The following is a 48,095-nucleotide window of genomic DNA, read 5'->3' as shown; positions in this document are numbered from 1 at the left end:
GTGTACATGGTGCTCCTCAAACTTTGGTCGGTGAGAGAAGCTACCTATGCTACCGCAGCTTACCCTCTAACCAACTCTGTCGAGTTGCACTTGGAAATTAAATTCGCGTTTCTTGAAAACGGGGTGCTGTTGTACTAAATATTTAAATTACTATCTGAAAACCGTAGCCGTTACCCTCCAATGACCGACTTCATGCATTTCAACACCCGGATGGCCCTTGGGATATCTGAATTGGATGAAGAACATATGGCACTGGTCACCCTGCTGAACCGCCTAGCGGAATCTGTTCAGTCAAACCCGGAAATTGGCTCACAGGAAGCGCATGAGCTACTTATCGAGTTGGAGCGGGAAACAAAAAGCCATTTTCAGAATGAGGAAGCATTCATGGCAAAAAACGGATTTACAGAGCTGCGGGAACATCAGCGGGAACACGCCATGCTGCATGCCGAACTGATGCAGTTCATGAGGGAACTGGAAAACGGGAGTGCGCGACTGGATATAGTGTTGTTGCAGCAGTTAAGAGAATGGCTTGTGGGTCATATCGCGACTACAGATAAAGAGTTTGCCGATTTTTAGCACGAAAAATGTTTGTAAACGAAGTTCGCACCATCACACTTTCAACCACAACTATTCTTAGAAACAAGTGGCTTTCGGCAAGACCGCTCTCTATTTATAGTTCTTTTTGTCCAAATTTATAGTTCTTTTTGTCCAAACCAAACTTACACATCTTGTCATAGAGCGTCTTACGCGGCACACCAAGCGCTTCCATGGTCTCCTTGATGTTGCCGTTGTGGGTAGAGAGTGCCTGTTCGATCACACTCTTCTCGAAACAGTCAACCTGCTGGGGCAGGGTAATGGAGCCCTCTCCGTCTTCACTTCCCCGCAGCACCTGCTCCAACTCGTAGCCATAACTCTCACCCAGCAATACGTATCGCTCAGCGGCATTGCGCAACTCCCTCACATTGCCCGGCCAGGGGTGAGCCAGCAAGGCATGGATCTGTTCACTGCTCGGCGCAGGCGCCTCTTTCTGGTAGCGGGCACTGGAAACCAGCAGAAAGTGATGAAAGAGCAACGGGATATCTTCCCGACGGTCCCGCAGCGGCGGGATCTCCAGGGTCACCACATTGAGACGGTAGTAGAGATCTTCCCGGAATTCGGCCCGCTCCGCCGCCTCTTTGAGATCGGCTTTTGTTGCTGCCACCACACGCAGATCCAGGGGTATCAGTTCATTTGAACCCAAACGCTCGACCATGCGCTCCTGCAGTACCCGCAGCAGCCTGATCTGTACAGGCATTGGCATGCTCTCGATCTCATCGAGGAAGAGGGTACCGCCGTTGGCATGTTCAAACTTGCCGATGCGCCGCTCCTGGGCACCGGTAAATGCACCGGCCTCATGGCCGAAAAGCTCACTCTCGATAAGGTTCTCAGGCACAGCACCGCAATTGACTGCCACAAAGTTCCTGTCCCTGCGCCGGGAGTGCTCATGCAACGACCTTGCAACCAACTCCTTGCCGGTTCCCGTTTCGCCAAATACCAGTACGTCGGCGCCAGTATCTGCAATCTGGGCGATGGTGGCACGCAAGCGTTGAATGGCAGGGGTACGTCCGATAATGCGGGGTCCGGGGGCGCTCTGAGCCTCCAGCTCTATTTTGAGATTACGATTCTCGAGCGTCAGAGCCCGCTTGTCGACGGCGCGGCGTACGGTCTCGATCAGTTTTTCAGCGGCAAACGGCTTCCCTATGAAATCATAGGCACCGTCACGGATGGCATTGACCGCCATCGAGATATCGCCATGCCCAGTGACGAGAATGACCGGCAGATCCCTGTCTACTTCCATTGCCTTGCTTAGAAAGGTCAAACCGTCCATACCCGGCATCTTGATGTCGCACACCACAACCCCAGGCCAGTCAAGCGAAAGCAAGGGCAGTACCTTTTCAGCACTGTTGAAGCACTGCACATCGAAGCCCGCCAGCTCCAGGGTCTGCTGGTTGGCTATACGGATATGCTTTTCATCGTCGATGAAGTAGATCGTCGGATTGCTTTTCATTAACAATTCTTCACTTTCAAACAGGCCGGCAAGTTCAGCCTGTCTTCTCCTCCGGTGTTTCAACGCTTGGCAGGGTCAAAGTAAAAATGGCGCCACCATCCATGTAATTGTTGGCCATCAGTTCGCCATTTATACTTTCTACGATACGGTGGGAAATTGAAAGACCCAGGCCCAGGCCACAACCCTCCTCCTTTGTGGTAAAGAACGGATCAAACACACGGGGAAGATGATCGGGAGCAATACCTGATCCGGTATCGCGAATGGTAATCGCGACACTGTCATCGCTGCTCACCGCCACGATCTCCACTCTTCTCTCGCTCTGCGGTTCAACCGCCTGCAGCGCGTTACCAATCAAGTTGATCAAGACCTGCTCCAGTTGCACCATATCAGCCATCACATAAAGCTCTGTTTCAGGCATCTGCTTTAAGATTTCCGCCTGGGTCTCCTTTATTCTGGATGCGAGTATCCCCAGGGAGTGATCAATAGCCGCGGTCAGGGATACGCTGACCAGCCGCCCCTTGGTCTTGCGGGAAAACACTTTCAGCTGGGAACTGATCTGGGCCATTCGCTCGGTCAGTTCTGAGATTTGGGTCAGATTCCAGGTCGCATCCTCCTTACGTTCATGGTCGATCAAGGCACGCGCATTGTCGGCATATGAACGGATTGCCGCCAGGGGCTGGTTCAACTCGTGACTGATACCGGTTGCCATCTGTCCCAGTGCTGCCATCTTTGCGGCCTGGATCAGTTCATCCTGGGCCTGGCGCAACGCCGCCTCTGTGCGCTGATGCTCTTCGATTTCCCGGATCAAACGAACATTGGTTTCACTGAGATCACGGGTTCGTTCGGCTACCCGCACTTCCAGCAGATCATGGGCCTGGCGTAGTTCCGCCTCCTGTCGCTTTGCAAAACTGATGTCATGAATCGTCGCAATACGCTTTCTGCCATCGTGGAGCTTGAGACTGCCAACCGAGAGTTCTACAGGAAAAATTGAGCCATCCTTGTGCCGGGCATCCAACTCCCGAACGACGACACCCGTTTCTGCAGCATGCAGGGTTTTCTCCGCTTCATTTTTTTGGCTCTCGGCAAAGAACGCGATAAAAGAGTGTCCTGACAGCTCTTTCTGCTGGTAACCGAACAGCTCTTGTGCACGGCTGTTGGCAAACTCTATCAAGCCCTGGTCGTTCATGGTCAGCACACCTGCCTGAGCACCCTCCAATATCGCCCTGATTCGCGCTTCGTTCAGTTCGAGGTTCTTTTTTGCCTGGCGTTCGAAGCGCTCACGCTCACGCAAACGTTTGTGCCTCTGCATCAAGAACATCACAAAGAGTACTGCGATGCCGAAAATCACGGCGGCAGTCAGCACGCTCCAGGTCACTCTTACGCCTACCTGGCTCGTGTCTGCAAGAATGTGCACCTTCCAGCCCGCCTCGGGCATCATCTGCTCCAGTGACAGGTATTCCGTCCTTCCGGTTTCAGCAGGCCGGATGAGTCGACCCTGGGCAGCTGTCAGTGTAACTGCGCCCAGCGATGAGAGTTCCGCATCAGAGTAGCGTCTGCTTGCCCTGATCCTCTCCAACACCTCATCAGGAAGTGGTCCCAGGGTCTTGTAACGCCAGCCCTTGTTGGTGGTGATGAAGATCACGCCGTCCGGATCAGTTACCAGGAACTCATCTTCAGACCGGCTCCATTTCTCTTCATTAGGCGCCATGTTGATCTTGATAACCACGGCACCAAGAATGCGCTCCATCGACCGGACAGGGTAGGCGAAGTAGTAACCTCTTTTCTGTGACGTGGTACCCAGCGCAAAGTACCTGCCGAGATGCCCCTTCATGGCTTCCTTGAAGTAGGGACGATATGAAAAATTGCGGCCCACGAATGGGCGCTCGGACTGCCAGTTCGAAGCGGCAATGGTCAGCCCTGCGTCATTCATCAGGTAGGTATCCGAAGCATCGGAGATCCGATTGATGGTTTCGAGGTAACGATTGAGTGCATCGGTGAGATCCCTGTCGCCAGGGTTCTCAAGCAACTTCACAAGCTGCTTGTTGGTTGCCAATAGCTCTGGCAGGAACTCGTATTTCTGAAGCTGGCCCTGAAGACTGGCCACATAAAAACTGAGCTGGGTACTGCTGCGCTCATGCAGCTCCGCCAAGGCAGTCTCCTCGGTCCAGCGGGCAATCTGCCAAAGCATGAGCGCAATTGAAAAGCCGAGAGCCAGGAGCAGGATACGGGATGTGCGCTGTCCCCTGATGAGGGCGTCCAGTTGGGATGGCATGTGCCTTATCTATGCTTTCGTAAACGATTCATAATCACAAAAGCATAAACCTCTCATCGGAGATTCGCCAATCCCAACAGAAGCAGCAAGATAGATTGTTGCGATCAGATAGCGCGGCTTACCAGCTGCGAACGCGCCCTGTGTCGACATGTATGAATCCGGATTTGGGGTAGAATCCGACACCCCCGCGCTGCAGGTTCATGGCCGTCTGTTTCAGCTTATCCAGGGAAACCCCGGGCATCCGCAGATCCATAGCCTTACCCTGCATGTGCAGACTGCGCTTTGCGACACCGCTGGACTTGTTACTCAGCGACTTGTTTGTCTTTGGTGACCGGTAACCGGAGATGATCTCAAACTTCTGCTGGCTGCCAAACTCTAAGCCCAGGTCGTGTACAAGATCGAACAGACCAGTATCCATGTCGTATACATCACCGGTGCGATGATCTCGCAGCAGGTGATTGAGGTCATTCAGCCCACCTGGCTGGTACATGCCCCCGGACCAGTAAAGAATTTTCGCTTTCTCACCGGTATGAAGATTGAGTAGTTCGATCCGTCGCTCACCGGTACGTCTCACGGTTGCAACCGCCGGTGCAGCAATGATGCCGCCGGCCAATGCCAGTGAAGTGCGGAGAAAACGGCGCCTATGGAAACAGGGAGAAGGATCGATAGTCTGACGAGACTTGGGTAAAAATTTACGCATCACACACAATTAACAACCAAGGGCACGCTTATTGTGCTGTTATTTTCAGGAATGTAAAGAAATTTCTTTTAAAATCAGAGAGAAATCACAGAATTTCAGAAACAGGAGCATATTTCAGTAGGTTACTTCCTCGCCAGGAAACAGATGACGCACCAGTGAGCTGTCCCTGTGATAATGGTCGCCGCTAAAGTGAACCGTACCTGACTCATCCACCCAGCTCGTGAGATAAACGATATAGACGGGTACCGGTTTCTTCAGCACGGCCTTTCTGTTCTCGCCGCTGTCCAGGGTTTCATCCAGGCGAACCTCATCCCACTTTTTGAGTTGATCGAAAAGGTTGAGTGCCAGCCCGCGCGGGTTCTCGATTCTGATGCAGCCATGACTGAACGTTCTCCTGGGCTTGTTGAACAGGCGCTTTCCAGGTGTATCGTGGAGATAGATGTTGTACTCGTTTGGCAGCAGAAATTTGATTCGCCCCAGCGCATTGCCATCTCCCGAGTCCTGCCGGAGCCGATAGGGGAAATCAGACTTGTTATCAACTGACCAGCCGGTCTCCTCAAACGTCAGTTCCCGGGCACTGTCGCTCCAGTCACTCAGAATTCTGAACCCGTTGTTCTCCAGGTAATCCGGCTTCATGGCCAACTGGGGCAGGATCTCGTCCGTGGCAATTGTATGGGGAACATTCCACACCGGGTTGATGTCGATGTAGGTGAGCTCTTTTGTAAACACCGGTGTACGATTCAGCTGATCCCCAACAATGACCCGCATTGAGAGTGCGGTTCCAGCGTTTTTCACATAATCCAATCTGAAAGCCGCTGTGTTAACTATGATGTACTCATCACCCAGGTTTCTTGGCAGCCAACGCCAGCGCTCCATGTTCAGCTCAATCTGGCGAACGCGTTCCCCCACTGGCACATTCATCGCTTCCCTGGTCTTTCGCCCGACTACCCCGTCCTGTTCCAAACCGTGACGCCCCTGAAACGCCTTGACGGCCTTGGTCAACGACTCATCAAAAAGCAAAGGATTGACAGCATCTGCATCATCAAGATCACCTGCCATACTGAGTCGCTCACGCAGCACAGCGACCAATGGCGTCTCCATCCCCCCCTTGAGACTCTTCCTTGTCTCTATGGATTCCCAACCGCCAGCACGCTCGATATCACGATAACGAACAAGCACATTTTTCAGCTGATGAAAGGCATAATGCTTCGGCCCAAGCGCACGCAGAGCACGGTCAATTGGAATCTCGGAGTTCAATATCCCGGCAAGAATCGAAAGGCTGGCCACGGACCTGGGGATATGCCATCGAGGATCATGGACGTTCCAGTCAGCACGCCCCTGGATAAGGTCCTTGCCCAACGTCAGGTACACCAAGTCCAGGAGCAGTTCCAGCCGCCACAACTCGAGCTGACACAGATTCTCCCGCCTCGAATAGACAAGGATTTCATCGTACAGGTAACGCTTCGAATCCAGGCCTTCGGCTTCAACCTGCCCCAGAAAATTGATAAAGCGATCTCCTCGTTCGGATAAGCCGTTGGCCGATATCCAGATTGACTCGGTTCCGGTCACCCTGTAGAAATCTGCGATGGAAGAGTTTTCACCTTCCTGGGTTGAGCTGGTTTCAGTAGACCCCACCCCGGGATTCTGAATGGAGGGGGTTGCGAAGGCGGGGGTGCAGATCAGCCAAACCATGGCCATGAAAGACAGCTGCCACCCGCGAAATTTCCAGCTCTGGCGGCTCATTTCCCTGACAACCTGCCTGGCCTAAAAAGCGTAGGGGGTAATCTAAGCTTAGCAGCTAAATTATGGACTTACGGACACAAAAACCCTGCCTGAAGACGGGGTTTTTGTGCCACTGTGGTGTGTGGTCGTGAGATCAGCGCTTGGTTCCCTTGCGGATCTTCTCAATCGCACGCAGCTGGCCAACCGCTTCGGCCAGTTCGGACTGGGCCCTGGCGTACTCGAACTCGGCCTGCTGGCCTGCGAGTGCCTCTTCGGCCCGCTTCTTGGCTTCGATTGCAGCCGCTTCGTCAATATCCACCGCGCGAACCGCGATATCCGCCAGAACGGTGACCAGGTGGGGCTGCACCTCGAGGATACCGCCGGAGACGTAGTAGTACTCCATCTCCTTGCCGTCACCTGGCTCGACGCGAACCTCGCCGGGCTTCAGCCGGGTCACCAGGGGCGTGTGCCGTGGCGCGATACCGACTTCACCCATGACCGCAGGAGCATAGACCATCTCGGCCTGGCCGGAATGGATCTCTCCCTCTGCACTCACGATGTCCACATGAATTTTCATGCTCATAAGAAACTCCCGGCTCTAATTAGTCGCCAGCGCCCCGCTCAACAGCCTCTTCGATGCCGCCGACCATGTAGAACGCCTGCTCGGGCAGGTGGTCGTACTCACCTTCGACGATCGCCTTGAAGCTTGCGATGGTGTCTTTCAGGGATACGTACTTACCGGGGGTACCGGTGAATACTTCCGCCACGAAGAAGGGCTGGGACAGGAAGCGCTGTACCTTACGGGCACGGGCTACAGTCAGCTTGTCATCTTCGGACAGCTCGTCCATACCCAGAATCGCGATGATATCCTTCAGCTCCTTGTAGCGCTGCAGGGTACCCTGAACGCCGCGGGCTACATCGTAGTGCTCCTGGCCAACCACGTTGGGGTCGAGGATACGGGAGGTGGAGTCCAGGGGATCAACCGCGGGGTAGATACCCAGCTCGGCGATCTGACGGGACAGTACCAGGGTCGCATCCAAGTGAGCGAAGGTGGTCGCGGGGGAGGGGTCAGTCAAGTCATCCGCAGGTACGTATACGGCCTGGAAGGAGGTGATGGACCCGGTCTTGGTGGAGGTAATACGCTCCTGCAGAACACCCATCTCCTCAGCCAGGGTAGGCTGGTAACCTACCGCTGAAGGCATACGACCCAGCAGAGCGGATACCTCGGTTCCCGCCAGGGTGTAACGGTAGATGTTATCAACGAACATCAGAACGTCACGGCCTTCGTCACGGAAATTCTCGGCGATGGTCAGACCGGTCAACGCCACACGCAGGCGGTTGCCTGGAGGCTCATTCATCTGACCGTAAACCAGGGCTACCTTATCGAGTACGCCACCTTCGGACATTTCGTGGTAAAAGTCGTTACCCTCACGAGTACGCTCACCAACACCGGCGAAAACGGAGAAGCCGGAGTGCTCGACCGCGATGTTACGGATCAGCTCCATCAGGGTTACGGTCTTGCCTACACCCGCACCGCCGAACAGGCCGATCTTACCGCCCTTGGCGATGGGCATGACCAGGTCGATAACCTTGATGCCGGTTTCCAGGATCTCGGTAGTGGTGGCCTGCTCTTCGAGCTTGGGTGCTGCACGATGAATCGGCATACGCTCTTCGGTCTCAACAGGGCCGGCCTCGTCAACCGGGTTACCCAGAACATCCATGATACGGCCCAGGGTTCCCTGGCCTACAGGAACGGTAATAGGGTTACCTGTACTGACAACTTCAACTCCACGCTTGAGACCGTCGGTTGAACCCATGCAGATGGTCCGGACAACGCCGTCACCCAGCTGCTGCTGTACCTCAAGGGTCAAATCTTCTGATTCGATCCTGAGCGCATCGTAGACCTTCGGCATATCACCTGCTGCGAACTGAACGTCCACAACGGCGCCGATGATTTCCACCACTTTACCCGAACTCATTTCTGGTTCCTCGTTAAATTCAAAATTCAATTCGCCTTACACAGCGGCGGCGCCACCCACGATCTCGGAGATCTCCTGGGTAATAGCTGCCTGGCGGGCTTTGTTGTAGACCAGCTGCAATTCGTTGATAAGGTTGCCTGCATTGTCGGTAGCGGACTTCATTGCCACCATGCGGGCAGACTGTTCGCACGCTGCGTTTTCGACAACCGCCTGATATACCAGTGACTCGATATAACGGACCATCAGGCCATCCAGCACATCCTTGGAGTCAGGCTCGTAGATGTAGTCCCAATGGTGTTTCAGCTCCTCGTTGGGTTCAGCTGAAATGGGAACAACCTGCTCTACGGTCGGCTTCTGGGTCATCGTATTAACGAACTCGTTTGAAGCGACGTAGATGCGATCTAACTCGCCATCAACATAAGCGTCCAGCATCACCTTGACGGTACCGATCAGATCCTCGATGTGAGGAGCGTCACCCAGGTGAGTGGCCTCTGCCAGCACACGACCGCCAAAGCGCTTGAAAAAACCCAGTGCTTTTGTGCCGATGGTGCAGAACTCGACCTTGATGCCCTCGCCCTGCTGCCGCTTGACCTCTTTAACCAGCTTGCGGAACAGGTTGCTGTTGAGGCCGCCACAAAGACCGCGGTCCGAGGAGACGATGATGTAACCGACTCGCTTGACCTCGTTACGCTCCTTCATGAAGCTGTGGCGGTACTCCGGATGTGCGTGGAACAGGTGGCCGATGACGTTACGCATCTTGTCCGCGTAGGGACGAGTCGCGTTCATGCGGTCCTGGGCCTTGCGCATCTTTGCGGCCGCCACCATCTCCATCGCAGAGGTGATCTTCTGCGTGTTCTTGATGCTGGCGATCTTGGTGCGGATTTCTTTTGCGCCTGCCATGATTAAACCTTATCTATTCAGCTCTCAGGGATCTCGTGCTTACCAGGTGTGGTTTGCCTTGAAATCCTTCAGGGCGTCGTGCAGGGCATTGGCGATCTCGTCGTTGTAGTCCGCAGTCTCATTGATATTGTCCATCAGAGACTTCTGGCTGCTGTTCATGTAGCCATGCAGAGCCGCTTCGAAATCGACAACCTTGGACGCGTCGATATCATCCAGGTAGCCTTCGTTCGCTGCAAACAACGAGGTGGCCATCTCGGCGATGGAGAGCGGAGAGTACTGGTGCTGCTTCATCAGCTCAGTAACACGCTCACCACGCTCCAGTTGCTTGCGGGTGGCCTCGTCCAGGTCGGAGGCGAACTGGGAGAATGCCGCCAGCTCACGGAACTGGGCCAGGGCCAGACGAACACCGCCGCCCAGCTTCTTGATGATCTTGGTCTGTGCTGAACCACCTACACGGGATACCGACAGACCGGCGTTGATAGCCGGGCGGATACCTGCGTTGAAGAGGTCGGCTTCCAGGAAGATCTGACCGTCGGTAATGGAGATCACGTTGGTCGGTACGAACGCGGATACGTCACCGGCCTGGGTCTCAATGATGGGCAGTGCGGTCAGGGAACCGGTCTTGCCTTTCACTTCGCCGTTGGTGTTCTTCTCCACCTCTGCCTCGTTAATATGGGCAGCGCGCTCCAGCAGACGGGAGTGCAGGTAGAAAACATCACCGGGGTACGCTTCACGACCCGGCGGACGACGCAGCAGCAGGGATACCTGGCGGTAGGCCCAAGCCTGCTTGGTCAGATCGTCATAAACGATCAGCGCATCTTCACCCTTGTCGCGGAAGTACTCACCCATGGTGCAGCCGGAGTAGGGCGCGATGAACTGCAGCGCTGCTGACTCGGCGGCGGTAGCGGCCACGATGATGGTGTGATCCATGGCGCCATGCTCTTCGAGCTTGCGGACCGTCTGGGCGATGGTGCTGTTTTTCTGACCTACGGCAACGTAGATACATTTAACACCGGTGCCTTTCTGGTTGATGATGGCGTCGATGGCAATGGCAGACTTACCGGTCTGGCGGTCGCCGATGATCAGCTCACGCTGGCCGCGGCCGACAGGCACCATGGCATCGATCGCTTTCAGACCGGTCTGTACTGGCTGATCAACCGACTTACGGGCGATAACGCCGGGAGCAACCTTCTCAATGGGAGAGGTCGCTACTGCATCGATCTCGCCCTTGCCGTCGATGGGGTTACCCAGGGGACCGACCACACGACCCAGCAGGCCTTCACCTACGGGCACTTCCAGAATGCGTCCGGTGCACTTGACCGAATCGCCTTCAGAAAGGTGAGTGTAGTCACCCATGACAACCGCGCCCACGGAGTCACGCTCCAGGTTGAGGGCCAGGCCAAAGGTGTTGCCTGGGAACTCCAGCATCTCGTAGGACATCACGTCTTCCAGACCGTGAATGCGTGCGATGCCGTCGGTCAGGCTGATTACCGTGCCCTCGGTGCGGGCTTTGGTCTTGAGATCGAATTTCTCGATCTTATTCTTGATCAGTTCGCTGATCTCGGATGGATTGAGTTGCATATTGGCTTCTCGCTTAGATTCCTAATTCGTTCGCCAGTTGCTGCAGTCGCCCGCTGACTGAGCCGTCGAATACCATGTCGCCTGCACGGATGTGCACGCCGCCGATCAGGTTCTCGTCCTGCTCGGAGGTGATGGTGATCTCACGTCCCAGTTTCTCTTTCAGCGCGTCAGCAATTTGATTCTCCTGGTCGGCTTCCAGGGCGCATGCGGAGCGGACATGTACATTGAGTACCTTCTCGCTCTCCGCTTTCAGCTCTTCATAAAGAGCTGCGATCTCACCTGCAATCAGGAGACGATCGTTTTGCACCAGCAGCTTGACCAGGTTCTGCCCCTCTTCGTCGAAGTGGTCGCCGCAGACGTCCAGCATCAGGTCGGTCAGGGCATCCTGGTCGACCTTGGGGTTGACGATGAGACCCGCAAGGGCAGGCTCCTCGACAGCTTCTGCTAGAAACGTCAGCATGTCGGACCATTCGGCGAGCTTTTCGCTCTCCTGGGCCCGGGCAAATACCGCTTCCGCGTAAGGACGGGCGATTGTGGTAGTTTCTCCTGCCATAGCAGTGCCTTAGATCTGTTTGGCCAGGGATTCGACGATGTCTTTGTGTGCCGCGGCGTTGATCTCCTTCTGGAGGATCTTCTCCGCACCAGCTACCGCCAGTTCAGCCACCTTCTCACGCAGATGCTCGCGAGCACGGTTGGTCTCCTGCTCGATCTCTGCCTGGGCTGCGGTCACAATGCGATCACCTTCGGTGCGCGCATTATCTTTCGCTTCGTCGACAATTTCAGAAGCTCGCTTCTGAGCCTGGGCAACAATTTCACCTGCCTGGGCCTTGGCCTCATGCAGTACGTCTTTTGCCCTTTCCTGAGCCAACTCCTGCTCGTGCTGACCACGCTCGGCGGCGGCAAGGCCGTCGGCGATCTCTTTGCGACGAGTCTCCAGTGCGCCCATGATCGGGGTCCATACGAATTTCATCGTGAACCACACGAACACTACGAAGGAGAGAAGCTGACCTATAAGAGTCAGATTGATGTTCATCCCGGATTTACCTCGCTTTTAGACGAGATGAAAATTAGTTCGCTTGAAGTAGCCAAGATTAACCGGCAACAGCGAACAGCACGTACATGGCCAGACCCACAGCGATCATGGGAACGGCGTCGACCAGACCCATTACGATGAAGAATTGGGTACGCAGCATGGGGATGAGTTCAGGCTGACGAGCAGCGCCTTCGAGAAAGCGGCCACCCAGTACACCGATACCGACAGCGGCACCCAGGGCGCCCAGACCCATCATGATTGCGCCAGCAATGTACAGCAGTGCTTGTTCCATTTTGGTCTCCCGTTTTAGGTGAGTAAGTAAAAATTAAAAAGTTAAGTTAAAAAATCAGTGCTCGTGGTGAGCCATATCCAGGTACACGATGGTCAGGGTCATGAAGATGAACGCCTGCAGCGTGATGATCAGAATATGGAAGATCGCCCAGCCCAGTTGCAGCACACCGCTGAACAGGCCCAGAATAATGCCCGCGTTGTACATGATGGCGATGAGGATGAAGATCATCTCACCGGCGTACATGTTACCGAACAGACGCAGTGCCAGGGAGATCGGCTTGGCGATCAGGCTGACGAACTCGAGAACAAAGTTGATCGGGATGAAGAGGATCTTGACGATTGGGTTGTCGGAGGAGAACGGCTGCAGGGTCAGCTCGCCCATAAAACCGCCAACGCCCTTCATCTTGATGCTGTAGAAGAGGACCAGTGCAAAGACACCGATGGCCATGCCGAAGGTGGCATTGGGATCGGTGGAGGGCACCACTTTCATGAAGTGAATACCCATCAGTTGGAAAGCGTATGGAATCAGGTCGATCGGCACCAGGTCCATCAGGTTCTGGAGGAAGATCCAGATGAAGATGGTCAGGGCAAGGGGCGCGACCAGGTCGTTCTTTGCGGTGAAGGAGCCGCGCACGCTGGTGTCGATGAACTCGACGATCCACTCGGCGAAGTTCTGCAGACCGCCGGGGATGCCGGAGGTGGCCGCATCGGCTGCCTTCTTAAATAGGTATAGGAAAAAGATACCGAGGGCAATGGACCAGAACATGGTATCCACGTGGATTGCCCAGAAGCCCATCTCCTTGGCTTCAGCAGCGCTGTGGGCGATACCCCACGTACCGTCGGGATGCTGACCAAAAGTGAGGTTGGTCAGATGGTGTTTGATATATTCGCTTGAGGTCAGGGTGTCGCCGGCCATTGTGCTTTTAAACTAAGACTCGTTATTAATTGAATAAGTTAAAAACCACCACCGCACCTACTGCCACAAGGAGATAGGTGCCGAGCAGTGCGCCGATACTCAGTGGGTAAACCCACAGGATAGCACCTGCAAATAAAATTCCTGTGACAACGAGCTTCAGAAGCTCTGCCCCGTAGAATCTGGCGACCATGTTGGCCGGTTCCTGCGCCTGGTAGTGGCGAAAAACCACGACGGCGAATACCAGATTTGCGAAGACTGCTGTCAGTCCTCCGGACAGTGCAGAGTAAGCTTCCACCCAGCCGATGGCGAGTAGTAGTGCCAGGGCCGCGAAAAAAGACATTGTCAGCTGCGCCAGAATGACTCGATAGGCTTGGCTTTTGTCAGTGAGTTGCATTCAAAAGATCCCAGCAGCCCGGAGCCATGCCTATCAAAGCGGTGCGCAGTATAAGGTCTGCGCGATATAAGGTCAAACGATAGCCGAATAAATGTTTTTATGACCGTCAAAAGCCTTATAAATAACCAAAAGAAAACTCTAATATTCTAATGATCCGCGCTTGTCATGATATTTGTCACGACTTTCACCCATACCGGAAGAAAACCCAAGGACAATTGTCAATCAGCCACGAATCTACTGGACGGCACACTGCCTGATGACCGCCGCACTGGAAATTGTGGAGCGAAATTAGCGGGCTACTGGATGTGGTCAAGAATACCGTCCAACTCATCCAGGCTGTTGTAACTGATCACCAGCTTGCCCTTGCCGCTGTTGCCCTGCTGAATCTTCACCCGGGCACCGAGTTTTTCGGTCAGGTCGTTCTCAAGGCGGACCACGTTTGGGTCCTCCTTGGGGGTCGTCTTGGTCTTGGCTTGGACAGGCTCCTCGCCCTGGAGCCGGCGTACCAGTTTCTCTGTCTCGCGTACCGACAGCCCCTGGGCCACCACCTGGCGGGCAGCCTTGCTCTGGGGCTCGTCCTTGATGCCGAGGAGTGCACGGGCATGACCCATCTCTAGGCGACGCTCCACGATGAACGTCTTCACGTCCTCGTTGAGGTCGAGCAGGCGCAGCAGGTTGGTAACCGTGGTGCGGGATTTACCCACAGCCTGTGCAATCTGCTGATGGGTGAGTTCGAATTCGTTGAGCAGGCGGTGCAGGGCGGTGGCCTCTTCCAGGGGGTTGAGGTCGTCGCGCTGGATGTTCTCAATCAGGCCCATGGCCATGGCGGTCTGGTCCGGCACATCGCGGATCACCACCGGAATCTCATCCAGTCCGGCCTGCTGGGTGGCCCGCCAGCGGCGCTCGCCGGCGATGATTTCGTAGCGCCCACCTTCGACTGGTCTCACCACGATGGGCTGAACCACGCCCTGTGCAGCGATGGAGTCGGCCAGCTCCTGCAGGCTCTCGGGGTTGAAATCGCGGCGTGGCTGGTACCGCCCCCGTTGAATAAGGTCCACCGGCAGGGCGCCGAGGCTCTCTCCAGGAGCCGCCGTTTCCGCCGCGCCCTGTTCACCCTCTTTGGCTGCTCCTCCGAGCAGGGCATCCAGCCCGCGTCCAAGACCTCTTTTTTTTGCTGCCATCTTTTCTCTTTCCGAATCTCTATGCTGGCGAAAGGCTCGCCATGTAATGTCTTATTATCAAGCTGTAGCGGAAGCTGCCGTTTTCCGTTGCTCGTTGCGCCTTAAAAACTCGCTGGCCAGGGCCATGTAGGAGACGGCGCCCCGGGATGATTTGTCATACTTGATGATCGGCAGGCCATAACTGGGGGCCTCCGCCACTCGCACGTTGCGCGGAATGATGGTACGAAACACTTGGTCATTGAAGTGGCTGATCAATTGCGCGGAAACTTCGTTGGTCAGGTTATTGCGCGGATCGTGCATGGTGCGGACGATACCTTCGATCTCCAGCTTGGCGTTGCGGCTATCCTGAATCTGGCGGATCGTGCTGATCAAGGCCGTCAGTCCCTCCAGGGCATAGTACTCGCACTGCAGCGGGATCAGCACGCCGTCCGCCGCTACCAGCGCATTCAGGGTCAGCATGTTGAGGGACGGCGGACAGTCGATGATGATGTACTCGTAGCGCTCCTTGGCTCCGGCCAGGGCAAGGCTCAGGCGCTTCTCCTTGAGCGGCGCACTCATCAGGCCAACCTCTGCAGCCGTCAGGTCCGAGTTGGAGGGCAATACGTCGAAGCCCGCCTCTTCGGAGGAGACCACCGCATCGGAAAACTGGGACTCCCCCAACAGCACATCGCAACTGGATTGCTCCAGTTCGTACTTGTCGACGCCACTGCCCATGGTGGCATTACCCTGGGGATCGAGATCCACCAGCAGCACCTTGCGCTTCAGCGAAGCAAGTGACGCAGCCAGATTGACAGCAGTAGTGGTCTTGCCGACCCCACCTTTCTGATTGGCAACACAGACGATTCGACCCATGGAAGTGCTTCCGTTGTTAATTTCTTAAGGCCTGTGAACACTATTTGTTTCATATGGTGTCCCAGGCCCTGATCATTCACCGCATCCCGAATGTTGGGGCGGACTGTCGAGAATATCAGAAAGAGGGGGGGGATAGTGCAATACCTGCGCATGTGAGGCTAGAACTTAAACAGATCTTCCGCCGCTTTCAGCTGATCCTCCTCGGAACCGGCTCCCATCCCTACGGCTTCATCCGTCGGTTCGAAAAAGTCGCAATAGTTTGGCTTCTCTTTCTCCATTACCCGATCCGCCACCGGCTCGCGGCAGTCGTTGGTCTGCCCCGGCGCATACCAGCGGCAGTTTCGGCAGACGCGGGTGGGTTTGCCACACTTCAGGCAGTTGTTCTCCCGGCCATAGTCGTGGGGGCCCAGTTCGATGCCGCAGTTCCAGCATTTGCCCTGTTTCGTATCACTCATCGTTTCTTTCCTCACAATAACCCGGTAAACGATTCGAGGCGAATACTGCAAATCACCCCCCGAACACCGGCTCAAGGACTGGGTTAATGATGCCTGGAGTCTAAACTTAAATCATGACAGACGGAATTCTCCAGGCACTGGGCGGGCTGGTCCTGTTCCTGCTCGGCATGGTCGTGATGACCGATGGCTTGACCGGTATCGCCGGCAACATGCTACGCCGGGCCCTGACCCGGTTTACCCGCAGCCCCCTGACCGGCTCTCTAACGGGCGCTGGCACCACGGCTGTTCTCCAGTCATCCAGCGCAACGACTGTGGCAACCATCGGATTTGTCGGTGCCGGCCTGCTGACCTTTCCCCATGTAGTAGGCATTGTTTTCGGCGCCAATCTCGGCACCACCATCATCGGCTGGATGGTTGCCCTGTTCGGTTTCAAACTGAATCTGGGCAGCCTGGCGCTGCCGATCATTCTGGCAGGTGTGCTGCTGAGGCTCTTTGCCAAGGGGCGCCTCACCCATGCCGGCCATGCCCTGGCCGGGTTCGGGCTGATCTTCGTCGGCATCGGTTTTCTTCAAGACAGCATGTCGGGATTGGAAGGGATAATCACACCGGAGGATTTACCAAGTGACAGTGTGACCGGCCGACTACTGCTGATCTGTTTAGGTATCGGCATGACCCTGGTCATCCAGTCATCCAGTCATCCAGTGCGGGTGTCGCCACGGCACTGACCGCCGTATATACCGGCACAATTGACTTTCCCCAGGCAGCGGCCCTGGTCATCGGCATGGATGTGGGCACCACGGTCAAAGCAGTGATCGCCTCCATCGGCAGGTCCACTGCAACCCGCCGTACGGCTTATGCCCATGTGGTCTACAACCTGATCACCGCATGCCTGGCATTTGTACTACTGACTCCCTACGTCTGGTTGTGGGAGAGCCTCTCTGCCGGCAGCCTGCAACGCAATGCCGAAATCGCCCTGGTGGCCTTTCACACCGGCTTCAACATCATCGGCCTCAGCCTGATGATCCCGCTGGCCAATCCATTTGCCGGCATGGTGGAACGCCTGGCACCCGAGCACAGGCTGCCCCTGCTGGATCGGCTGGAGCGCACCCTGCTGAAAGACCCGGGCAGCGCCCTGATGACCGTTCAGCGAACCCTGCGCGACATAAGTCTGCAGCTGTTCGATGTGGTATCGGCACTGATGCATCATCATCCACCGGATAAACAGCGATTGGAGACGCTGGCCTATGAGCTTGACCAGATCCACGCCTATGTTGATGAGATCCATTTGAACCCCAGGGAGCAACACAACTGGCCCATGCTCACCGCCGCCATCCACGTTCTCGATCATCTCCAGCGACTGCATGAGCGATGTGAAGAAGAGCCGGAGCGAGCGCTCACTGCCCAGGAGTCACCGGGCCTGATGGAGATGTCGGCTGAGATGGCTGATGTAATCGATCGCATATCCGCCGATGTGGGTGCCGGCGAGTGGGGGAGGGCCGAGCGCCTGGCACGGCACCATTCGGAGCGGGTCATTGCTGCGGCCGAGTCAATGCGTGAAAACATCCTTGCCTCGGTCGCATCAGGCAAGGTGGACGTACCGCTGGGTACTGACCGGCTGGAGGCCATGCGCTGGTTACGGCGGGTCAGCTACCACTACTGGCGTATTACACTGCATCTCAGGGAGATGGCCCAGGAGAGCCAGGGTTCGCCGAAGACACAAGCTCAGAACAATTGATCCGGCTCTTTTATTTGTCATGGTGCCAAGCCAGGGCGTGTTGATTTTTACGGGCAATCACCAACCCGTTGGCCGCTGGTACGGCTGAGCATTTTCATACCACCGGCATCAACCGACACCTCACCCATGGCCGAATCCCCGGCATAAGTCATCTTGCCGACACTGGCCACCTGCCCAGCGGGTCCGCTACATGTCATGCGCCAGGAGACGGTGTCACCCGTGGTCTCCATTTCCGATAGCTCGCAGTCCTGGTTATCACCTCCCTCCTTGGGTACCAGGTCCTCCCGGGTAATGCACTGCTGGTAAACCGTCGGCGGCATCTTCATGGGCATGCCGGGCATCTCGATCTCCGAGCGCCACTCCCAAAGCCCGGGATTCATGTTCACCTCATTGGCCTGTGAACAGCCCCCAAGCAACACCAACGCGATCAAACCGACTCTCTTGTACATCGATCTACTCCTTATCCCTGTGAACTTCACTCGCCGCCCAGAGAGAAAAATCCATCCCCCTGTTGAGCATCCCCATTCCCCGCATCCTGCTTCATCTCCGGCATCATCGCCAGGCCTTTCAGGCGCTTGGAATCGATCTCCGTAACCGTCTGCCGGATAGCCACAAACCGCTCAGCGCTTGCCGGGTGGCTTGCGGCATGGGTGCTTCTGATTGTCGCCGGATGCTCCGCAGCCATGCGCCGCCAGAAATTTGCAGCGCCTTCAATTGAATGATCCGCGCGAGCCATGATGTAGAGACCGACATAGTCCGCCTCGGCCTCGAACTCCTGTGAGTAGGCCTGGCCGGCAATATCGGTGAACAATCCCTGGGTGTTAACCCCCGCTGCGGCAGCCAGCAGATCAAGGAACAACCCGCCCATGGCGTTTGTGCGCTTGGCGTTAATATGCCCCATAGCGTTGTGAGCGATCTCATGGGAAACCACCAGCCCCAGCTCCTGGTCCGTTTCTGTGAAGCGCATCATGCCGCGGGTTATGCCCACATGCTCACCATTGGCATAGGCGTTGACCGCATTGCTCTCTACCAGCAATACTTGGTAGTCGCACACTTTGTCCGTCGCTATATCCAGAGTCATCAGCTCGCCGCCACGGGATATCTTTACCGGCAGCAGTTGTCCCGCTGAAACTTCATCCTGGTAATAGTCTTTGAAGGCCTTCAGCGCCTCTTCACCTGGCTCCACCACGTGCTCACCGATCTGCAGTACACGGTCCCCTGGCTGCAATCCCGCCCTGTCGCCCGGCGCACCCTCGACGGTGAAAAAGACCTGGAGCCCCTCATCCAGCCCAAACAACCGGTTTGCGGTCTCCCTGAATTTTCCCCTGTAGGCATACTGGCTGCTGATGTGGGCACCGGTACCTGCACGCCAGTTCTCCTTGCACAGGTCGGACGACGCGCGCAGCAAAGGATAGCTGACGGTTGCAAGGCGTTGCTCCAACTCAACATGACGCTTGAGCGCAATCTCCCGCTGCCGCTCCTCCTCCTGGGCCACCACTTCGTCAGACACGGAAGCCCGTTGAGTCATCGGTTTCATGCAGCCGGACAGATTGAAAAGAAGCAACGATAGAAGAATTACTAATGGCAGAGGCATTACCTGCTCCTCAGGGGTGATCACTCCGTTTTCAGGAGGATAGCATGGCGCTCGCCATCCGTGTCCGGCACCTCAAGTGGGGTGACACTGATCTTATGGCTCTGTTGCTCCACCTCATTGATTTCATCTTGAGGAACGGTGCCTTTCATGGCCAGTAATTGACCGTCTGCCGCGACCAGGTGAGCGGTCAGTTCCAACATCTTGGGCAGGGCGGCAAAAGCCCTGGAGGTTACCGTATCGAAGGGGCTCTTTGGTCGATAGCTCTCAACCCGCCCATGGACCACGTCCACGTTGGGCAGCTTGAGGGTGGTCACTGCCCGCTGTACAAAGCGCGTCTTCTTGCCGTTGGAATCCAACAGGGTGAAGTGAACCCCGGGCAGGGCAATGGCCAGGGGTATTCCGGGCAGCCCCGGTCCTGTGCCCACATCGAGCACCCGTTCACTCCTGAGCAGGTTGAGGATGGAGAGGCTGTCCAGCAGTTGGCGGGCGACCATCTCCCCCGGATCACGGATAGCAGTGAGATTGAACGCGCTGTTCCACTTCACCAGCAGGGCAAGGTAATCCAGCAACAGCGCCTGCTGATCGTTGCCGAGCGCTATCCCCATCTCTTCGAGACCGGACTGGAGTTGGGTTTTCCAGAGAGGATGATATTCAGACATCGTCAGCGCCCACCCTTACGCGGATTTGCGTTTCAGGTGTATCAACAGTAGGGAGATGGCAGCAGGAGTCATACCGGGTATGCGCCCCGCCTGGCCAATCGTGGCAGGGCGGCTCTTGATTAGTTTCTCCCGCACTTCGGAGGAGAGCCCTTTGACCTTTTGATAGTCGAAGTCCTCGGGCAGCTTGACCGCTTCGTTGGCCCGGGCCCGCTGAATCTCGTCCTGCTGGCGCTCGATGTAGCCGGCATACTTGGCCTGGATCTCAAGCTGTTCCGCAACCTTGGGATCCTCTGCACCGGGTGCGATGCCGGGCAGCTGCAGTAACCCGGCATAGGTGATTTCGGGACGGCTCAACAGGTCCAGTGCCCGGGTCTCCCTGGAAATCGAAGTATCCAGTGCCTGCTCGGCAATATTGCCCGCCTCACTGCCCGGGTGAATCCAGATATCACGCAGACGTTGGCGCTCCTGCTCGATGGACTCGCGCTTCCGCTCGAAAGCCTGCCAGCGTTCGTCGGGTATCAGTCCCAATTTACGGCCCTGCTCAGTCAAACGCAGGTCTGCATTGTCTTCACGCAACAGCAGGCGGAATTCAGCCCGGCTGGTGAACATACGGTAGGGCTCCCTGGTGCCGATGGTAATCAGATCGTCGACCAGAACGCCCAGGTAAGCTTCGTCCCGGCGGGGACACCAACTCTCCTGTTCGCGGATCTTGAGCACGGCGTTGAGTCCGGCCAGCAACCCCTGGGCCGCCGCCTCTTCATAGCCGGTAGTGCCGTTGATCTGGCCGGCGAAAAAGAGCTCCTGGATAAACTTGGTCTCGAGGCTCGGTTTCAGGTCCCTGGGATCGAAGAAATCGTATTCGATAGCGTAACCCGGCCGCACGATCCGGGCATTTTCAAAGCCCTTCATGGAACGTACCAGTTCCCACTGGACATCGAAGGGCAGGGAGGTGGAGATGCCGTTGGGGTAGACCTCGTTGCTGGTGAGGCCTTCCGGTTCGATGAAAATCTGGTGAGCGTCGCGGTCGGCGAAGCGCACCACCTTGTCCTCGATGGAGGGACAGTAGCGGGGACCGACACCCTCAATCACGCCAGTGTACATCGGCGAGCGGGACATGCCGCCACGGATGATCTCGTGGGTGCGTTCGTTGGTGTGGGTGATGTGGCAGGCGACCTGCCTGGGGTGCTCTTCCGGCGAGCCCATAAAGGAGAACACCGGCACCGGGTCATCTCCCGGCTGGGCCTGCAGCTCACTGTAATCGATGGTGCGACTGTCGATACGCGGCGGGGTTCCTGTCTTCAGGCGCTCCACGTTGAAAGGCAGTTCACGCAGCCGCCGGGAGAGGGCATTGGAAGGCGGATCACCAGCGCGACCACCCTCGTAGTTGTTGAGCCCGATGTGGATGCGTCCACCCAGAAAGGTGCCGGTGGTGAGTACCACTGTCCGGGCGTGAAACTTCAGCCCCATCTGGGTGACCACCCCGGTCACCTGCTCGTTCTCAACGATCAGGTCATCCACCGCCTGCTGGAAGAGATCGAGGTTCTGCTGATTCTCCAGTGCTTCGCGCACCGCCGCCTTGTACAGGACACGGTCGGCCTGGGCCCGGGTGGCACGTACAGCAGGACCCTTGCGGGAGTTTAGAATCCGGAACTGAATCCCCCCCTTGTCGGTAGCCCGGGCCATCAGCCCCCCCAGGGCGTCCACCTCCTTCACCAGGTGGCCCTTGCCGATGCCACCGATTGCGGGGTTGCAACTCATCTGCCCCAGGGTATCGATATTGTGGGTCAGCAGGAGGGTACGCGCACCCATGCGTGCCGCCGCCAGGGCCGCCTCGGTACCGGCGTGGCCCCCGCCTACAACAATTACATCGTAGCTATCGGCATGAAACATGGTTTTGGCGCATCAACTCTACAAGGGGGGCGTATTGTACCCCAGACACTCCATTTATATAGCTCCTTTGGCGGTTTTCACAGTCCTGCTCAAGGAAAACCTCAATTGTTGCCCGGTAATAATCGGTGCATGGTTACGTCCATAACCATATGCAGCCCCACTGAAGGAGTACATCATGCTTCCTGCCAGAATTTCCGCCATCATTGCACTGTTTGCATTCATCATCTGGTTCAACCTGCCCTCGGCATTCGCAGACGAGGCCGATGATGACGTTGTAAAGGTTGTCTATCACGCTGACTTCGCCGATCCCCGCCGGTTCAGCGCCATGCTCACCAGTATTCACAACATGGTTACCCATTACGAGAACGAGATGGTCGACTACGATGTTCGCATCGTATTCGTCGCCCACGGTCTCCGTTTCGTCACGGATGACAAGCTGGAAAAAACCCCCTTTGTCGAAGATGCCGCCCTCGCCGAGCGGCGCGAGAATCTGAAGGGACGCCTCACTAGCCTGAACCAGGTGATGTCCGTTGGCCTGGAACTCTGCGATATCACCCGCAGCCAGGTAGGATTGGACGAAGCAACGCTATATGAGGGCGTGGAATCAGTTCCCTCCGGCGTGGTTCAGGTGACCGACCTTCAGCGCAAGGGATTTGCCTACATAAAGGTGGAGTGAGAAATAAACCCCGTTTTCGTTCGGTCCCTATGAATAGCACAAAATTATCCGGGTACCCGACATGAACACCAGAATCCTCGCAACATCGCACAAATCCCTTGCCATCCTGCTGCTGATGGCATTCAGCATGACCTTTCTCTCCCTGGCCGAGGCCAGGGAGCTGAAGCCGAAACCGGCACCTGAATTCACCCACCAGGCAGCGGCCGAGTGGCTCAACTCAGACCCCCTCTCCCTGCAGTCATTGAAAGGCAAGGTGGTGCTGGTGGATTTCTGGACTTTCGACTGCTGGAACTGTTACCGCTCTTTTCCCTGGCTCCATTCCGTGGAGGAAAAATTCAAAGATAAACCGTTCCAGGTGATCGGCGTACACACCCCTGAATTTCAGCATGAACGAAAACGGGCCAACGTGGAAAAGAAGATCAAGGAGTTCAAATTGACCCACCCGGTGATGATGGACAACGACTTTTCCTACTGGAACGCAACTGGCACCCGTTATTGGCCCAGCTTCTACCTCATCGATAAGCGAGGGCAACTCCGATATCTCTTTATCGGTGAAACCCATGTTGGTGAAAAACGAGCGGAACAGGTTGAAAAGGCTATAGCCTCACTGTTGGCCGAGTAGTGCCGAATGCCATCTATGTGCATCGGGTCTCTCTACTGATTGGCACCAAGAGTTTCAACACCGCTGGGTGTTTCAATAACGGCCTGCAAATACGGTTGACCCGTTGAATCGACAACCGAAACAGGACCTTCAAATCCAATCGACTCCAGCATGGCAGAAACGCGGTTGGGATCCGGATGGTGTAATTTCAACTCAAGCAGGGAAAGGCCATGATTCTCCATGCGCTCTGCAGGGTGCACTGTGGATTGCCATTGGATCAGCGCCGGCACCACTCCGCCCATAATCAGCTCGCCATCGTTCGGGACGGTGATGAGCCAATCAAGATCGCCACGACTCATCGGCTCAACTGATCCGAGGGTTTCACTGCAGGATTCCGTGGACAATTGAATATCATCCGTGCGGACCACCCAGGTAGCGAGAAAAGGAACAGCATCCTTATTCAGCCTGTCCGGTGAAAACCATCGGGCAGGATTTGGCGGAGGTGCATTTGGATTCTTCGCGATCACTTCCAGGTAGGTGCTACTCCCCAGGCGCAGGAGAAGATTGTGGGTTCCCATTTTCTCATGCTCACCACCCACTTGGGGATTCACACCCAACGACTCCAACAGGTAGCTTGCGCCTATTTCGAGCGTTGGACAGGTAACGGCCAGGTGATCGATATGAGAACGAGGCATTTCCCCTGTTGACTCACTCGTTGCAGAAACGCTTCAGTTGTCTTCGGTCCTTCATGGCATGCTCCTTATCACCTTTCTGGTCAGCCCGCTGAGCTGCAATTCGCCAGTGCTCGCAAGGCGGTGGAAACTGCTCCTCTAAAATGTAAGCGGCTATTTTTTTCAGCATCTCATCGGGCAGCGGCATGGGCGGCATCAGACCAAGCTGCGAAATCGCCTCCTCATGCTTAGCACTTTCCAGCGTCGGCTGTTTTACAAACTCCACCATACTTTCAACAAAGTCTTCATTGTCCAAAGAGTTTCTTTTGTACAAACGCTGAACACTCCACATTGGAGGTCCCAGGGGAGGGTCCATGGCTGGGTTGTGACAAACATGACATGCCGGATATAGACTTTTGCCCTCAATAGCATCAGGGCTGAGCGCGGGACTGTTTGCAGCAAAGAGCGCCAAGCCAAGAGAAATCAACCATGCCTGTCTTTTCATTATTTGATTATTCCATTATCTCTGTTGGTCAGGAGAAATAGACGACTAAGGCCGCTATCCTGTCCTGGTGTGAACGAAGTATTCCGAAATAATATCTGGATTGCTCCGGAATTTCTTCACTGTTTCTGTGCAATCAACAGACACATATCTTCCCTGCAGGTTATACAATAGTTATCAACCATCGACGTTAATTTTACTGGGTTGTCATAGATGAAGAATGCACTGGATCTGGTAATCCAAGAAGCGGGACGTATCGTACTCGGCAAGGAACATGTCGTACGTCTTGCCGTGGCCTGTCTTTTAGCGAGAGGCCACCTCCTGATCGAGGATCTGCCCGGGGTGGGAAAAACCACCCTCGCACACTTGCTGGGAAAACTGCTGGGGCTGCATTACCAGCGAATCCAGTTTACCAGCGACCTGCTGCCTGCAGATATCATCGGCGTCTCCATCTACGACCGGCATGACGCGGTGTTCCGTTTTCACGCTGGCCCTGTTTTCTCCGAATTGGTGCTGGCCGATGAGATCAACCGTGCCACCCCCAAGGCCCAGAGCGCTCTGCTCGAAGCAATGGAGGAGAGGCAGGTAACGGTGGAGAACGAAACCCGGAAACTGCCCGATCCCTTCTTTGTCATCGCTACCCAGAACCCGGCGCACCAGATCGGCACCTTTCCCCTGCCCGAATCCCAGCTCGACCGCTTCCTTATGCGCATTCACCTGGGTTACCCGGACCCCCGCTCTGAGCGTGCCCTGCTGGCAGGACAGGACCGGCGCGACATGCTGGAAACCCTTGAGCCCTGCTTGGAACGGGAACAATTGAAGGCTATCCAGCAACAGGTAAACGAAGTACATGTATCCGATGCTCTACTGGACTACTGCCAGGCATTGATCGATTTCACACGAATCCATCCTGACTACCACCACGGACTTTCGCCCCGCGCCGGGTTGGCGTTGCTGCGAAGCGCCCGCGCCTGGGCATTGATGGACGGACGCTTCCAGGTACTTCCCGAAGACCTGCAGGCAGTGCTTCCGTCTGTTGTCAGTCACCGTCTGCACACCACCGACGACACCGGCATCGACGAAGGGACAGACCTGGCCGAACAGATGTTGGAGTCGGTCCCCATACCATGAGGCTGCGGCTGCCAGAGTACTTCATCCGCCGCCACGTCTATGCCGATGTGGAAGGGCGTGCTCATATACGGCCCCGCACTATCTATATTCTGCCTACAGCCCAGGGAATACTGTTTGGCGCCATACTCTTCCTGATGCTCCTGGGCTCCATCAATTACGCCAACAATCTCGGCTTCATGCTCACCTTTCTGCTCGCAGGACTTGGCGTTGTTGCCATACTCCACACCTGGCGTAATCTCGTTGGACTGGAACTGGTTGCCGGACGTAACGAACCGGTTTTTGCAGGCCAGGAGGCACGATTCGAGATCCAGCTCATCAACCACCGGGAGAGTACCCGCGCCGGCATCAACATAAAACTGGCCGATGGTGAACCTGTGGCCTGCGATCTTGAAGGGAAATCAAGCGAGGCCCTGACGCTTGCCGTGCAGACTCACCACAGGGGTTACCAGCCTTTAGGTCAGTTCGTACTCTTCACCCGTTATCCCATGGGACTGCTGCACGCATGGGTCTATATTGATCTGGACAACCGTTGCCTGGTTTGTCCAGCCCCGGGTGGCAGAATGCCACCGGCCCAGGTGCCAGACTACCGCCAGTGTCCGAAAGGGGACAAAGGCGTTGGGGTGGACGATTTCGTCGGACTCCGTAGCTACCGGGTCGGCGATCCGATCAAGCACATTCACTGGAAGACCCTGGCCCGTGAACAGGGTATCCAGACCAAGCAGTTCGGTGGCGATCGGGCAGATCGGCGATGGCTGGACTGGGACTCTCTGCAGGGCATGGATACCGAACAGCGCCTCAGCGCCCTCTGTCGTGGTGTACTCGATGCCTGTGAAAAACAGCATGAATATGGACTGCGCCTGCCCGGCACTGAAATCAAGCCGAATCGCGGCCCCGTACACCGGAACAACTGTTTGGCAAGCCTCGCGCTGTTCGGTGAAAGCGTATGAGAAAGCCCCTCGAAGCCCCCCTCAATAACCGGGAACTAACAGCACTGATCATTTTATTGATCATGACCATGGCTCCCCACGTGTTGCATCTCAACGGTTGGATCTCCGGCTTTTTTATCGCGGCCGTATTTCTACGTCTAGTGGCCCTCAAAACACCAAAAGCGCTGCCGGGGCGGTTCCTGCTGTTTCTGCTCACCGCAGGTGGGCTGACCAATGTACTTGCCCACTATCCCCTGCTGATGGGCAAGGAGGCAGGGGTTGCCCTGCTCACATCGATGATGGGATTGAAGCTGCTTGAGTTGAAAACCCGGCGGGATCTCTTCATCACCGTCTTTCTAGCCTTCTTCACACTGGTGACCCTGTTCCTGTTCCGCCAGGAGATCGCCCTGGTCGGCTACGTGTTGCTGGTGGCGTGGGGTCTGGGAGCCGTACTGGTGGAAGCGAGCCGTTCGGAACACAGCGCCAACCTGCTGGTGCCCCTGCGTAAATCAGGCATTATGCTGCTGCAGGCGGTGCCGGTGATGATCGTTCTATTTGTCTTCTTCCCCCGTTTTACCGGTCCGCTCTGGAACCTGGGTTTCGACAGCAGAGCCGCCACCGCGGGGCTGAGTGACCGTATATCTCCGGGTAGTATCAGCAAGCTGATTCTCTCAGAGGAGGTGGCATTCCGGGTCAATTTCGAAGACAAGATTCCACCCAACAGCAATCTCTACTGGCGGGGTCCTGTACTCTGGCAGACCGATGGTTTTTACTGGAACGAAGGCCCGCAACAGCGGCCCCGTAAATTGAAACTTCAGGTGGCCGGGGAGCCGGTTGCACATACCGTGACGCTGGAGCCAACCCACCGGCGCTGGCTTTTCGCCCTCGATCTACCCCAGAAACGCCCGCCCAATTCGATCCATATGCCGGACTTCCAACTGCTCAATCTGAAGCCGCTGGACCAACGCATACGTTACAGCCTGACCTCGTGGACCGAGTACAACACCGGTCCACTGCAGGAGGATGAACTGCAGCGCGGTCTACAGCTGCCACCAAACATCACTCCGCGTATGGAAGAGCTGGTCGCCGGCTGGAAGGCCGAGGCGGAGGGACCCGTAGAGATTGTTGAAACGGCACTGAAGTTTTTCAGGGAGCAACCATTTTTCTACACCCTCATTCCACCACTGACACTGGATAATCCTGCCGACGAGTTCCTGTTCGAAACCCGCAGGGGGTTCTGTGAGCACTACGCCACCAGCTTTACGCTGTTGATGCGTCTTGTCGGTATCCCCACCCGGGTGGTAACCGGATACCAGGGAGGTGAATTGAACCCGATGGGCGGTTACCTGGTGGTGCGGCAAGCCGATGCTCACGCCTGGAGCGAGGTATGGCTGGCGGGCAGCGGCTGGGTGCGTATCGATCCCACCGCTGCAGTAGCACCCCAGCGTATCGATCGCTCCTTCAATCCGAATATCGATAGATCCTTCGATATCGGCGAGCCTATCAAATTCAATCTGAAAGAGTCAGACCTGGTGAAACGACTGGTAAATCAACTGCGCTGGGGATGGGACTCCATCAACAGCTCCTGGCACAATTGGGTACTGGGCTACACCATGGAGCGTCAGGGCAGCCTGATGGCAATGCTGGGCTTCTCTTTTCTGAGGGGTTACAAACTGGCGTTGGGCATGGTGCTGATCACGGCCACCGTGGTATTTGGCCTGGCGATCCTGTTATGGAATCAAACAATAATAAAAACCGACCCTATACAGAAAGCCTTTTTACGCTATTGCAAAAAACTCAGCCGTATCGGCATTGTACGAAACCCCTGGGAGGGACCCAGGGATCTTGCCACCCGGGTAATCAAACTGCGGCCTGACCTGGCAACGGATGTTGCTCGAATCACCAGTCTCTACATCGCCATGCGTTATGGCAACGAGGGTGGGCAGCAAAAACTCCGACGCCTGCAGATGCAGGTACAGGCTTTCCGGCCTTCCCGACGGCCGGCAGGCTAGGTCTTTCTCTTGCCTGGTCTTGTACGAAACGATGTAGCCAGGAATATTTCCGCAAAAATCCCAAGCATGCCGAATAACTGGTAGGAGGACAAAGACTCTCCAAGGAGTACAACTGCAAGCAGCAAGGCATAGACCGGGATTAGATTACAGAACATACCCGCCAGGTTGGCACCACCCAGCGTCACCGCTTTATTCCAAAAGAAATAAGAGAGAATAGATGGAAATATTCCTACATAGAGAAGAATCAAACCGGTATGCATATCCAGGGTGAAGGTGTGATGCCGAGTGATATCCCAAAGATAAAAAGGCAGAATTCCCAATACACCCAGAAACACGAGCATCCACAAAAGGCCAAGCTTATCCAGTGATGAAGGGAGTGGCTTTATCAGTACCGAGTAGAGCGCAAAGCTGAACACCGCCAACAGCATCAACAGGTCCCCAGGATTCAACTTCAAACCAAGCAAAACGGACGGACTGCCACGGGTAATCACGAGTAACACGCCACACAGGGCAACGAATAATCCAAGTTGTTGAAAGCGACTTGCCCGCTCCTGACCTGCTATCCATGTCAACATAAAAACCATCAACGGCATGGTGGCTGTAACCACACCAACGTTGATCACCGAGGTCCACTGCAGGGCAAGATATTGAAAAGTGTTATAGACAGAAACCGAAAGAAAACCGAGCAGCAACATCTTTACCCAGTGATCACGATAATATGCCAGATCGTGTATAACCGCCTTGTACGCGAAAGGGGTGAGTAGCAACAGCGCGATTACCCAGCGCCAGAAAGATATCTCGATGCCCGATATGAGTCCGACCGCAACTTTACCCACCACGGCATTGCCAGCCCAAAACAGGGTGGTCAGTGCAAGGAGCAGTTGTGGTGAATTTGACGGCGCCCTCTAGTACGCCAACCAAGTGATAGCTTGGGTTGGAGTACTAGTCATAATCATCTGCCGCCTGGCTGAAATTTTCCAGGGACGGAGCAACCAATACCGTTTCCCGTACATCGCCCGGCAGGCTTGCAATGCAATCGGCGAGTACCTTAGTCATATCCCCTCCAAAAGCACCGCCACCCTGCATGAAAAAGTCGAGTTCTTTTGCCTCTGCACCAAGAAGCTCACGAACAAATGCCTGTGTGGCCAGGCTTTCTCCAGGGTAGCGCATCATCAGGTAAGAGAAGGCAAAGGCCATGTTGATCATCGGCTGAACCGCCATCCGGGGCAGACCTTTGTCCAGGGCCAACTGGACGGCATAGATAATATCGACAACCGCGTGCCTGGTACTGAAACCGGCATCCCAGATATCGTCTCTTATACCTTTGCTGACTGCCACATCCCATTGTCGGGTACTGCCGGCACCTCCATTAAGAAACGAGAGATAATCACTCTGCTCATCACCACCGAATACACCTTTATTGAAATACTCTGCATGCAATACAGCACCTGTGCCTATACCTGTCAGGCCATTGAAGACTAGGTAGTGAGCAATCAGCTTGGTGATCGATCCGGCTGAAATTGAAGTGCCGAAGAAACGGGGATAACCCAGTCTCTCCAACACGGGCAACAAGCGGTCATAGAGTTGTTGATCACCACTTGCGAGAATCAACATACCCTTGGGATCGGCACCACCCAATTCTGCACCGAGAGGTCCACCAGTCAAAGGATAGTTTGCATAGTCCACGCCATGATCATGGCAATATTTCACCGCAGTCTCTGCAAACGAGGGACTTACTGTTGATAGGTGTAGAATAAAAGGCCATTGTTTACAACGTGCTTCTAGCAGTAGTGCCAGCCTTGCTATGATGCCAATGTCATCACCATTCTTCCCGGCACAAACAACAATACCATCGATGTTGCCATCTCCAACCAATTCATCGAAAGTACCAACCGGTTTTGCGCCATGAGCTTTCCAGGCATTTCGAAACCTGTCCCTGGTTTTACCTGGATTGCCTCGGTCATGAAAACGCACAACCTGGGCAGGGCCAACAGGCGTGAGATGAACAGCACCGGGTCCGGCCATCATTCCGAGACCACCTACATACACCAACTTGAGCATGATATTTTCAACCTCAGTTTATTTTGCGATAACAGTGATCATAGGCTGAAGTGCTGATTACTGCTAAGAAAAAATAGCCACGTGACCAACATCCCTGGCTATCTGATAAGCCAGATCAATTGCAATAGGCGATTGGGATTACTTGCCGATACAGAAGCTGGAGAAAATGCGTCCCAGTAAATCATCTGCCGTGAACTCACCGGTGATTTCCGATAGGGCATGCTGTGCCAAGCGCAAATCCTCCGCCATCAACTCACCGGAACCGGTATCTTCAAGTGCGGCCTTTCCCTTGAGCAGTTGCTGCTTGGCCCTTGCTAGTGCATCCAGGTGTCTGCGACGGGCAATGAACTCACCTTCCTGGCTGCCGTGGTAGCCCATACGTTGCTTGAGGTGATCTCTTAGCAGCTCCACCCCTTCTTCGGTTCGAGCCGAAAGGGCGATCTCGGTTTCTCCGTCGATATCGGTAAGTCCTGCAACTGAGCCGGTGACATCAATCTTGTTGCGTACCAGGGTGACGGGAATACCTTCGGGCAAGGTACTGCGATCCAAAGCATCGTGGCCGGGATCCGCCTGATCATCAAAGATCCAGAGCACCAGGTCCGCCTGCTCGATCTCCTGCCTGGCCCGGCGAATACCCTCCTGCTCAACCCGGTCGCTGCTTTCCCGCAGACCTGCGGTATCGACCAGGTGAAGCGGCATGCCGTCGATCTGGATTCTCTCCCGCAAAAGATCCCGCGTGGTACCGGGAATCTCCGTGACGATGGCCGACTCTCTTCCGGCCAGCGCATTGAGCAGGCTCGATTTGCCGGCGTTGGGGCGCCCCGCAATCACGAGTGTCATCCCATCGCGCAGCAGCCGTCCCACCTGGGCACTTTTTTCCACGCTCTCCAGGCTGTCCAGGATCTCCTGTAAGTCAGCACTTACTTTTCCTTCAGCGAGAAAGTCGATCTCCTCTTCCGGAAAATCGATAGCCGCCTCGACATACATCCGCAGATGGGTAACCTGTTCAACTAGGCCATGAATGCGGCGGGAGAACTCACCCTCCAGGGAACGCACAGCCAGGCGGGCCGCTGCAGCCGTGCCGCTTTCGATCAAGTCGGCAATAGCCTCTGCCTGGGCAAGATCAAGCTTGTCGTTCAGAAATGCGCGCTGGCTGAACTCTCCCGGATGGGCCAGGCGCGCGCCACATTCCAGTACCCGCTTAAGCAGAAGATCCATAACCACCGGACCGCCGTGGCCCTGAAACTCGAGCACCTCTTCACCGGTAAAGGAGTTGGGTGCTGAAAAATAGAGGACAACACCTTCATCCAGCGGCTCGCCTACTGCATCCCTGAATCGGGCAAAACTGGCAAGACGAGGATCAGGCAGTCTGCCGATGATCTGTTCGGCAATGGAGGGTACAAGTTTGCCCGAGATTCGGATGATACCGACCCCGCCCATACCGGGCGGGGTGGCAATTGCGGCGATGGTATCCTGCGTATTCACAGGACGTCCGCTAGTTTGCAGCGTTCTCTATCTGGCGCGTGATGTACCACTGTTGCGCGATGGAGAGAATGTTGTTGATCACCCAGTAGAGCACCAAGCCTGCCGGGAAGAAGGCAAAGAAGATGGTGAACACGAATGGCAGGCTCATCATGATCTTGGCCTGCATGGGATCAGGCGGCGCAGGGTTGAGCTTCTGCTGGACAAACATGGAGACACCCATGATGACAGGAAGCACGTAGTAGGGATCCTTGATCGACAGATCCTGAATCCAGAGGATGAACGGCGCCTGGCGCAACTCCACGCTCTCGAGCAGAACCCAGTAGAGGGCAATAAAGAAAGGAATCTGCAGAAGGATGGGCAGACAACCGCCAAGGGGATTGATCTTTTCCGTCTTGTAGAGATCCATCATGGCCTGGTTCAGGCGCTGCTTGTCATCACCGTAACGGTCTTTCAGGGCCTGGATACGCGGCGTCATCTTGCGCATGTTGGCCATGGAGCGGTAGCTGGTTTCAGAGAGTTTATAGAGGGCCAGTTTCAACAGCAGGGTGAAGATGATGATGGCCCAGCCCCAGTTGCCCACCACGCTGTGCAGCCAGTCAAGGCCGATGAACATCGGCTGGGCGATAATCGTGAGAAAACCATAGTCCACCGTCAGGTCCAGACCGGGAGCGATCTCCTCTAGCATATCCTGAACCTTGGGTCCTGCAACGAAGCCCGTTGTAAAGGTGTGGCTCTGGCCGGCAGCCAGGCTGACACCGGGGGTATAAGCACCCAGCAGGTAGCGGCCGTTAGGAAGCACGTTGCTGTAGTAGTGATCCTTTTGCTCAGCTGCAGGCACCCATGCTGCAACGAAGTAGTGCTGCAGCATGGCGAGCCAGCCACCCTGGATATCACGGTCCAACTTGGCGTCGGCCATATCATCAAAGGAGATTTTCTGGAATTTCTCCTCAGGGCTGTAAATGGCTCCACCGGTATAGGTGTAGAGGAATTGGGAGTCGCTGCTCTCTTCGACCACTTCACTTCGAATCAACTGGTGGTACTCACGACCCGCCCAGGCTTCGCTGGATCCGTTTTCAACGATATGCTGAACCTTGACCAGGTAATCGCCACGCTTGAAGTTGAAGCGCTTGGTCACCTTGATGCCCTTGTCGTTGCTCCAGACAAGATCGACCTGCAGTGTATCACTGCCGTCAGCCATGACGTAGGTGCTCTTTTCACTCTGGTAGACCGACTCGTGGGTCGGAGCGCTTGTCTTGTCAGATCCGATCAGGCCGGACTGGGCCATAAACAGGTTCGGCGTGGTAGGACGCAGCAGATGGAACTTCTCGTCCGGGGTATCAACCGATACCGGGTATTCATTCAGATAGGTACTGAGGACATTTCCGCCCTGGGTATCGATCTCGATATTGTACAGGTCAGTAATGACCTTGATGGTATTCCCACTGCCGCTTGGTGCGACACCGCCAACCGCAGGGACCGAGGCATCCGCCTGTGCAGTGACCCCTGTCGTCGCCGGAGCCGAAGGCATCTCACCACTGGACACTGCGGGTACGGGCTGGGTATCGCTCTGAGTTTGGGTCTGGGTAGAGACCGCTGCGCTCTCCTGAACCGATTTTGGACCATAGTCCTCGTTCCAGGCCTGCCATAACAGGAGGAGGATAAAAGCCAGGGAGAAAAACAGGATGAGGCGAAGATTGTCCATGGACTGTCTCAGGTCAGATGGTAAGGCTAAATTGGAGTAGTATCGCAAAAAATAAAGGCCGTATTATGACCTGAAATGGACTTTTTGCGGTAGAAGAGTGGAAGAAAAGATCTGGTCATCGTTTTTTATTGCGCTTAACCAGATTTGACCAATGCTTATCCAGGGAATCCCTGAGTGCGGATCTGTCACCAATCGGCAGGTTGCGCCGGGCCATCACGATGATATCCAATCCACCCAGCTGCGGTTGCCTAATTCGAAAGCTTTCCCTGATGAGCCTTTTTATAAGGTTACGGTCTACGGCGCGCCTGACGTTCTTTTTTGAAATCGCCAGCCCCAATCTTGGTCCTTCGAGATCGTTGCTCCTGTAGAAAACGGTAAAGCAATTATCTACCGATTTCCCGGGACGCTCAAAAACCCTGCTGAACTCGGCTGGCTTCAGCAGCCGGGATGATCGGGGAAAGCGCGCCTTAACCGCGGTCAAAAGCTGACGAATCAGGGGGTCAGGCGAGCACGGCCTTTAGCGCGACGGGCATTGATCACCTTGCGGCCATTACGGGTGGCCATGCGGGCACGGAAACCGTGGGTGCGGGCACGCTTCAGGTTGCTTGGCTGAAATGTTCTTTTCATGACTCTCTACCGATTAATAATCCAGGCTTCTTTTACCCTGTAAATAAAAGCCGTTGAAAAAAGGCGCATAGGGTACTTTGAGCGCCCGGTACCTGTCAATACGCCAAATGCATAAATACTCTCTCTAACTTTAGCCCTCTGTTGGATTTTTTAACGTGAGAGACTGAAAAACACCTGTGGATAAGTCTGATAAAGAGGGGTAGACTCTAGCATCTTATCGGGACCGATACCGTGCTTGGAAAGTTTCTGTTCCCGGTATATAAAAGAATTATATTCCCGAACTTTTTCGGGGCCTGTACGGCAGATCTTTTCCTGTCATCAGGCCCGTTGTACCGCTTCTACCTTTCGTAGGTATATATAAATAAGTATGAGAGCTTAAGCGTGGATCTTTGGAACAAGTGCGTCGATCGCCTTGAAGGAGAATTATCTCCACAACAGTTCAATACCTGGATCCGGCCTCTCCAGACCGTGGAAGAGGGTGGCTGCATTCGCCTCCTGGCCCCAAACCAGTTTGTGCTCAACTGGGTCAAAAATCACTATCTCAACCACATCAACACTTTTCTGACTGAACTTGCCAGTGGCAATCCGCCAAGCGTCATCCTGAAAATCGGAACCAAGGCAAAAGCCCAAAAAGAGAGTACCCCCGATAAACCCTCTCCTTCTCAGGCCGGAGATATAAAGTCTCCTTTGCCCAGGGTGCGGATAAAACAGGCTGAAGGGAAGATTCAAAGCAACCTGAACCGGGACTTCACCTTCGACACCTTCGTCGAGGGTAAATCCAACCAGCTGGCCCGGGCTGCATCGATGCAGATTGGTGAAAATCCTGGCACTGTCTACAATCCGTTGTTCATTTATGGCGGTGTTGGTCTCGGTAAAACCCATCTGATGCATGCGGTGGGTAATACCATTCTCGAAAAGAATCCTGATGCGAAGGTCGTTTACCTACACTCCGAAGGATTCGTTGCCGAGATGGTCAAGGCCCTGCAGCACAATACCATCGACGATTTCAAACGCCGTTACCGCTCGGTGAACGCGCTATTGATCGATGACGTCCAGTTTTTTGCCGGAAAAGAGCGCTCCCAGGAGGAGTTCTTCCATACTTTCAATGCACTGTTTGAGTCCCAGCAGCAGATCATTCTCTCCAGTGACCGCTTTCCAAAAGAGGTCACCGGACTGGAAGAGCGCTTGAAATCCCGTTTCGGCTGGGGACTCACCGTGGCCATCGAACCCCCGGACCTGGAGACCAGGGTGGCCATTCTCAAGAGCAAGGCGGATCAGCTGTTCGGCGTTGACCTGCCCAACGAGGTTGCCTTTTTCATCGGTAAACGTGTCCGTTCCAATATCCGTGAACTCGAAGGTGCACTGCGCCGCATTGTGGCTAATGCTGAATTTACCGGCAGACCCATTACCCAGGAGTTTGCCAAGGATGCACTACGTGACATGCTCGCCGCCCAGGACAAGCTGGTTACCATTGATAATATTCAGAAGACTGTTGCCGAGTACTTCAAGATCCGTACTTCAGACCTGTTGTCGGCAAAGCGAAGTCGAACCATAGCCAGGCCACGTCAGATTGCCATGACCCTTGCCAAGGAGCTGACAAGTCACAGCCTTCCTGAAATCGGCGAAGCATTCGGCGGCCGGGATCACACCACAGTACTTTACGCCACGAGGAAAGTAGCGGAACTGAAGGATAGCGATACCCGAATTGCAGAAGACTATGGAAACCTGTTAAGAACACTGACAAGCTAGTGTGGATAAACTGTGCATGTTTCGGCTATAAAAGAGGGGGCTGTACTTATCCACAAAGGATAAACAACAATATTCAAGATTATACCAAGGTTTCACACACTGAAAATAACACGTAACTAATTGAATGATAATGAAAAAATAAAGTTATCCAGTGTTTATTGGTGCCTTAATAACAACAGTAATTAATAAATAAACATATATATTATTAAGAGAGCTTCGATATGAAGATCACTACCGAAAGGGATATTTTGCTCAAACCACTCCAACAAGTTGGAGGTGTTGTAGAAAGAAGACAGATACTGCCAATTCTGGCCAATGTCTTGATCAATGCAAAAGATGGTCAACTGAATATCACTGCAACCGATCTCGAAGTCGAGATGAAAACCACCGCTTCGGTGGAATGTGAAAGTGAACTGGATTTTACCCTTCCGGCAAGAAAGCTGATCGATATCTGTCGAGCGCTACCGGAAAATGCAGAGATACAGTTGAGTATTGAAGGCGAAAGGGCAATCCTGCGTTCAGGTAAAAGCCGTTTCACCCTGGGTATTCTCCCCGCACAAGACTACCCGGCAATAGAACCCTCAGTCAGTAGCCAGCGATTTTCGCTTACACAAAAACTCCTGAAGCGTTTAATCGACAAAACGCAATTTGCCATGGCTCAACAGGATGTCAGGTACTACCTTAATGGCATGCTGCTCGAAATCAAAGAGGGAATGATCAGATCTGTTGCAACAGATGGTCACCGCCTGGCACTCAGTGAAGCGGCATGTGAACTCGAGAGTGGCGTGGATATCCAGGTTATTCTTCCAAGAAAGGCTGTGCTTGAACTGGGAAGATTGCTCGAGGATTCGGAAGATAGTGTTGAGGTGGATATCAGCAGTAATCATATTCGACTCAAGATGGGTGATACGAGTTTTACTTCAAAGCTCATTGATGGAAAATTTCCAGATTATCAACGCGTAATACCAAGCAATACCGATAAGCTGGTAACTACTGATAGAGATACACTCAAGCAGGCGCTCCAGAGAACGTCTATTCTTTCCAACGAAAAGTACCGCGGTATCAGGTTCCAATTCTCCAGCGGTATGCTTGAATTGGTCGCTCAAAATCCCGAGCAGGAAGAGGCAGAAGAGCAGCTGGAGATCAACTACGATGGAGATGAACTGGTAATCGGTTTCAACGTGGGTTACCTGATTGAAGTACTCAACGTTATCGATACTGATGAGGTTAAATTGCTGTTGAGCGATGCAAACAGCAGTTGCCTCATTCAGAATGCAGATACCGACGAAAGCCGCTACGTCGTTATGCCCATGCGGCTATAGTCATTCAATAGCGGGAGGGTTACATACCCTCCCGTATATTCCACACATTCATCATTTCTCTCAGACCTGAAAGATGACCATTTCATCACTCAGGATCTCGAATCTAAGAAATATCTCTGAAAGCGAACTAGATCCAGCTAAGAGCAACAATCTTATCTGGGGAAGTAACGGATCTGGCAAAACTTCCATACTCGAATCAATCTACCTTTTGGGACGCGGCAGGTCCTTCAGAAGCAGTAAAGCAGGACCCCTCATAAAAAAAAGCGAAGAATCGCTCAGCGTATTCTCACAGTACAACAAGCAGAATCAGCATTATCGAATAGGCATATCCAAGACAAATACTTCAACCGAAGTGAAGATAAATGAAGAAAATATAAACAAGCTCTCCAGCCTGGCATCGATTCTCCCACTCCATATCATTACGCCACAATCACACCAGATTCTGGAAAGAGAACCGGAATTCAGGAGAAGATTCATTGATTGGGGAGTGTTCCACGTGGAACATGATCACAATCAATTGTTAAGTCGTTTCATAAAAACACTGAACCAGAGAAATGCTGCATTAAGATCCGACACAGGCCAAGCAAGGATTTGGGATAGAGAGCTGATCAAAACCGGTGAACAGATAAATGCTCATCGATTTAAATATCTTCAATTATTGGAAGAAGCATTAAAAAACGAACTGGATCTATTTCTCCCGATATTCAAGTGCACATTCGATTGGCGACCAGGCTGGGATCGAGAAAAAGGTTTTGAACACGCTTTAAAGGAAACCTTTCAATCTGACTGTAAGCGAGGGTTCACTCAATCCGGACCGCAAAGGGCTGACCTGGTTATCCGCATTGATGGCCAAAAGGCAGCCGAAGTTGCGTCAAGAGGTCAACAAAAGTTACTCATTACCGCACTGAAAATTGCACAGATAAAAGTAACTAGCCAGATAAATGGTGAAGAACAGATACTCTTGTTGGATGACCTAGCAGCTGAACTCGACAGGGAAAACCTGGGAAAAACACTCAACAGAATTCAAGCGCTGTCAGTGCAGTCCTTCATAACGGCTACAGACGATATTCTGTTCAAGGATTTTGATATCGAAAGAGTGTTCCACGTGGAACATGGCCGAATTGATACAGGCTGATATGAGAAAGTGTAGTGAAATAGTGCCCAGTAGTGAATGCGCAACGTGTATAATATGGAGCTTGTTACCAGGAGCCACATATGAGCTACGACTCTTCAAACATTAAAGTTCTGAAAGGATTGGATGCTGTACGCAAGCGTCCCGGGATGTATATCGGTGATACGGATGATGGAACCGGACTCCATCACATGGTGTTTGAGGTTGTAGACAACTCTATCGATGAGGCACTTGCCGGCTACTGCAGTGAAATCAAGGTAACAATTCATCCTGATGAATCTGTCACTGTTTCCGATAATGGCCGTGGAATCCCGGTTGATATACATCCGGAAGAGGGGAGATCCGCAGCAGAGGTGATCCTTACGGTTCTCCACGCAGGTGGAAAATTTGATGACAACTCCTACAAGGTTTCCGGTGGTCTTCATGGTGTAGGCGTTTCAGTGGTCAATGCGCTCTCTGAAACCCTGAAGTTGGAGATCTCTAAAAACGGTAAGCGCTATACCCAGAGCTATGATCATGGCGAACCCATAGCTCCCTTGGAAGACGTTGGCGAGACCGAAGAGTCAGGTACATCGCTAACTTTCAAAGCCAGTGCCGATACCTTTACCAATATTGAGTACCACTATGACATCCTTGCGAAGCGTCTGCGTGAACTCTCGTTTCTGAACTCGGGCGTACGAATTGTTCTTCATGACGAGCGTACGGATAAAGAGGATATCTTTGAGTACGAAGGTGGCATTATGGCCTTCGTTCAGCATCTCAACAGGAAGAAGACACCACTGCACGAAACAGTATTCCATTTCACGGTGGAGAAAAATGACGTCACGGTAGAATTGGCCATGCAGTGGAATGAATCCTACCAGGAGAATATTTTCTGTTTTACCAACAATATTCCACAGCGTGATGGCGGAACCCACTTGGCTGGATTCCGGGCCGGTCTGACCCGAACCCTCAATCAGTATATTGAACAGGAAGGCCTTGGGAAAAAACAGAAGGTAAACACCTCAGGTGATGATGCGCGAGAAGGCCTGACCGCTGTACTGTCTGTGAAAGTTCCCGATCCGAAGTTTTCATCCCAGACAAAGGACAAACTGGTCTCGTCTGAAGTAAAAGGCATCGTTGAAGCGGTTATGGCAGAACGTCTCTCGGAATTCCTTTTAGAAAATCCGGCAGAGGGGAAAAATATTGCGGGTAAGATGATTGAGGCTGCCCGCGCCAGGGAAGCTGCCCGTAAAGCCCGCGAAATGACCCGCCGAAAAGGCGTACTGGATATTGCCGGCCTGCCCGGCAAACTGGCGGATTGCCAGGAGAAAGATCCGGCACTTTCTGAACTCTACCTGGTGGAGGGTGACTCTGCAGGTGGATCCGCGAAGCAGGGTAGGGATCGTCGCACCCAGGCGATACTTCCTTTGAAAGGAAAGATTCTCAATGTGGAGAAAGCGCGATTCGATAAGATGCTCTCTTCAGCGGAAGTGGGGACACTGATTACTGCACTGGGTTGTGGTATCGGCCGAGAGGAGTTCAATCCTGATAAGCTCCGTTATCATAGAATTATCATCATGACCGACGCGGATGTGGATGGTGCTCACATTCGAACCTTGCTTCTGACCTTTTTCTATCGCCAGATGCCGGAGCTGATTGAGCGCGGGCATATCTATATTGCGCAGCCACCGCTGTACAAGGTGAAGAAGGGTAAACAGGAGCAGTATCTGAAAGACGATGCCGATTTGACCCAATACCTCCTGCAGGCAGCATTGGATAATGCACAACTGCATGTCGACGAGGATTCACCTGCACTCGCAGATACCGCGCTTGAGACCCTGGCCAGGCAATACGAGAGCACGATGAATAGGGTGCGCCGGCTCTCCAGGCGATATGAGCATGACGTTTTGGAAAAAATCATCCACATGTCGATGGTGGATGAAGAGATGACGTCCAATGAAAATGCTTTCAATGCCTGGCTCGAGGAGCTTGGTGGCAGGGTCAATGCCGATCAGGGTCCCTCGAGTAAGTTTGTGCTGAGGCGTGTGGCTGGAGATGAGGAGTATGGTGATGCAATCCTGGTTTCCAGGATGGTTCACGGAATCAGTACCGACACCTATATCCCCATGAGTTTCTTCAACAGTTCCGACTATAAAAAGCTTGCGGAGCTGGGCACGCAACTGGAGGGTCTTATTGGCGAGGGCGCCTATATCAAGCGTGGAGAGCGGACCCGAGAAATCACCTCTTTTGGTCAGGTACTATCCTGGCTGCTCGAGGAAGCAAAACGCGGTCAGCATATTCAGCGCTACAAAGGATTGGGTGAGATGAATCCCGAGCAGCTCTGGGAGACGACAATGAATATGGAGAGTCGTCGGCTGCTTAAGGTAAGTATTGAGGATGCAGTGGGAGCTGACGAGATATTTACCACACTAATGGGCGATCAAGTGGAGCCAAGACGGGGCTTTATCGAGAAAAACGCCCTTGAAGTGGAAAATCTAGACGTTTAAGTGATTTTTCACCTACCCCGGCTCTTGGGGTAGGTCTCCTCTCTAGATTCCGAGTATCAATTCGGTTACCAATATACTCAGGGCGATCTTCCCGACAGTCTGCCACATGCTGTTCTGTCGATGATGTGCCTGGTTCAAGCCGTCAGTTTCGATTTCGAGATCCAGTTTGCTGATTACTTCAATATCCGGATGAATGAATACGGGCCGATGATTCAGTTGATCTGCCTGGATACTGGCAATCGCTTTTATGGGATGGGTTCTGTAAAGCCGGTTGTTGAGATCGAACAGGTTAAATCGGAGTTGTTCGTGACAATGCATAATGGCGGCGTCGACATCATCAAATCGGGCAGCATATATGATGCAGGGATCTGTCTTTATCGATTTTCCTGTAGATGGTTTCGACCCAGACTTTCCGACACGTATGAGACCGGGATGAGAATGGCTGATTTCAATAAACAGATTGATCGGAACTCCCCGGAGTTTGAGAATCCCCTGTACGAGACAGGACCGCGATGCCTAGTAAAACATTAGCAGCGTTTTAGCCCGATATGTTCGCTTTTCTTCGAATTGATAATAAACTGTTATGTAAGTAAGCGCTTACTATTAATTTTATGCTTGATTTCCCAGTGTACTGGGTAGTGTTGCCACTTTACCCTCGATCCAGTCCTCAACCATCTCGTTGATCTTTGAGGTGTTGAGACCTTCGGTTTCAATTGGCTCACCGATGACAACCTGTATGGTACCAGGATATTTCTTGATTCCCTGCCTGCGCCAGAAGACACCGGCGTTGTGGGCGATGGGTATGACAGGATAGCCTGATTTGGATGCGAGCATGGCACCACCGATTCCGTAGCGCTTGTAGTCACCCGGCGCTACACGGGTACCTTCAGGAAAGATCACGACAAGGCGCCCTTTTTTTAACCTGTCGACACCCTTTTCGATGATCTCCTTGGCAGCCTTGCGACCCGCTTTACGATTGATGGCAATGGGTTCAACAGCAGCCAGTGCCCAGCCGAAAACCGGTATCCACATGAGTTCACGTTTCAATACCCAGGCCTGTTCGGGTGGCAGCAACCCGCGCAGTGCGATGGTTTCCCAGGCAGACTGGTGCTTGGAGAGAACAATAGCGCTCTTTTCGGGAATATTTTCAATGCCGGTGATCTCGTATTTGAGACCACAAATCACACGCAACATGAACAGGTTCAACTTGCCCCAGAGGTTACTCAATCGCGAGCGCCAACTGAAGGGCATGAACCAGCCCAGTATGGCAATGGGCAGGCCGATAAGAATGATGCTCAGCACCAGGCCGATGAAGTAGATTATGGACCGGAGAAGTATCATGTGTCGTATCAATAGTACTAGTAAGAAATGGATTATCAGGTTAGTAAGTAATCACTATTACATGTCCCTGAATTCAGATACACGAATCCTTCCGTCCACCATCCTGGAATTACGCTGCATCAACTTTTCCATCTTTTCCCAGAAGGCCTTGTTGAGATCGAAATCCTGGGCAATGGCGGTTCCCATCACCAGGATCAAAAGATCGGCAACCTCCTCGGCCAGGGCTTCGCGGCTCTTGCCCTTGGTGACGCAGGAGGAGATCTCACCGAGTTCCTCGGTCATCAGGGCCACGCGGTAGTTCATCTCTTCGCCACCGTTCTCCTTGAAGCGATGCTTGGTGTGGAAAGCCTGAACGGCCTCCATCATGGATTCCCAGGAATCAGAAACAGAAGTCTGCTCGGACATGCTCATGACTGCAGGCGTGAGATATCGGCAACGCCGAGGAACAGACCGCTGAGCTGGTTGAGCAGGACGATCCGGTTGTTGCGAATGGCCTGGTCATCGGCCATTACCATCACTTCGTCGAAGAAACGGTCCACGGGCTCTTTCAGATCTGCCAGGGCAATCAGGGAACCCTCGTAGTCATACTGTTCGAGCATCGGATTGACCAGGTTGGCCATGGCGGTAACCTGGTCGTGAAGAGCACGTTCTTCATCTCCTTCAAATAGGGTGGGATCCACCTGGTCCGGGGTTTCGCCATCCACCTTCTTCAGTATGTTCCGAATACGCTTGTTGGCCGCGGCCAGGGATTCAGCTTGCGGCAGGTTTTCGAAGGCTACCACGGCGTTGATTCTGCGATCGAAATCGGCGGTGCTCTCTGGACGCACGGCGGCAACTGCCTCGAAAACATTCGCCGCGATGGCGCGTTCGTGATAGAGCCCTTTCAGGCGCTCGATCATGAAATCGTACACATCGGCTACCACGTCGGCTTCGCTGATCTTGTCACCCAACCCGTCGGCGGTTTGCTGGAGCAACTCACCCAGGTTAACGGGCAGCGCGTGCTCCTGCATGATACGCAACGCACCCAGTGCGGCACGGCGCAAGGCAAAGGGGTCCTTGTCGCCGGTGGGTTTCATGCCAATGCCAAAGATACCTACCAGGGTATCCAGGCGTTCAGCCAGGGAGATTGCGATGCCGGTCTTGGTCTGTGGCAACTGGTCTCCGGAGTAGCGGGGCATGTAGAACTCATCCATGGCCTGGCCGAGCTCTTCCGGTTCACCATCGCGGGCAGCCTGGTAGCGGCCCATGATGCCCTGCATGGCTGGAAACTCGTAGACCATTTCGGTCATCAGGTCGCAGCGGCTGAGCATGCCTGCCCGATGGGCTGTCGTTGTTTCGCCATCGATTTGACCGGCAATGTTGGATGCCAGGGCGGCGACCCGTTGGGATTTCTCGTACATGCTGCCCAGTTTCTGCTGGAAAACAACGCGTTTGAGTGACTCCTGGTGATCTTCCAACCGCTTCTTGCCGTCCTGGGTCCAGAAGAACATGGCATCGGAAAGACGGGGGCGAACCACCCGTTCGTTGCCCTCCTTGATCAGCTCCGGCTTGGGGCTATCGATGTTGGCAATGGTGATGAAGTGGTTCATCAGGCCACCGTTTGCATCGAACATCGGGAAGTACTTCTGGTTCAGCTTCATGGTGTAGACCAGTGCTTCGTGGGGTACTACCAGATATTTCTCCTCGAAGGCGCCTGCAATGGGTACCGGCCACTCGTTGAGGGCGGTCACTTCATCCAGCAGGTCATCGTCCATGTCGGCAGAGCCGCCCAGGGTCTCGGCGGTCTGCATCACATGATTTCTGATTTTCTCCCTGCGGACAGAGAAATCGGCAATCACGTAACCTTGCGCTTCCAGCTTGTCGGCATATTCGGCGGGTTTGCCGATCTGCAGCGAACCGGGATGATGGAAGCGGTGTCCGTAGGTCAGGTTGCCCGCTTCGGCATCGAGGATGGAGCAGGGAACCACCTGGTCTCCGTGGAGAAACAGTAACCAGTGAACAGGGCGTACAAACTGGGCCTCGGAGGCGCCCCAGCGCATGCGCTTCGGAATGGGGAGCTTGTTGAGGGCAGTTTCGGCAATGCCGGGGAGTAACTCGGCGGCAGGTTTACCGGTCTGGTGAACCTTGTAGGTAAGCCATCCACCCTTCTCGGTTTCAATACGCTGGAGCTGGTCGACGGTTGTACCACAGGAACGGGCAAACCCTTCGGCAGCCTTGGTGGCATTGCCGTCGGCATCGAATGCAGCCTTCACCGCGGGCCCGCGTCGTTCAACATCTTTGTCCGGCTGGCCTGTGGCACAGTCGGTAATCAGGATGCCAAGGCGCCGAGGCGCGGCAAAGCTCTTTACTTCACCGTAGGCAATGTCGGCACTCTCGAGCCCGGCAACGAATTCACGGGTCAGGGCGTCGGAGAGGCGCTTCAGGGCAACCGGTGGCAGCTCTTCGGTACCGAGTTCGAACAGCAGGTCGGCACGATCAGCCATTGGCCACCTCCTTGGATTCAGTCAGCATGGGGAAGCCCAGTTCTTCACGGGCATCGTAGTAGGCCTGGGCCACGGCACGGGCCAGGGAGCGTACCCGCAGGATATAGCGCTGGCGCTCGGTGACCGAAATGGCATGGCGGGCGTCAAGCAGGTTGAATGCATGGGAGGATTTCAGCACCTGTTCGTAGGCGGGCAGAGGCAGGCCCAGCTCTATCAGCTTGTTGGACTTCTTCTCGCACTGGTCGAAAAGGCCGAACAGAAAATCCACGTCGGCATGCTCGAAGTTGTAGGCCGACTGCTCCACCTCGTTCTGGTGGAACACGTCGCCATAGGTCACAGGTCCCTGGGGACCGTTGGTCCAGACCAGGTCGAATACGCTCTCGACACCCTGGATGTACATGGCCAGGCGCTCGAGGCCGTAGGTGATCTCACCGGTGACGGGCCGGCAGTCGAGACCGCCCACCTGCTGGAAGTAGGTGAACTGTGTCACCTCCATACCGTTGAGCCAGACTTCCCAGCCCAGTCCCCATGCACCGAGGGTGGGTGACTCCCAGTTGTCTTCCACGAACCGGATGTCGTGTACCTTGGGGTCGATGCCCATCATCTCCAGTGATCCCAGGTAGAGATCCTGGATGTTTTTTGGTGAGGGCTTGAGCGCAACCTGGTACTGGTAGTAGTGCTGCAGCCGGTTGGGATTCTCGCCGTAGCGACCGTCTGTTGGACGGCGGGAGGGCTGTACATAGGCGGCGTTCCAGGGTTCCGGCCCGATGGAACGGAGGAAGGTGGCCGTGTGGAAGGTCCCCGCACCCATCTCCATGTCGTAAGGCTGAAGAATCACACAGCCCTGGTCGGCCCAGTACTGTTCGAGGGCGAAAATCAGGCCCTGGAATGTGGAAACATCCGGGCTGCTGCTAGTTGTCGTACTCAAGGTTAAGACCCTATCTCTTAAAGAGAAAAATAATCCTGCCATTATATCGTTTGCGGGGCGGTTTTGGCTAACGCTCATCGGTCTCTGCCGGCCTGTGGTCCCAGTATCTACGGGAGAAATGGCATCTTCCGTGGAGAGATGAACAGCATGGCTCCCGGTGGGCTGGGTCTGCTCAACCAAATCGTTGGCAATGACAATGCGGGAAGCGGGTATCGATATTCTGCACTCGGGTAATGATGTTGCTGTAATTGCAGTGTTTTTTTACTCACCCAGAGTGCTTGGCGTATAATCGCCGGATTGAAAACCTGCCAGATCCTGTTTTTTTCATGATGACTGAACAACGTAAGGCCGTGGCGTTGATTTCCGGCGGCCTGGACTCGCTTTTGGCAGCGAAAGTGGTCCAGGAGCAGGGCATCCATGTCGAAGGCATCAATTTTTTCACCGGTTTCTGTGTCGAAGGGCATACCCATGCCATCCGCAAGAAGGACCGTAACAAGCCAAAGCGCAACAACGCGCTGTGGGTAGCTGAACAGCTGGGAATCAAGCTCCACATCGTCGATATCGTGGAGGAGTACAAGGATATTGTCTTCAACCCGAAGCACGGTTATGGCGCCAACCTCAACCCCTGTCTCGACTGCAAGATCTTCATGGTGAAAAAGGCCCAGGAGTGGATCGAGAAGAACGGTTTTGATTTCATCATCACCGGCGAGGTGATGGGCCAGCGCCCCATGTCCCAGCGCAAGGACACCATGCCGGTAGTGGCCAGGGACTCGGGGGCGGACGATCTATTGCTGCGCCCTCTCTGTGCCAAGAACCTCCCGGAGACCAAGCCGGAACGAGAAGGCTGGGTGGACCGTGAAAAACTCTACGACTTCAGTGGCCGTACCCGCAAGCCCCAGATGGCCCTGGCCCAGGCGTTTGGCATCGAGGATTACGCCCAACCGGCAGGGGGGTGCTGTTTCCTGACCGATGCACAGTATTCAAAGAAACTGGCGGACCTGTGGCAGGCCCGTGGTCACAAGACCTACGAGATGGATGACATCATGCTGCTCAAGGTGGGTCGCCACCTGAGACCCAGGCCAAACTTCAAGGTGATCATCTCCCGGGAAGAGGGTGAGGGAAATTTTCTCCAGGGTTACAAGAAACACTTCATCAGCCTCAAGACCACCAGCCACCCGGGGCCCTTGGCACTGATCGACGGTGAGGTAACGGATGATGATCTTGAACTGGCAGCCCGACTAGTGGCCCGCTACAGCCAGGGCAAGACAGCGGAATCGGTGGATCTTGAACTGACTGATCTCGACGGCAACAGACGCGAGCTTTCGGTCAAACCCATGCCGCCCTACGAGATTCCCGAGGAGTGGGTGCTTTGAGCAGGGAAACCCTCGATGCGCGCAGGTTGCTCTGTCCGATGCCGGTGATCCGCGCCCAGGACAGGGTGAATGAGTTGCAGCCCGGGACCATTCTTGAAGTTGTGTGCACGGATCCGGGTGCCTTGAACGATATACCCGCCTGGTGCAGGATCAATGGACACAAGGTATTGGAAACCCGTTCCGAGGATGATGGATACATTGTGGTCATCCAGGTCTGTTCTAAATAAGTACATCTGGTTGCATCCGCATTATTTAAACTACGAATGTATCTCGACGAATAAAGCAGATTAAACATCTAGTAATTCTCAGTTATGGAGCGTCGGGTACAAACGCAGTTGTCGATCAATTGCTCAATAACAAGCATATCTATGTCCAGCATAATAAGGAACCACTGAACGTAAAAAGTATTAAGGGAAACAATGCAAGGATATTGGATGATACTCACTGGTATGATGAGCACATATCAAAAATGATTGAAGCTGCTGAAAAGGCAGATCAAAAATTATCAATACATATTAAACCCATACATTTGAACAACATTAATGTAAGCATAGAAGAGGCTGTAGATATTCTAAGGCAACTCTGATTAATTTCGAAAATCGTATACCATCGACCTATTGATCTCCACTCCCAGGAAAACGATGAGACAGCAAAGCCTAGTGGGTCACGCGTAAAGTTAACAA

General features: G+C 54.2%; 47 protein-coding genes. 14 read left to right on the top strand and 33 right to left on the bottom strand.

Annotation, left to right across the window (positions count from 1 at the left end; translation table 11 throughout):
* Positions 1-180 precede the first annotated feature (180 nt).
* Entirely contained in the window at positions 181-576 is a 396-nt protein-coding gene (locus BOW53_RS01900) for a bacteriohemerythrin (RefSeq protein ID WP_078485835.1), read from the top strand.
* A gap of 94 nt (positions 577-670) precedes the next feature.
* On the opposite strand, the gene BOW53_RS01895 is transcribed toward BOW53_RS01900, so the two are convergent.
* The 16 genes from BOW53_RS01895 to BOW53_RS01820 all read right to left on the bottom strand — a co-directional run bounded on the left by BOW53_RS01895 (position 671) and on the right by BOW53_RS01820 (position 16,323).
* On the bottom strand, positions 671-2,047 hold the full coding sequence (locus tag BOW53_RS01895; RefSeq protein WP_078485834.1) for a sigma-54-dependent transcriptional regulator: 1,377 nt from the start codon (positions 2,045-2,047) through the stop codon (positions 671-673).
* 34 nt (positions 2,048-2,081) lie between these two features.
* A complete protein-coding gene (locus BOW53_RS01890; protein ID WP_078485833.1) occupies positions 2,082-4,319 on the bottom strand; it encodes an ATP-binding protein in 2,238 nt (745 codons plus the stop codon).
* A gap of 118 nt (positions 4,320-4,437) precedes the next feature.
* Positions 4,438-5,019: a peptidoglycan L,D-endopeptidase MepK gene (gene mepK, locus BOW53_RS01885; RefSeq protein WP_078485832.1), complete on the bottom strand. Its 582-nt coding sequence runs from the start codon at positions 5,017-5,019 to the stop codon at positions 4,438-4,440.
* A gap of 114 nt (positions 5,020-5,133) precedes the next feature.
* Entirely contained in the window at positions 5,134-6,717 is a 1,584-nt protein-coding gene (locus BOW53_RS01880; RefSeq protein ID WP_172838728.1) for a L,D-transpeptidase family protein, read from the bottom strand.
* A 178-nt stretch (positions 6,718-6,895) separates the two neighbouring features.
* A complete protein-coding gene (locus BOW53_RS01875) occupies positions 6,896-7,324 on the bottom strand; it encodes a F0F1 ATP synthase subunit epsilon (RefSeq protein ID WP_078485830.1) in 429 nt (142 codons plus the stop codon).
* A gap of 19 nt (positions 7,325-7,343) precedes the next feature.
* Positions 7,344-8,720, bottom strand: coding sequence for a F0F1 ATP synthase subunit beta (atpD, locus tag BOW53_RS01870; protein ID WP_078485829.1), 1,377 nt, complete (start codon positions 8,718-8,720; stop codon positions 7,344-7,346).
* A gap of 36 nt (positions 8,721-8,756) precedes the next feature.
* On the bottom strand, positions 8,757-9,620 hold the full coding sequence (atpG, locus tag BOW53_RS01865) for a F0F1 ATP synthase subunit gamma (protein ID WP_078485828.1): 864 nt from the start codon (positions 9,618-9,620) through the stop codon (positions 8,757-8,759).
* Between the two features lie 39 nt (positions 9,621-9,659).
* Positions 9,660-11,201: a F0F1 ATP synthase subunit alpha gene (gene atpA, locus BOW53_RS01860; protein ID WP_078485827.1), complete on the bottom strand. Its 1,542-nt coding sequence runs from the start codon at positions 11,199-11,201 to the stop codon at positions 9,660-9,662.
* Positions 11,202-11,214: 13 nt separating this feature from the next.
* Positions 11,215-11,754 (bottom strand): F0F1 ATP synthase subunit delta, encoded by a 540-nt coding sequence (locus BOW53_RS01855; protein WP_078485826.1) that lies wholly within the window; start codon positions 11,752-11,754, stop codon positions 11,215-11,217.
* 9 nt (positions 11,755-11,763) lie between these two features.
* Positions 11,764-12,234, bottom strand: coding sequence for a F0F1 ATP synthase subunit B (locus BOW53_RS01850; RefSeq protein WP_078485825.1), 471 nt, complete (start codon positions 12,232-12,234; stop codon positions 11,764-11,766).
* Between the two features lie 58 nt (positions 12,235-12,292).
* Positions 12,293-12,526, bottom strand: a complete 234-nt coding sequence (atpE, locus tag BOW53_RS01845) for a F0F1 ATP synthase subunit C (protein ID WP_005958839.1) — start codon at positions 12,524-12,526, stop codon at positions 12,293-12,295.
* A 54-nt stretch (positions 12,527-12,580) separates the two neighbouring features.
* The gene (gene atpB / locus BOW53_RS01840) at positions 12,581-13,441 is read right to left on the bottom strand and encodes a F0F1 ATP synthase subunit A (protein WP_078485824.1); all 861 of its coding nucleotides are present in this window, start codon (positions 13,439-13,441) and stop codon (positions 12,581-12,583) included.
* Positions 13,442-13,466: 25 nt separating this feature from the next.
* Positions 13,467-13,835, bottom strand: coding sequence for an ATP synthase subunit I (locus BOW53_RS01835; RefSeq protein WP_078485823.1), 369 nt, complete (start codon positions 13,833-13,835; stop codon positions 13,467-13,469).
* Between the two features lie 296 nt (positions 13,836-14,131).
* Positions 14,132-15,016 (bottom strand): ParB/RepB/Spo0J family partition protein, encoded by an 885-nt coding sequence (locus BOW53_RS01830; RefSeq protein ID WP_078485822.1) that lies wholly within the window; start codon positions 15,014-15,016, stop codon positions 14,132-14,134.
* Between the two features lie 57 nt (positions 15,017-15,073).
* Positions 15,074-15,868: a ParA family protein gene (locus BOW53_RS01825; protein WP_078485821.1), complete on the bottom strand. Its 795-nt coding sequence runs from the start codon at positions 15,866-15,868 to the stop codon at positions 15,074-15,076.
* A gap of 158 nt (positions 15,869-16,026) precedes the next feature.
* Complete coding sequence (locus tag BOW53_RS01820) at positions 16,027-16,323, bottom strand: hypothetical protein (protein ID WP_078485820.1); 297 nt, start codon at positions 16,321-16,323, stop codon at positions 16,027-16,029.
* Positions 16,324-16,436: 113 nt separating this feature from the next.
* Here BOW53_RS01820 and BOW53_RS13025 point away from each other — a divergent pair, with 113 nt between their 5' ends.
* Entirely contained in the window at positions 16,437-17,048 is a 612-nt protein-coding gene (locus tag BOW53_RS13025) for a Na/Pi symporter (RefSeq protein ID WP_078485819.1), read from the top strand.
* Complete coding sequence (locus tag BOW53_RS13020; protein ID WP_078485818.1) at positions 16,976-18,058, top strand: Na/Pi symporter; 1,083 nt, start codon at positions 16,976-16,978, stop codon at positions 18,056-18,058. The genes BOW53_RS13025 and BOW53_RS13020 overlap by 73 nt, the downstream gene beginning before the upstream one ends.
* 47 nt (positions 18,059-18,105) lie before the next feature.
* On the opposite strand, the gene BOW53_RS01805 is transcribed toward BOW53_RS13020, so the two are convergent.
* From BOW53_RS01805 to mnmG, 4 genes are all read right to left on the bottom strand, one after another.
* Positions 18,106-18,507: a DUF3617 domain-containing protein gene (locus tag BOW53_RS01805; protein WP_078485817.1), complete on the bottom strand. Its 402-nt coding sequence runs from the start codon at positions 18,505-18,507 to the stop codon at positions 18,106-18,108.
* Between the two features lie 26 nt (positions 18,508-18,533).
* On the bottom strand, positions 18,534-19,586 hold the full coding sequence (locus tag BOW53_RS01800) for a M48 family metallopeptidase (protein ID WP_172838727.1): 1,053 nt from the start codon (positions 19,584-19,586) through the stop codon (positions 18,534-18,536).
* Positions 19,587-19,672: 86 nt separating this feature from the next.
* Complete coding sequence (rsmG, locus tag BOW53_RS01795; protein ID WP_078485815.1) at positions 19,673-20,311, bottom strand: 16S rRNA (guanine(527)-N(7))-methyltransferase RsmG; 639 nt, start codon at positions 20,309-20,311, stop codon at positions 19,673-19,675.
* A gap of 15 nt (positions 20,312-20,326) precedes the next feature.
* On the bottom strand, positions 20,327-22,201 hold the full coding sequence (mnmG, locus tag BOW53_RS01790; RefSeq protein WP_078485814.1) for a tRNA uridine-5-carboxymethylaminomethyl(34) synthesis enzyme MnmG: 1,875 nt from the start codon (positions 22,199-22,201) through the stop codon (positions 20,327-20,329).
* Between the two features lie 175 nt (positions 22,202-22,376).
* Here mnmG and BOW53_RS01785 point away from each other — a divergent pair, with 175 nt between their 5' ends.
* Both BOW53_RS01785 and BOW53_RS01780 read left to right on the top strand, forming a co-directional pair.
* Complete coding sequence (locus BOW53_RS01785) at positions 22,377-22,877, top strand: DsrE family protein (protein WP_078485813.1); 501 nt, start codon at positions 22,377-22,379, stop codon at positions 22,875-22,877.
* A gap of 61 nt (positions 22,878-22,938) precedes the next feature.
* Complete coding sequence (locus tag BOW53_RS01780; RefSeq protein ID WP_078485812.1) at positions 22,939-23,499, top strand: redoxin family protein; 561 nt, start codon at positions 22,939-22,941, stop codon at positions 23,497-23,499.
* Between the two features lie 32 nt (positions 23,500-23,531).
* Here the strand turns inward: BOW53_RS01780 and BOW53_RS01775 are convergent, their stop codons facing one another.
* Together BOW53_RS01775 and BOW53_RS01770 are read right to left on the bottom strand one after the other, a co-directional pair.
* A complete protein-coding gene (locus BOW53_RS01775; protein WP_078485811.1) occupies positions 23,532-24,173 on the bottom strand; it encodes a VOC family protein in 642 nt (213 codons plus the stop codon).
* Between the two features lie 13 nt (positions 24,174-24,186).
* Positions 24,187-24,654, bottom strand: coding sequence for a c-type cytochrome (locus tag BOW53_RS01770; RefSeq protein ID WP_135606957.1), 468 nt, complete (start codon positions 24,652-24,654; stop codon positions 24,187-24,189).
* 210 nt (positions 24,655-24,864) lie between these two features.
* Between BOW53_RS01770 and BOW53_RS01765 the strand changes: the two genes are divergently transcribed.
* Genes BOW53_RS01765 through BOW53_RS01755 form a run of 3 tightly spaced genes read left to right on the top strand, consistent with a single transcriptional unit; the run spans position 24,865 to position 28,720 of the window.
* Positions 24,865-25,782, top strand: a complete 918-nt coding sequence (locus BOW53_RS01765) for an AAA family ATPase (protein ID WP_078485809.1) — start codon at positions 24,865-24,867, stop codon at positions 25,780-25,782.
* Positions 25,779-26,729, top strand: a complete 951-nt coding sequence (locus BOW53_RS01760) for a DUF58 domain-containing protein (RefSeq protein WP_078485808.1) — start codon at positions 25,779-25,781, stop codon at positions 26,727-26,729. The genes BOW53_RS01765 and BOW53_RS01760 overlap by 4 nt, the downstream gene beginning before the upstream one ends.
* On the top strand, positions 26,726-28,720 hold the full coding sequence (locus BOW53_RS01755; RefSeq protein WP_078485807.1) for a transglutaminase TgpA family protein: 1,995 nt from the start codon (positions 26,726-26,728) through the stop codon (positions 28,718-28,720). The genes BOW53_RS01760 and BOW53_RS01755 overlap by 4 nt, the downstream gene beginning before the upstream one ends.
* Here the strand turns inward: BOW53_RS01755 and BOW53_RS01750 are convergent.
* The 6 genes from BOW53_RS01750 to rpmH all read right to left on the bottom strand — a co-directional run bounded on the left by BOW53_RS01750 (position 28,717) and on the right by rpmH (position 34,595).
* On the bottom strand, positions 28,717-29,589 hold the full coding sequence (locus BOW53_RS01750) for a DMT family transporter (RefSeq protein WP_342748388.1): 873 nt from the start codon (positions 29,587-29,589) through the stop codon (positions 28,717-28,719). The two genes, BOW53_RS01755 and BOW53_RS01750, sit on opposite strands and share 4 nt — an antisense overlap.
* Before the next feature lie 73 nt (positions 29,590-29,662).
* Entirely contained in the window at positions 29,663-30,781 is a 1,119-nt protein-coding gene (locus tag BOW53_RS01745; RefSeq protein WP_078485805.1) for an NAD(P)-binding domain-containing protein, read from the bottom strand.
* Positions 30,782-30,919: 138 nt separating this feature from the next.
* Positions 30,920-32,266, bottom strand: a complete 1,347-nt coding sequence (gene mnmE / locus BOW53_RS01740) for a tRNA uridine-5-carboxymethylaminomethyl(34) synthesis GTPase MnmE (RefSeq protein ID WP_078485804.1) — start codon at positions 32,264-32,266, stop codon at positions 30,920-30,922.
* 10 nt (positions 32,267-32,276) lie between these two features.
* Positions 32,277-33,968, bottom strand: a complete 1,692-nt coding sequence (gene yidC, locus BOW53_RS01735; protein WP_078485803.1) for a membrane protein insertase YidC — start codon at positions 33,966-33,968, stop codon at positions 32,277-32,279.
* Between the two features lie 115 nt (positions 33,969-34,083).
* The gene (gene rnpA, locus BOW53_RS01730) at positions 34,084-34,449 is read right to left on the bottom strand and encodes a ribonuclease P protein component (RefSeq protein WP_078485802.1); all 366 of its coding nucleotides are present in this window, start codon (positions 34,447-34,449) and stop codon (positions 34,084-34,086) included.
* Positions 34,450-34,460: 11 nt separating this feature from the next.
* A complete protein-coding gene (gene rpmH / locus BOW53_RS01725; protein WP_078485801.1) occupies positions 34,461-34,595 on the bottom strand; it encodes a 50S ribosomal protein L34 in 135 nt (44 codons plus the stop codon).
* Between the two features lie 381 nt (positions 34,596-34,976).
* On the opposite strand from rpmH, the gene dnaA reads away from it, so the two are divergent.
* The 4 genes from dnaA (at position 34,977) to gyrB (ending at position 41,287) form a co-directional block, all read left to right on the top strand.
* Positions 34,977-36,344, top strand: a complete 1,368-nt coding sequence (dnaA, locus tag BOW53_RS01720) for a chromosomal replication initiator protein DnaA (RefSeq protein WP_078485800.1) — start codon at positions 34,977-34,979, stop codon at positions 36,342-36,344.
* 221 nt (positions 36,345-36,565) lie between these two features.
* On the top strand, positions 36,566-37,666 hold the full coding sequence (gene dnaN / locus BOW53_RS01715) for a DNA polymerase III subunit beta (RefSeq protein WP_078485799.1): 1,101 nt from the start codon (positions 36,566-36,568) through the stop codon (positions 37,664-37,666).
* A gap of 73 nt (positions 37,667-37,739) precedes the next feature.
* Positions 37,740-38,801, top strand: coding sequence for a DNA replication/repair protein RecF (recF, locus tag BOW53_RS01710; protein WP_078485798.1), 1,062 nt, complete (start codon positions 37,740-37,742; stop codon positions 38,799-38,801).
* 80 nt (positions 38,802-38,881) lie between these two features.
* Positions 38,882-41,287, top strand: a complete 2,406-nt coding sequence (gene gyrB / locus BOW53_RS01705) for a DNA topoisomerase (ATP-hydrolyzing) subunit B (protein WP_078485797.1) — start codon at positions 38,882-38,884, stop codon at positions 41,285-41,287.
* Positions 41,288-41,329: 42 nt separating this feature from the next.
* On the opposite strand, the gene BOW53_RS01700 is transcribed toward gyrB, so the two are convergent.
* The 5 genes from BOW53_RS01700 to glyQ all read right to left on the bottom strand — a co-directional run bounded on the left by BOW53_RS01700 (position 41,330) and on the right by glyQ (position 46,039).
* Positions 41,330-41,605, bottom strand: a complete 276-nt coding sequence (locus BOW53_RS01700; RefSeq protein ID WP_135606955.1) for a hypothetical protein — start codon at positions 41,603-41,605, stop codon at positions 41,330-41,332.
* Between the two features lie 291 nt (positions 41,606-41,896).
* A complete protein-coding gene (locus BOW53_RS01695) occupies positions 41,897-42,628 on the bottom strand; it encodes a lysophospholipid acyltransferase family protein (protein WP_078485795.1) in 732 nt (243 codons plus the stop codon).
* Positions 42,629-42,685: 57 nt separating this feature from the next.
* Positions 42,686-43,033 (bottom strand): nucleoside triphosphate pyrophosphohydrolase family protein, encoded by a 348-nt coding sequence (locus BOW53_RS01690; RefSeq protein WP_078485794.1) that lies wholly within the window; start codon positions 43,031-43,033, stop codon positions 42,686-42,688.
* Between the two features lie 2 nt (positions 43,034-43,035).
* The gene (gene glyS, locus BOW53_RS01685) at positions 43,036-45,111 is read right to left on the bottom strand and encodes a glycine--tRNA ligase subunit beta (protein WP_078485793.1); all 2,076 of its coding nucleotides are present in this window, start codon (positions 45,109-45,111) and stop codon (positions 43,036-43,038) included.
* A complete protein-coding gene (gene glyQ / locus BOW53_RS01680; protein ID WP_078485792.1) occupies positions 45,104-46,039 on the bottom strand; it encodes a glycine--tRNA ligase subunit alpha in 936 nt (311 codons plus the stop codon). The genes glyS and glyQ overlap by 8 nt, the downstream gene beginning before the upstream one ends.
* 329 nt (positions 46,040-46,368) lie before the next feature.
* On the opposite strand from glyQ, the gene BOW53_RS01675 reads away from it, so the two are divergent.
* Both BOW53_RS01675 and BOW53_RS01670 read left to right on the top strand, forming a co-directional pair.
* Entirely contained in the window at positions 46,369-47,412 is a 1,044-nt protein-coding gene (locus BOW53_RS01675; RefSeq protein ID WP_078485836.1) for a tRNA (5-methylaminomethyl-2-thiouridylate)-methyltransferase, read from the top strand.
* A complete protein-coding gene (locus BOW53_RS01670; protein WP_078485791.1) occupies positions 47,409-47,639 on the top strand; it encodes a sulfurtransferase TusA family protein in 231 nt (76 codons plus the stop codon). Before BOW53_RS01675 ends, BOW53_RS01670 begins: the two co-directional genes overlap by 4 nt.
* Positions 47,640-48,095: the final 456 nt, after the last annotated feature.

The organism is Solemya velesiana gill symbiont (genome assembly GCF_002020805.1).
Lineage (GTDB): Bacteria > Pseudomonadota > Gammaproteobacteria > Chromatiales > Chromatiaceae > Sedimenticola_A.
Note: the sequence above shows the minus strand (reverse complement) of the source record. Positions and strands in the feature narration are given on the sequence as shown.

What these genes read in the sequence shown, in the direction of transcription:
- BOW53_RS01900 (WP_078485835.1), top strand. Translation starts at nt 181, where the DNA reads ATGACCGACTTCATGCATTTCAACACCCGGATGGCCCTTGGGATATCT.
- BOW53_RS01895 (WP_078485834.1), bottom strand. Translation starts at nt 2,047, where the DNA reads ATGAAAAGCAATCCGACGATCTACTTCATCGACGATGAAAAGCATATC.
- BOW53_RS01890 (WP_078485833.1), bottom strand. Translation starts at nt 4,319, where the DNA reads ATGCCATCCCAACTGGACGCCCTCATCAGGGGACAGCGCACATCCCGT.
- mepK (WP_078485832.1), bottom strand. Translation starts at nt 5,019, where the DNA reads ATGCGTAAATTTTTACCCAAGTCTCGTCAGACTATCGATCCTTCTCCC.
- BOW53_RS01880 (WP_172838728.1), bottom strand. Translation starts at nt 6,717, where the DNA reads ATGGCCATGGTTTGGCTGATCTGCACCCCCGCCTTCGCAACCCCCTCC.
- BOW53_RS01875 (WP_078485830.1), bottom strand. Translation starts at nt 7,324, where the DNA reads ATGAGCATGAAAATTCATGTGGACATCGTGAGTGCAGAGGGAGAGATC.
- atpD (WP_078485829.1), bottom strand. Translation starts at nt 8,720, where the DNA reads ATGAGTTCGGGTAAAGTGGTGGAAATCATCGGCGCCGTTGTGGACGTT.
- atpG (WP_078485828.1), bottom strand. Translation starts at nt 9,620, where the DNA reads ATGGCAGGCGCAAAAGAAATCCGCACCAAGATCGCCAGCATCAAGAAC.
- atpA (WP_078485827.1), bottom strand. Translation starts at nt 11,201, where the DNA reads ATGCAACTCAATCCATCCGAGATCAGCGAACTGATCAAGAATAAGATC.
- BOW53_RS01855 (WP_078485826.1), bottom strand. Translation starts at nt 11,754, where the DNA reads ATGGCAGGAGAAACTACCACAATCGCCCGTCCTTACGCGGAAGCGGTA.
- BOW53_RS01850 (WP_078485825.1), bottom strand. Translation starts at nt 12,234, where the DNA reads ATGAACATCAATCTGACTCTTATAGGTCAGCTTCTCTCCTTCGTAGTG.
- atpE (WP_005958839.1), bottom strand. Translation starts at nt 12,526, where the DNA reads ATGGAACAAGCACTGCTGTACATTGCTGGCGCAATCATGATGGGTCTG.
- atpB (WP_078485824.1), bottom strand. Translation starts at nt 13,441, where the DNA reads ATGGCCGGCGACACCCTGACCTCAAGCGAATATATCAAACACCATCTG.
- BOW53_RS01835 (WP_078485823.1), bottom strand. Translation starts at nt 13,835, where the DNA reads ATGCAACTCACTGACAAAAGCCAAGCCTATCGAGTCATTCTGGCGCAG.
- BOW53_RS01830 (WP_078485822.1), bottom strand. Translation starts at nt 15,016, where the DNA reads ATGGCAGCAAAAAAAAGAGGTCTTGGACGCGGGCTGGATGCCCTGCTC.
- BOW53_RS01825 (WP_078485821.1), bottom strand. Translation starts at nt 15,868, where the DNA reads ATGGGTCGAATCGTCTGTGTTGCCAATCAGAAAGGTGGGGTCGGCAAG.
- BOW53_RS01820 (WP_078485820.1), bottom strand. Translation starts at nt 16,323, where the DNA reads ATGAGTGATACGAAACAGGGCAAATGCTGGAACTGCGGCATCGAACTG.
- BOW53_RS13025 (WP_078485819.1), top strand. Translation starts at nt 16,437, where the DNA reads ATGACAGACGGAATTCTCCAGGCACTGGGCGGGCTGGTCCTGTTCCTG.
- BOW53_RS01805 (WP_078485817.1), bottom strand. Translation starts at nt 18,507, where the DNA reads ATGTACAAGAGAGTCGGTTTGATCGCGTTGGTGTTGCTTGGGGGCTGT.
- BOW53_RS01800 (WP_172838727.1), bottom strand. Translation starts at nt 19,586, where the DNA reads ATGACTCAACGGGCTTCCGTGTCTGACGAAGTGGTGGCCCAGGAGGAG.
- rsmG (WP_078485815.1), bottom strand. Translation starts at nt 20,311, where the DNA reads ATGTCTGAATATCATCCTCTCTGGAAAACCCAACTCCAGTCCGGTCTC.
- mnmG (WP_078485814.1), bottom strand. Translation starts at nt 22,201, where the DNA reads ATGTTTCATGCCGATAGCTACGATGTAATTGTTGTAGGCGGGGGCCAC.
- BOW53_RS01785 (WP_078485813.1), top strand. Translation starts at nt 22,377, where the DNA reads ATGCTTCCTGCCAGAATTTCCGCCATCATTGCACTGTTTGCATTCATC.
- BOW53_RS01780 (WP_078485812.1), top strand. Translation starts at nt 22,939, where the DNA reads ATGAACACCAGAATCCTCGCAACATCGCACAAATCCCTTGCCATCCTG.
- BOW53_RS01775 (WP_078485811.1), bottom strand. Translation starts at nt 24,173, where the DNA reads ATGCCTCGTTCTCATATCGATCACCTGGCCGTTACCTGTCCAACGCTC.
- BOW53_RS01770 (WP_135606957.1), bottom strand. Translation starts at nt 24,654, where the DNA reads ATGAAAAGACAGGCATGGTTGATTTCTCTTGGCTTGGCGCTCTTTGCT.
- BOW53_RS01765 (WP_078485809.1), top strand. Translation starts at nt 24,865, where the DNA reads ATGAAGAATGCACTGGATCTGGTAATCCAAGAAGCGGGACGTATCGTA.
- BOW53_RS01760 (WP_078485808.1), top strand. Translation starts at nt 25,779, where the DNA reads ATGAGGCTGCGGCTGCCAGAGTACTTCATCCGCCGCCACGTCTATGCC.
- BOW53_RS01755 (WP_078485807.1), top strand. Translation starts at nt 26,726, where the DNA reads ATGAGAAAGCCCCTCGAAGCCCCCCTCAATAACCGGGAACTAACAGCA.
- BOW53_RS01745 (WP_078485805.1), bottom strand. Translation starts at nt 30,781, where the DNA reads ATGCTCAAGTTGGTGTATGTAGGTGGTCTCGGAATGATGGCCGGACCC.
- yidC (WP_078485803.1), bottom strand. Translation starts at nt 33,968, where the DNA reads ATGGACAATCTTCGCCTCATCCTGTTTTTCTCCCTGGCTTTTATCCTC.
- rpmH (WP_078485801.1), bottom strand. Translation starts at nt 34,595, where the DNA reads ATGAAAAGAACATTTCAGCCAAGCAACCTGAAGCGTGCCCGCACCCAC.
- dnaN (WP_078485799.1), top strand. Translation starts at nt 36,566, where the DNA reads ATGAAGATCACTACCGAAAGGGATATTTTGCTCAAACCACTCCAACAA.
- recF (WP_078485798.1), top strand. Translation starts at nt 37,740, where the DNA reads ATGACCATTTCATCACTCAGGATCTCGAATCTAAGAAATATCTCTGAA.
- gyrB (WP_078485797.1), top strand. Translation starts at nt 38,882, where the DNA reads ATGAGCTACGACTCTTCAAACATTAAAGTTCTGAAAGGATTGGATGCT.
- BOW53_RS01700 (WP_135606955.1), bottom strand. Translation starts at nt 41,605, where the DNA reads ATGCATTGTCACGAACAACTCCGATTTAACCTGTTCGATCTCAACAAC.
- BOW53_RS01695 (WP_078485795.1), bottom strand. Translation starts at nt 42,628, where the DNA reads ATGATACTTCTCCGGTCCATAATCTACTTCATCGGCCTGGTGCTGAGC.
- BOW53_RS01690 (WP_078485794.1), bottom strand. Translation starts at nt 43,033, where the DNA reads ATGTCCGAGCAGACTTCTGTTTCTGATTCCTGGGAATCCATGATGGAG.
- glyS (WP_078485793.1), bottom strand. Translation starts at nt 45,111, where the DNA reads ATGGCTGATCGTGCCGACCTGCTGTTCGAACTCGGTACCGAAGAGCTG.
- BOW53_RS01675 (WP_078485836.1), top strand. Translation starts at nt 46,369, where the DNA reads ATGACTGAACAACGTAAGGCCGTGGCGTTGATTTCCGGCGGCCTGGAC.